The organism is Flexivirga sp. YIM B11880 (assembly GCF_058148645.1).
Genome location: NZ_JBMAMH010000020.1, coordinates 1 through 57,671 on the forward strand (window position 1 = coordinate 1; position 57,671 = coordinate 57,671).

Here is a 57,671-nt window from a genome sequence, read left to right on the forward strand (position 1 = left end):
GGACGAGTCTGCCGACGACGGGCGTGGCGATGACGGCGCGCCGGCGGAGGACGACGCCGGCGCCTGACCGCGGCTCCGACTCATCCACATCCGCTTCCGGACAGCAGGTTCATGCACAACGCCGGGTGATGACCGGTGACGGCCCCCGGCGCACCCAGCATGCTGCTGCTACGAACGAGTGTTCGGAAAGACAAGGAGCGTGTGATGCCCACCAAGACCAAATCGTCAACCGTTGATGCTCGAGCGAGCCGGGCGAAGCGCGCATCTCCGGCCGCGACGAACGAGGTACACCTCATCGGTCGGCTCAGCGCGCCGCCAACAGTGAAGCACCTGCCCAGCGGCGCCGAGGTCGTGCAGTTGCGTGTGGTGGTCGATCGCCCCGCCACCGCGCTCCGCAAGGCAGGCGCCGGCGATACCGGTCGTACGCCGACTGTCGACACCATCGACGTAGCCTGCTGGACGGCCGACACCCGGCGCCGGGCGCTGTCGTATACCGGCACCGAGACGATAGACGTGACAGGTGCGCTGCGTCGCCGCTTCTGGCGCGGGCCGACAGGAGTGGCGAGCCGTTATGAGGTCGAGGCGGAGGCGGTGCGGGTCGTGAGAGGCGGCACCTGAGCACGGTGTCACCGCGTCAGCCGCAGGGCGGTGCGGCCGCGCTCGCTCTCCGTCGGCAAGATGGGTGTCATGTCGGAGAATTCAGTGGACCAGCCGTTGTCGGGCGAGTCACCAGCACGGCGGTCGGCATCGGGGAGCAGCAGCCCATCCGAGCACACCGGCGGGGACGTTGCGCGCGAGCCGCTGGCTGAGCGCTTTCCCGGACTGGTCTGCGACCTCGACGGTGTCGTCTACCGCGGTGCGCAGGCCCTGCCACACGCCGTCGAGTCGCTGGCCGACGCTCGGCGCTCCGGCGCTCGTATCGTCTATGCGACCAACAACGCGTCCCGCCCGCCCGCCGTGGTCGCAGAGGCGTTACGAAAGTTGGGAATCGCCCTCGACGACGCAGACGTGCTCACGAGTTCCGTCGCAGGCGCCCGGCAGCTGGCGAAGCAGCTGCCCACCGGCGCAAAGGTGCTGGCCATCGGCGGACCCGGAGTGGCTGAGGCACTGCATGCCGTCGACCTGCGGCCCGTCGATCCGGCAGACGCCGAGAACGTCTCCGTTGACGCCGTGCTCCAGGGTTACGGGAAGGAAGTGACGGCAGCCGCGCTCGGTGAGGCGGCCTATGCCATCCAAGGCGGCGCCCGCTGGGTGGCGACGAACGACGACCTGACCCTTCCGACCGAACGCGGGGTCGCACCCGGCAACGGGTCGCTGGTCCGTGCCGTTCGGTTGGCTGTGGACACCGACCCGGTCGTGGTCGGCAAGCCCGGCGCGCTGCTCTACGAACTGGCTGCGCAGGCATTGGGCACCGACACCGATCACACGCTCGGCATCGGTGACCGCCTGGAGACCGACATCGAGGGTGCGCATGCTGCCGGCATGAGCGCGCTGCACGTGCTGACCGGCGTTCACGGGCCGGCGGACCTGGTCCGCGCCCACGCCGACTCGCGACCCCGTTTCGTCGCCGAGGATCTCCGTGCGCTGTGCCGGCCGTACGACGAACCGCAGCGCAATCTCGACGGCCGGTGGGCGACGGAGACCGCCGCTGCCAGCGGTTCCGGTGCCGGCAGCAGCTTCCAGATCGACTACACCGACCGGTCGGACTCCGGTGGGCCGGACTGGATCGACCGGCTGCGCCTCGCGCTCCGAGTGCTGTGGGAAGCGATCGATGCGCAGGTCCTGACCCCGGACGAGGCCGTTGCGGCGCTGCCCTCGCGCTGAGGACGTCGGGTCGCAGGAGGCCCCAGGTCCGCAGCTGTCGGGCTAGCCTGGTCGAGGTGGCGATGACGGCGCGATGATGGCGCATTGCTGCGAGCGATGGAGGGACCGGCATGGCTGGAAGAGGCGATATGGCGATCAACAGCGTGAGAACAGCACTGCAGTTGCTCAGCGGAGCCGGTGAGCTCACCCGGGCGAAGGCGCTCGAGGCGGCATCGACGCTGCTCGAGCTGCCTGGCGTCGGCGACACCTCCGGGCGCGCCGGCCAACTCGCCGAGGAGTTGCTGCAGGCAGCGGCCGCCAACCAGCAGTTGGTGCACGACCTCGTCACGACCGAGTTCGAGCGCCAACTGACCCGGCTCGGTCTGGTGCGTGGCAGCGATCTCGAAGCGGCCCAGCGCAGGATCGAGGTGCTCGAAGCCGAGGTGGCGGCCCTGCGCCGGGCGAGCACCTCTCCGGGCAGCGGGAGCGATGCCGCGGCACCGACCCGAGCCAGCCGCGCAGCGATGAAACGCTCGGCTCCCGAGCGTTCGAGCGCGGCCAAGAAGACCACGCCGAGGACAGCGGGAGCCAAGAAGAGCGCGACCAAGACAGCCGCTGCGAAGAAGACCGCGGCCAGGGCCGGCGCAACGCCGAGGAAAGCGGCCACGAAAACCACGACGAGCAAAACCGGAGCCGCCCGGCCCACCGCCACGAAGCAGACCGGCCGCGGCGCGGCGAAATGACGGACGCGACGGCCGGTCATAATGGATCGGTGACCGACGCGGAGCAGACACCGAGCACACCAGCCCCGTCCCCACGGCTGTTCGCCCACCCGGCAGCACCGGCGACGGTGTCGGAGCCGAGCGCCGGCGACACCGCGGGCGAGTCGACGCAGGAGGCCGTCGACGACCGGTTTGCCTCGACCGGCGACGCTCGGGTCGACCAGGTCATCGCCCAGCTGCCCCACCCGGAGGAGCACGCAACCACAGACGGCACCCTTGCGGACCCGGAGCTGCTGGACGGGCACATTGCGGACATCACCTCGGTGCACCGTCAGCTGCAGCAGCGTCTCTCCGATCTCTCCGGCTGATCCGGTGCGGGCAGACGCAGCCCTCGTCGAGCGCGGGTTGGCTCGATCGCGGGCGGTCGCCAAGCAACTCATCGACGCCGGCCGGGTGACCGCTGCCGGCGTGCCCGTCACCAAGGCGTCAGCTGCCGTCGATGCCGCAGAACTCGAGGTGAGCGGCGAGGTCGATGACTGGGTCGGTCGCGCGGCATACAAACTGCTCGGCGCACTCGAGGCGTTCCCGATCGCCGCCCGCGGCCGCCGCTGCATCGATGTCGGCGCCTCGACCGGCGGCTTCACCCAGGTCCTGCTGAGCCGTGGCGCTCGCGAGGTCGTCGCACTCGACGTGGGTCACGGCCAGCTGGCCGCCGTGCTGCGCGCGGATGCGCGGGTGGTCGAGCGTTCGGGCGTCAATGTGCGTGACGTCCGGCCGGAGCAGCTCGGCGGCCCCTTCGACCTGGTGGTGGCGGACCTGAGCTTCATCTCGTTGCGCCTGGTCCTGGACCGGCTGGCCGCGCTCACCGCGTCGTCCGGTGACCTGGTCACTCTGGTGAAGCCGCAGTTCGAGGTGGGCAGGGAGCGCCTGGCACGCACCGGCGTGGTGTCGTCACCGAACGAGCGACACCGCGTCCTCCGGGAGGTGCTCGCCACGGTTGCCGAGGGCGGCCTCTCGGTACACGGGCTGACGGCGAGCCCCATCGAGGGCGGCACCGGCAATCGGGAATACCTTCTGTGGGCGCGGCACGAGCCGAGGGGCAGTATGTCGGACATGGACGTGCGGACGGTGCTCGGGCGACTGCTGGCGCAGGAGAAGGAGGCTCGGCGGGTATGACGAGACACGTCCTGCTGGTGGGCCATCCCGGCCGGCCCGAGGCGCTCCATGTCGCGGCAGAACTGGTGCACGGCCTGACGACGAACGGCATCGAGGTGGTCGGTCAGACCGGTGAACTCGGTGCATTCGGTGTGCTCGGCGAGCCCGGCGTCACCGGCCACGAGGTTCCCCGGCCGGACGGCGCAGAGCTCGCGGTGGTGCTGGGCGGCGACGGCACGATCCTGCGTGGCGCGGAGATCGTGCGCGAGTCCGGCGTGCCGTTGCTGGGCATCAACCTGGGCCATGTCGGATTCCTCGCCGAAGCGGAGCGCGACGACATCCATCACACCGTCCGCAAGATCGTCGACCGCGACTGGACAGTGGAGGAACGCGAGACCCTCGAGATCGAGGCGTTCCTCGCAGGGGAGTCGCTGTGGACCAACTGGGCGCTCAACGAGGCGTCTGTCGAGAAGGCGTCCCGGGAGCGGATGCTGGAGGTCACGCTCGAGATCGACGGGCGACCCCTGTCCACCTGGGGCTGCGACGGAGTGGTGATGGCCACGCCGACCGGCTCCACGGCATACGCCTTCTCCGCCGGGGGGCCGATCGTCTGGCCCGGCGTGGCCGCGATCCTCGTGGTGCCGATCTCCGCGCACGCCTTGTTCGCCCGGCCGCTCGTCCTCAGCCATGACGTGCACATCGCCATCGACCTCCGCGACACCACCGACGCCCAGGCCGTGCTCTGGTGCGACGGGCGGCGGTCGTTCGACGTGCCACAGGGCGCTCGCATCGAAGTGCGCCGGTCCGACCGGCCGGTGCGGCTCGCGCGGCTCACCGATGCTCCGTTCACCGACCGGCTCGTTGCGAAGTTCGACCTGTCCGTCTCCGGCTGGCGCGGCACCGATCGTCCCGGAGCTGGCGGGTCCTTGGCGGCGTGGGCTGGCTAGGCTGCGGCAGGTGTTGCGGGAACTGCGGATCCAGGGCTTGGGCGTCATCGACGACGCCCTGCTCGAGCTGTCACCGGGCCTCAACGTCGTCACCGGTGAGACCGGTGCCGGTAAGACGATGGTCGTGCAGGGCCTCGGGCTGTTGCTCGGTGGACGCAGCGACGCGGGACTGGTGCGCGGCGGCGCCGACAAGGCGTATGTCGAGGGCATCGCCGAGTTGCCGACGGACCACCCCGCCGTGGTCCGCGCGCAGGAAGCCGGAGCCGAGGTCGACGAGGAGCTGATCCTCGCCAGGACCGTGTCGGGGCAAGGCCGTTCACGAGCGCACATCGGCGGCCGTAGCGCGCCCGTCGGGGTGCTCGCCGAATTGGGCGAGCTGCTCGTCGCTGTCCACGGCCAGGCCGACCAGTGGCGGTTGCAGCGACCGGAGCAGCACCGCGTGATGCTCGACGAGTTCGGCGGGAAGCCGGTCGCGGCCGCGCTCGCGGCATACCGAGGCCTGCACACCACGTGGCAGCAGGTCCGCGCCGAGCTGGCCGACCTGACCGGCCGGGCGCGGGACCGGGCTCAACGCCTCGACCTGCTGACTGCGGCGCTGGAGGACATCGAGCGCGTGGACCCGGCGCCGGGCGAGGACCTCGAGTTGGCGGCCGAGTCCGAGCGGCTCACCCACGCCGACGGTCTGCGCGACGGGGCGGGCACCGCGCACGACGTGCTCGCCGGCAGCGAGGCGACCGATGACGCACCCAACGTCGTCGCGCTGGTCGGCCGGGCGCGGCAGGCGCTGGCCGGCCTCGTCGATCACGACGCCGAACTCGCCGCGTTGGACGGCCGGTTGCGCGAGCTCGGCGTGCTGGCCACCGACATCGCGGGCGATCTGGCGTCGTATCTGGCGGACCTCGAGGTCGACCCGGCACGGCTGGAGCAGGTGCAGCAACGCCGGGCGGATCTGACCGCCCTGCTGCGCAAGTATGGCGAGAGCATCGACGAGGTCCTGCTGTGGAGCAAGGCGGCAGCGCTGGAAGCCGCCGAGCTGGCCGGCTCCGACGACCGCATCGAAGCGCTGCGGGCGCAGCTCGCCGACCTGGAGCCCAAACTCGACGCCGCCGCGTCGGATCTGAGCTCCGCCCGGACGAAGGCGGCCCGCAAGCTGCAGAAAGCCGTCACCGAGGAGCTCGCGCATCTCGCCATGGGGTCGGCGAAGCTCACCGTGCAGGTGACCAGCGAGCCGGGCCGGCGCGGCCCGCACGGCATCGACGATGTCGAGATCCTGCTCGCGCCGAATGCCGGTTCGGCACCGCGCAGCGTGGCGAAAGCGGCCTCGGGTGGTGAGTTGTCCCGGGTGATGCTCGCCCTGGAGGTTGTCACCGCCGGCGGGACCGTCCCGACCTTCGTGTTCGACGAGGTGGACGCCGGCGTCGGAGGCGCTGCAGCGCTCGACATCGGCGCCCGGCTGGCCAGGCTCGCGCGGGGCGCCCAAGTCATCGTGGTCACCCACCTGGCCCAGGTCGCGGCATACGCCGACCGCCAGTTGGTGGTGCGCAAATCCAGCGACGACCAGGTGACCGCGAGCGATGTGACCGCGGTGGAGGGGGAGGAGCGGCTGGCCGAACTCGCGCGCATGCTCGGCGGTGTCAGCGACAGCGCCTCGGCCCGCGAGCACGCCCGGGAACTCCTGGACGCGGCGCGCCGGTAGTTGGTTCTCGCCGGGCAACACGCCGCACCGACGGTGCCGAATCGGACGAGATCGCCCCAGCACCAAGGGTTTTCGCGACGCCGCACGGAATTACGTACTGCGTGCTCCGTCCGCGCCGGGCGAGCGCGGCCGATGACGTAGACTGAGAGCCCGTGGTGGAGCAGACGAAACACATCTTCGTGACCGGAGGCGTTGCCTCTTCGCTCGGCAAGGGGCTCACCGCCTCCAGCCTCGGACACCTGCTCCGCGCTCGCGGGCTTCGGGTGACGATGCAGAAGCTCGATCCCTACATCAATGTCGACCCGGGCACGATGAACCCGTTCCAGCACGGTGAGGTGTTCGTCACCGAGGACGGCGCCGAGACCGATCTCGACATCGGGCACTACGAGCGGTTCCTGGACGTCAACCTCGCCGGGGACGCCAACGTCACGACGGGGAAGGTCTACAGCGAGGTCATCGCCAAGGAGCGACGTGGCGAATACCTCGGTGACACCGTGCAGGTCATCCCGCACATCACCAACGAGATCAAGGCCCAGATGCGCGCCCAGGCCGCGCCGGACGTCGATCTGATCATCACCGAGATCGGGGGCACGGTCGGGGACATCGAGTCGCTGCCGTTCCTCGAGGCGGCTCGTCAGGTCCGTCAGGACGTCGGGCGCGACAACGTCTTCTTCCTGCACGTGTCGCTGGTCCCCTACCTGGCGCCGAGTGGAGAGCTCAAGACGAAGCCGACCCAGCACTCGGTCGCTGCACTGCGACAGGTCGGCATCCAGCCGGATGCGCTGGTGCTGCGGGCGGATCGGGACCTGCCCGATGGGATCAAGCACAAGATCGCCTCGATGTGCGACGTCGACCTGGAGGCCGTGGCGGCCTGTGTCGACGCTCCGAGCATCTACGACATCCCGAAGGTGCTGCACGCCGAAGGCATCGACGCCTACGTCGTGCGGCGACTGGGCATGCCGTTCCGGGACGTCGATTGGCGCGCCTGGGACCGGCTGCTGGCGCGGGTCCACGAGCCGGAGCACCGGGTCGAGGTGGCGCTCGTGGGCAAATACATCGACCTGCCCGATGCCTACCTGTCGGTGACGGAAGCGTTGCGGTCCGGCGGTTTTCACCACGATGCCAAGGTCGTCATCCGCTGGGTCAAGAGCGACGACTGTACGACGCCGGCCGGTGCTGCCAAGGCGCTCGGTGGCGTGGATGCGGTGCTGGTCCCCGGCGGCTTCGGGGTGCGGGGGATCGAGGGCAAGCTGGGCGCGCTGCGGTGGGCCCGGGAGCACCAGGTTCCCACCCTGGGCATCTGCCTCGGACTGCAGTGCATGGTGATCGAATACGCCCGCAACGTCGCCGGCATCGAGGGAGCGTCCTCGACGGAGTTCGACCCGGAGACACCGGCACCGGTCATCGCGACCATGGAGGAGCAGAAGGCGTATGTCGAGGGCGCGGGAGACCTCGGCGGCACGATGCGGCTGGGCGCCTACCCGGCGCAGCTGCTCGGCGAGAGCGTGATCGCCGAGGCGTATGGCGCGACGAGTGTTTCGGAGCGACACCGGCACCGCTACGAGGTCAACAACGCCTACCGGGGCGAGCTGGAAGAAGCCGGCCTGATCTTCAGCGGGCTCTCGCCGGACCGTGAGCTGGTCGAGTTCGCCGAGTTGCCCCGCGAGGTGCATCCCTACTACGTCTCGACCCAGGCGCACCCGGAGTTCCTGTCCCGGCCCAACCGTGCGCATCCGCTCTTCGCCGGGCTGATCGGTGCGGCCATCGACCAGCAGCGGGCCGCGCGGCTCGTCGAGGTGGAGAAGCCGAAGACCGCCGATCCTGTTGCTGCTCAGTGAATCTCGCGAAAGGACACCATGAGCTCCCGGCATGATCGCCTGACGACTCCGCTCGCCGATCGACTCGATCCTCAGGAGGTGACCTCTTCGGAGGTGGTCTATCACGGCCGGGTCTGGGACGTGGTGACCGAAGACGTCCACCTCGGCGCCGGAGGCCACGTCAGGCGGGACTTCGTGCGCCATACCGGAGCGGTCGCGGTGGTGGCGCTGCGCGGTGAGCCCGGCGCCGAGGAGGTGCTGCTCATCCAGCAGTACCGCCACCCGGTGGGCGCGTTCGACTGGGAGGTGCCGGCGGGCCTGCTCGACAAGCCCGGTGAGGACCCGCGGGACGCGGCGGCGCGCGAACTCCGCGAGGAGGCAGACCTCGACGCCGGCACGTGGAATGTGCTGGTCGACCTGTTCACCTCGCCGGGCGCGCTGTCGGAGAACCTGCGCGTGTTCCTCGCGAGGGACGTGCACGACTCCGTGGCCGAGGACTTCGTGCGGGAGGGCGAGGAGCTCGACATGCCGACCGGATGGGTGGCGCTGGACGACGCCCTCGACGCGATTCTGGCCGGCCGGATGCACAACTCCATCGCCGTCTCGGCGCTGCTGGCGACCGACATCGGGCGGCGGCGTCAGTGGCAGACCTTGCGTCCGGCGGACGCGCCGTGGCCGGAGCATCCGGCATACCGGCAGTGACCGAAGGACCTGACCAATGAGCAGGCAACCGTCGGAACGCAGTTCGGTCGAGCCGTTCCATGTGATGGAGGTCGTGCGTGCGGCGGCCGCTCGGCAGCGGAGCCACGGCGACATGATCCTGCTCTGCGTGGGACAGCCGTCGACGCCGGCGCCGCGTGCCGCGCTGGACGCCGTGCACGCGGTGCTGGAGACGGACTCACTCGGTTACACCGAGGGTGACGGGATCCCATTGCTGCGGGAGACGATCGCGGCGCATTACCGCTCGGCGTACGACGTGGCGATCGATGTCGACGAGGTGTTGGTCAGCACCGGGTCGTCGGGTGGTTTCAGCACCGTGCTGCTGGCCGCGTTCGACGTGGGAAGCAGGGTCGCGATGGCACGTCCGGGTTACCCGGCATACCGGAACACGCTGCGAGCGTCGGGGATCGAGCCGGTCGAGATCGACTGCGGTGCGGCGACGCGCTTCCAGCTGACGGTCGAGCAACTGGACCGGGTACAGGCACAGTCCCCACTCGACGGAGTCATTGTCGCGAGCCCGGCGAACCCGACCGGCACGATCATCGCGGCAGCTGAACTCGCCGCGATTGCCGAGTGGTGCGCGGAACACGACGTGCTGCTGCTTTCCGATGAGATCTATCACGGCATCTCCTACGGTGCGGCGGCGCAGACCGCGCGCGCCTTCACCGACGAGGCGGTCGTCCTCGGCTCGATGAGCAAGTTCTGGTCGATGACCGGGTGGCGGGTCGGGTGGAACCTCCTGCCGGAGGCACTGCGCCGTCCGGTGGACGTGCTCCAGACCAATCTGGCGATCTGCGCGCCGGCGGTCTCGCAACATGCTGCCGTCGCTGCGTTCTCGCCGGAAGCACATGCCGAGTTGCAGCGCCATGTCGAGCGGTATGCCGTCAATCGCGACCTGCTGCTGCGCCGATTGCCCGAGCTGGGCGTGACGTCCTTCGCGCCGCCCGACGGTGCGTTCTACGCATACTGCGACGTGTCGCACCTCACCGATGACACGCTCCGGTGGTGCGCCGACGTGCTCGATCGCACCGGTGTCGCTCTCGCGCCCGGTGTGGACTTCGATCCGGTCAACGGCAACCGGTTCGTCCGGATCAGCTTCTGCGGCGCGACCGACGCGCTGGACGAAGCCCTGGATCGTCTCGTCGCGATCGCATGATCGAGCACATCAGGGTCAAGGCGATGGTGATCCTGCCGAACACGGACGGCAGGTCGCACGCGGTCGCCCGGCTGCGACCGACCGCTGAGAATCCGCACGGATACGACCGGCTCATCGGTGGCCACATCGAGCCGGGGGAGACGGCGCGGGCCGCGCTCGAGCGCGAGGTGGCCGAGGAGCTGGATGGCGAACTGGTCGAGACGCGTCTGCTGGACGTGCTGGAGAACATCTACCGCATCAACGGCCGGCTGGGGCACGAGGTGGTCTTCGTGTATGCCGGCACGCTGCGGGACCCCGCCATCATCCCGGCAGAGGGCAAGACGTTCACCGACGACGGGGACCCGATGCCGGTGTGGTGGCGACCGATCGACGACGTCGACGAGACGCATCCGCTCTACCCGCCGGGATCGGCCGAGCTCGCGCGGACGCTCGTCGACCGGTGAACCCTGTCAGGACTGCTGCGCGGAGTTCGACGGAGCGCCCGATCCGGACGCCGAACCCGACGGCGGCGTCATTCCCGGCCCGCAGTCGCCACGGGAACCGCGGCCGTCGAAGGTGTGCTGGGTGATGGTCTTCAGGTCGGCGCTGACGTCGTACCCGACGCGTTTGCCGGATTTGGTGGCGAGCACGTGGTAGTGGCCGTCGGAGGTCTTGACGACGTGCTCGACGGTGACCGCGCCCTCCTTGGCCTTGACCGCGGCGGTGACCTCGGCGAGCTGCGATCCGGTGACCGCAGTGCCTCGCATTCCTGAGCCGTGACCGCGCGGCCCGCGGGCGTCGAAGGTGTGCTGGGTGATGGTCTTCAGGTCGGCGCTGACGTCGTACCCGACGCGTTTGCCGGATTTGGTGGCGAGCACGTGGTAGTGGCCGTCGGGGGTCTTGACGACGTGCTCGACGGTGACTGCGCCCTCCTTGGCCTTGACCGCGGCGGTGACCTTGGCGAGCTGCGATCCGGTGACGGCGGTCCCGCGCGGGTGGCCGGGATGCATTGTGCCCGGTGTGGTCGTCGGCGGTGCCGACGGGGTGGAGCTCGCGGCGTGCGCGACGGCTGTCCCACCCGCGAGCAGGGCGCCGGTGGTGATGACGGTGGCAGCGATGCGTTTCGAGGAGGGCATGAGCATCCTTCGGTCCGGTGGCCGCGACTCGGCCGACTCAAGCCAAGCCTTCGGCCGCGTCCTGTCAGGAACCTGTCGCCGAGGTAGCAAGCGTGTGTCAGGCCAGCCCGAGGAATTCGCGTATGGCGGGCAGCTCCCGCTGGGCTTGCTCGTAGCCCGCCCGATAGCTCGCTTCGAGCACGGGCAAGCGGCGCTCGCCGTTGGCGACCGGTGCGATGTCGGGCACGAAAACGTAGGCTTTACCTGCTTTTTCGAGCTCGAAGAGCTGATGTCGTGTCTCGTTGTAGCGGGCCGCTCGAGTGCGCAACGCTTCCGCGACCGCCGGGTAGCGGCGGTAATACTGCTTGAAGAACCAGTCCTTGCCCTCTGGCTTCTTCACGTAGCAGCGAGGCTGGGTCAGCACCACGAAGAACTTCTCGTATCCGTCTGCTTGCGCCGCGTCCAGCGCAATGCCGCCCGACGTGCCGAGGGCGCCGTCGACATACACGTGGCCGTCCAGGTGGACCGGTGGCATGAGCACCGGCATGGACGCCGAAGCCTGCACTCTGGCAAGGAGATCCGGCAAGCTGGTCATGTCCTCGCGGCCCCAGTAGACGGTCTCGCCGGTGGTCGCGTCGAACGCCCCGATTCGCCACTGATCGGTCGACGCCGCGTAGGTCTGCCAGTCGAAGGGCAGCACGTTGTCGGGCAGTCCGGACTCCTGGTAGATGAACTGGGAGTTGAAGAAGCCCTGACGGCGCGCGAAGCTGCCCCAGCCGCCGAACTGCGGTTCCTGAGCGAACGTCGTGAATGATGCGTGCGCTCGCCAGGTGTCACGGGTGACGTAGTTGGAGGCGTTGGTCGCGCCCGAGGAGATCCCCACCATCCAGGTGATCCGGATGCCGGCCTCGATGAGCGAGACGACCAGGCCTGCCGAGTGACTGCCGCGCATGGCACCGCCCTCGAAGACGAGCGCAGTGTCCGCGACAACGTGCTCAGTCGACACCGAAGTCGATCGCCGCGCGATCCAGTGCGTCGTCCTCGTCGCCGTCCACGGCCGGGTTGGCCGAAATCGCAGCAGCACCACCGGGCCTGAGCTCGCCGACGAGTTCGGTCTCGCGCTGGGGGAGCGCTCCCAGTCCGGCATACAGCTCGAGCTTCGAGCGCGTGTCGGCGATGTCGAGGTTGCGCATCGTGAGCTGGCCGATCCGGTCGGTCGGTCCGAACGCCGCATCCTCCGTGCGCTCCATCGAGAGCTTGTCCGGGTGGTAGCTGAAGGTGTCGCCGCGGGTGTCGACGATCGAGTAGTCCTCGCCGCGTCGCAGCCGCAGCACGACCTCACCACTGATCGCCGAGGCGACCCAGCGCAGCAAGCCCTCACGGATCATCAGGGATTGCGGGTCGAACCAACGGCCTTCGTAGAGAAGACGACCCAGGCGACGTCCCTCGTTGTGGTACTGCGCGATGGTGTCCTCGTTGTGGACCGCATTGACCAGGCGCTCGTATGCCGCGAACAGCAGCGCCATACCAGGTGCTTCGTAGATGCCACGCGACTTGGCCTCGATGATGCGGTTCTCGATCTGATCCGACATCCCGAGCCCGTGGCGGCCGCCGATCTCGTTCGCGAGCTTGAACAGCTGGACCACGTCATCGAACGTCTGCCCGTTGATCGATACCGGCCGTCCGCGCTCGAATCGGACTGTGACTTCTTCGGTTTCGATGTGCACCTCCGGGTCCCAGAAGCGCACACCCATGATCGGCTCGACGATCTCCATGGACGTGTCGAGCAGCTCCAGCTTCTTGGCCTCGTGCGTCGCGCCGAGGATATTGGCGTCGGTGGAGTAGGCCTTCTCGGTGGAGTCGCGATAGGGAAGTCCCTTGGCCTGCAACCATTCCGACATCTCGTGCCGGCCACCGAGCTCGTCGACGAACTGGGCGTCCAGCCACGGCTTGTAGATGCGCAGGTCCGGATTGGCCAGCAGGCCGTAGCGGTAGAACCGCTCGATGTCGTTGCCCTTGAAGGTGGATCCGTCACCCCAGATCGACACGTTGTCCTCGCGCATGGCCCGGACCAGCAGCGTGCCGGTCACCGCACGGCCGAGCGGCGTGGTGTTGAAGTAGATCCGACCGCCGCTGCGGATGTGGAACGCCCCGCACGCGATGGCGGCCAGACCCTCCTCGACCAGCTGTCGCTTGCAATCGACCAGCCGGGACAGCTCGGCACCGTACTGGCCGGCCCGGCCGGGGACGGAGTCGATGTCCGGCTCGTCATACTGACCGAGATCGGCGGTGTAGGTGCAGGGCACGGCGCCCTTGTCGCGCATCCAGGCCACGGCCACCGACGTGTCCAGACCACCGGAGAAAGCGATGCCGACGCGCTCGCCGACGGGGATGGAGTTCAACACTTTCGACACGGCACAGCAGCCTACGGCCATCGGTCCGGCCACGGGCGAGCGGTCTACGGTGTGAACGGTGAGCACCGACGACCCCTGCCCCTGCGGCTCCGGCACGGCGTATGACGACTGCTGCGGACCGCTGCTCACGACCGAGCGGCTGGCGTCGACGGCCGAGGAGCTGATGCGCTCGCGCTACACCGCCTACTACTACGGCAACCGTGAGCACCTGTGGCGGACCTGGCATCCCAGCACACGCCCGCCGGAGGTCGTGATCGATCGGTCGATCGGTTGGAAAGGGCTGGAAATCCTCGAGGTTCGCGGCGGCGGGCCCGATGAGGAGACCGGCATGGTGGAGTTCGTCGCGTCATACGACGGGGGAACGCAGCACGAGCGCAGTCGCTTCGCCACACGCGCTGGTCGTTGGTTCTACCTGGACGGGGAGGACTACTGAGCGAGCCCATCGGTCAGATAGCGCACCAAACCGGCGGCGTTGTCGAGTTGCACCGCTTCGGCCGCGGGCATGAAGTCGACCCGATCGCGCCGGAAGGCCACGGCCTCGCCGAGGTGCGTCAGCGGTTCCGCGGCCCGCAGGAACGCGTCGAGCAGGTCGGTCGGGTCCGTCGCCTGGTCGTTGCGGTAGGCCAGCGCATAACAGGCGAGGATCACTGCGGTGACCGCGACGTCGAGCCCGGGCGGACCCCAGCACGCGTTCTCCCAGTCGATCAGTTGTGGCCCGGCCGGTGCCATCAGCACGTTGTTGGGGTGCAGGTCGAGATGGATCAGACTGTCGCCGCCCGTGCGCTGCGGCAGGTCGTGATCGCCGGTCGGGCGGTGCACGGCGTGCGTGGTGCGGTGCAACTGCGCGAGCAGCGTCATGGCGTCGTTCATCGTCAGGCGACCGGCCGTCATCTCGGCCAGCATCGTCGGCCCGTCGACCCGCTCGAGCACCAGGTCGGGTCCGTCGGCCGCCAACACGCGAGGGGTCGGAACACCGGCGGCTGACGCGGTATTCGTCGCTGTCACAACGCGATCCACCGGCCAGCGCTCGTCGCGATAGCGGCGCAGCACCCGGCGGTCGTCGAGCTCGTACACCAAGGCCGTCGCGCCCGTCGCGAGCAGCGCACCGGGCTCGCAGGTCGTCATTCCTCCAGCCTATTGAAGTCGGTCCCCAGCGGGGAGCGGCGTGGTCACATCACGCACCGGCGGCACCGACATCGTGCAGTAATCGATTTCCCGGCAGGACGGACGCCGTCATAGGATGGCGGACGCCCGAGGTGGTGGCGTGACGACCCACCGGGCGCTCGAGTCGTATGCCGGGCGCCGCCCGAAGGACGCGCGTGCGGCGTACCGACGAGAGGCCGAGATCTCCTCGGCGAAGGTGTGGTGGCACCGCGATCTGGCCCCCGCCCACACCTCCAGGGCTGCCTTCCCGGCAAGGTGCCCCACATCGCGACCTTGACGGGAACCGACCCGAAAGGAACGCACATCATGCTTCGCAACCACGACGCCGGCACTCTGCGTGCCGAAAACGCAGGCCAGACAGTCACGCTCGCCGGATGGATCGCCCGCCGGCGCGACCACGGCGGGGTCGCCTTCCTCGACCTGCGCGACGCCAGCGGTGTCGTCCAGGTCGTCGCCCGCGACGAGGTGCTGACCGGCGCCGCCCACGGGCTGCGCAACGAATACTGCGTTGCCGTCACCGGCACCGTCCGGCCTCGCGACAGCAAGGACGTCAACCCCGACCTGCCGACCGGCGAGATCGACGTCGTCGCCGACTCCATCGAGGTGCTGTCCGAGTCGGCGCCGCTCCCGTTCCAGATCGACGAGCGCATCAACGTCGGCGAGGAGGCGCGCCTGAAGTACCGCTACCTGGACCTGCGCCGGCCGGCGCAAGGTGGTGCAATCCGGCTGCGTTCCAAGGTGAACGCCGCAGCGCGCGCGGTGCTGGCCCAGCGCGACTTCGTCGAGATCGAGACTCCGACGCTCACCCGGTCCACACCGGAGGGTGCTCGCGACTTCCTGGTGCCTGCGCGCCTGCAGCCGGGCAGCTGGTATGCCCTGCCGCAGAGCCCCCAGCTGTTCAAGCAGCTGCTGATGGTCGCCGGGATGGAGCGTTACTACCAGATTGCCCGCTGCTACCGGGACGAGGACTTCCGCGCCGACCGGCAGCCGGAGTTCACCCAGCTCGACATCGAGATGAGCTTCGTCGAGGAAGACGACATCCTGGAGCTCGGCGAGGCGATCGCCAAGGCGCTCTGGGCGGTCATCGGCGTCGACATCGAGACGCCGTTCCCGCGGATGACGTATGCCGACGCGATGTCCAAGTACGGTTCCGACAAGCCGGACCTGCGCTTCGAGCTCGAATTGGTCGAGTGCACCGAGCTGTTCAAGGACACCACGTTCCGGGTCTTCCAGGCGCCGTATGTCGGGGCGGTCGTCATGCCCGGCGGTGCGTCGCAACCGCGCCGACAGCTCGACGCCTGGCAGGAGTGGGCCAAGCAGCGCGGTGCAAGGGGCCTTGCCTACATCCTGGTGCAGGAGGACGGCACGCTCACCGGGCCGGTGGCCAAGAACCTCACCGCGGCCGAGATCGCGGCCTTGCCGGCGCATGTCGGTGCGAAGCCGGGCGACTGCATCTTCTTCGCCGCCGGCGACGTGAAGTCGTCCCGCGCGCTGCTCGGCGCGGCCCGGCTGGAGATCGGTCGTCGCTGCGAACTCATCGATGAGTCGAAGTGGTCGTTCCTGTGGGTGCTGGACGCCCCGCTGTTCGAGCCGTCCGCCGAGGCCGTCGCCTCCGGTGACGTCGCGGTCGGATCGGGGGCCTGGACTGCGGTCCATCACGCGTTCACCATGCCCAAGAAGGAATACCTCGACACCTTCGACACCGACCCCGGCTCGGCGCTCGCCTACGCCTACGACATGGTCTGCAACGGCAACGAGATCGGCGGTGGCTCGATCCGTATCCATCGCAAGGACATTCAGGAGCGCGTCTTCAAGGTGATGGGCCTCGGCGAAGAGGAAGCGCAGGAGAAGTTCGGCTTCCTGCTGGACGCTTTCCAGTTCGGCGCTCCGCCGCACGGCGGCATCGCGTTCGGCTGGGACCGCATCTGTGCACTGCTCGCGGGGTCTGACTCCATTCGCGAGGTCATCGCCTTCCCGAAGTCCGGTGGCGGTTACGACCCACTCACCGCCGCGCCGGCCCCGATCACGGCGGCGCAGCGCAAGGAGGCCGGTGTCGACGCCAAACCGGCGAAGGACGCGCCGGCACCGCAGGGCGCGGAGGCGGTCAATCCGCGCACCAGCTGACCGAGCGCCGACCGGCACAGAAACCGGCGAGTGGCACAGCAGCAGCTATGCCACTCGCCGGTAGGTGTGCCACTGACCGTCAGACGCCGGGGCCGGCCGTATCGGCCGGTAGCAGCCTCCGGCTGCCCCACTCCCGCGCCACCGTGAAGCCGAGCCCGGTGTAGATGCGGCGCGCGCGGTCGTTGTCGGCATACATCCCGAGGGTGCAGACGCCGGCGCGGCCGATCGCCCAGCGGGTCAGCGCGGCGGTCAGTGCGACACCGAGTCCACGACCACGCGCCTTCGGGTGCACGACGATCCCGGCGAGATGCGGAGCACCGCCCGGAGTCCGATGTATGGCGCCGGCCGCAACCAGCTGTCCGCCGTCCCGGGCGCCGAGCCACAGCTCCGTCCGGCCGGTGCCCGGCTCCGACTCCGCGGTGGGGCTGCCGATCTCGTTGAGTGCCGAGATGACCCCAGCGTCGTGCACGTCATCGAGCGCGACGAGCCGCGCCTCCGCCGGCAGCATCGCGGGCGGCCGGTCGGTCCACATCCAGTCCCAGTCGCCGCCTGACACGAGCCGGTCGCCCAGGCGGTTCCTCAGCAACGGCAAGTGCTTCCGCTCGACGGCAATGCCGTTCACTTCATGCGGCAGATCGGTCAGCACGGCGTCGAGCACCTGCGGGACGTCGTCACCGCCCAGCACCGAGATGCCATGGATGTGCCGAGAATGCGAATGACGCTGGAACGCGACGGCATCGCCATGCACCCAGATGTCCGAGACATGCGGCCGCGCGAGGTCCCAGCGGATGAACGGGTCGTCGGCGAACAGCTGGTGCAGCGCGCTGCCCGGGAGGCGGCGAATCACGGTGTCCGGCACAGCCATTAGCGTGGCATGCGTGTCCGACGATCTGTTCAGCGCCGCCGGCGATGACGCAGCGGCGGGCGAGACCGCCGCGCCGCTCGCCGTCCGGATGCGCCCCCGATCGCTCGAGGAGGTTCGTGGCCAGCGGGAGGCGCTCAAGCCGGGCAGTCCGTTGCGCCGGCTGATCGAGGGTGCGAAAGGCGCTGCCGGACCGATCTCGGCGATCCTGTGGGGGCCGCCCGGCACCGGGAAGACGACCCTCGCGCACCTGGTCGCCAACGCCGCGGACCGGCGCTTCGTCGAGCTCTCCGCGATCAACGCCGGCGTCAAGGACGTGCGTGCCGTCATGGAGCAGGCGACGCGCGACCGCAGTCTCTACGGTCGGCAGACGGTGCTCTTCCTCGACGAGATTCACCGCTTCAGCAAGGCCCAGCAGGACGCGCTGCTGCCCGGTGTCGAAAATCGCCTGGTGGTGCTCGTCGCGGCCACGACCGAAAACCCCAGCTTCAGCGTGATCGCCCCGCTGCTGTCGCGGTCCATGCTCGTCCGGCTGGAGTCGCTCGGTGACGACGACATCGTCCGGTTGCTCGACGACGCGATCAGCGAGAGCCGCGGCTTGGCAGGGGAGTTCACCCTCAGCGAGGACGCTCGCGCGCATCTGGTCCGTATGGCGGGCGGCGACGCCCGGCGGTCCTTGACGGCATTGGAAGCCGCGGCCGGCGTCGCCCTGGACGCCGCACGCCCGGAGGTCCGTCCGGTGCCGATCGAGCTGCAGCACGTCGAGCAGGCGATGGCCACGGCCGCCGTGCGCTACGACCGCGCCGGCGACCAGCACTACGACGTCGCCAGTGCGCTCATCAAGTCGATGCGCGGCAGCGACGTCGATGCCGCGCTGCACTACCTGGCGCGAATGCTCGAGGCGGGCGAGGATCCGCGGTTCATCGCCCGACGCATCGTCATCAGCGCCAGTGAGGACGTCGGCATGGCCGACCCGACCGCCCTGCAGACAGCCGTCGCCGCGCTGCACGCTGTCGCGCAGATCGGGATGCCGGAGGCACGGATCATCCTGGCGCAGGCCGTGGTGCACAACGCGCTGGCGCCGAAATCGAACGCGTCGTACCGCGCCATCAACGCGGCGTTGGAGGACGTGCGCTCCGGGCGCGGGGGAGCGGTGCCGGCCCATCTGCGCGGTTCGGGGTATGCCGGTGCCGCCGCCCTCGGCCACGGGGACGGCTACCGCTACAGCCACGACGAGCCCGGTGGCGTCGGGCCACAACAGTACCTGCCCGACGATCTCGTCGACGCGGACTACTACCGGCCGACCGAGCGCGGGTGGGAGCAGAGTCTCGGCCCGCGGTGGCAGTCGTTGCGCGGCATCATTCGTGGTTCGTCGGACGCCCTTCCGCCGCGGCAACCGTGATGGTAAACAAGTAACGATCTCGTTTCAGGTGTCGTAAATACCGCACGCCGCAAGGGAGTTCGTGACATCTTGCGAGGCATCGTCCCGTCGTGCCATCGAATCGGAGTAACCATGCGTAGGTCGAGCAAGATCGCCGCTGCCGCCGTCATGCTTGCGATGCCGCTTGCGGCGTGCAGCAGTAGCGGACCGAGCAGCAACAACACCTCGAGCAAGACGTCGTCCACCCCGCGTGCCAAGGCCACCGCCGCGGCCATGGACCCCTCGGTCGCCGGACCGGCCCCGGCGGTCCAGGGCGCCAAGAAGGGTGGCACGCTCACGATCACGGACGCCGGGTCGCCTCCGACGTGGGACCCGGCCGGCGCCTACTACGAGTTCTCGATGGGCATCCTGTCCGGCCTGGTGACCCGCGGCCTCACCGGTTACCAGATCAGCAGCAAGGGCGTCTCAACGCTGGTCCCCGACCTGGCGCAAGGCTTGGGCAAGCAGTCGGCGGATGGTCTGACCTGGACTTTCAAGATCAAGCCGGGCATGAAGTACAGCAACGGTGAGACCGTGAAGGCTGCCGACTTCGTCTACGCGATCCAGCGGTCGTTCGACCCCGATCTCGGCGGTAACGGACCGGTGCCCTATCTGCAGACCTACCTCAAGGGCGGTGCGACGTACAAGGGTCCGTTCAAGGACGCGGGGAAGAAGTTCGACGGCGTGACGTCACAGGGCGACGACACCGTGATCTTCCACCTGGTCCGCAAGTGGCCGACGCTGCCCTACTACCTGGCGTTCCCCGCCGCCTCACCGGTGCCGAAGTCTGCCGAGAAGAAGGGTGCCTACGAGAACAGCCCGCTGGCGACCGGGCCGTACATGTTCAAGTCGTTCACCAAGGGCCAGCGGATCACGCTGGTCAAGAACCCGCAGTGGAACGCCAAGTCCGACCCGATCCGGCGCCAGTTCCCGGACACCATCGACGTCCGGCTAGGGGTCACCGCGCTCACCCAGCAGCAGCAGATCTTCGCCAACGCCGGCAGCGGGGCGACCACCATCGACATCTCCGGTCTGGACGCCGGTGTGGAGTCCAAGGCGACGTCCCAGCCCACGCAGGTCGTCTTCGGGCCGTCGCCGTGCGAGTCCTACCTCCCGCTCAATTCGCAGAAGATCCCGCTCGCGGTGCGCAAGGCGATCGCCGTCGCCTACCCCTACAACCAGACCCGCAAGGCCGAGGGTGACAGCACCCTTACCTTCGAGCCGGCGACCACCTATGCTCCGCCGCAGGTGCCCGGCATGAAGCAGTATCCGCCGGTCAACGGGTTGACGGGCACCGGGAACGGCAACCCTGCCAAGGCGAAGGCGATGCTGAAGAACGCGGGCAAGCTCGGCTTCGAACTCTCCTACTTCTACGTGAGCGACAAGCCGGAGGCGGTGTCGGCGAACAACGCGCTCAAAACAGCGCTGCAGGACGCCGGGTTCAAGGTCAAGGACGTGCCGGTCAGCACGCAGCAGATCTCCGACAAGACCAGCGACGAGAACGCGCCGGAGAACTTCGGGCAGGGCATCAGCTCCTGGTGCTACGACTGGCCGTCCGGCGACTCGATCTACCCGCAGCTGTTCAGCTCCTCCACCGCCAAGGACGGCCGCTCCGTCGCCAACCTGCAATCAGCGGCGATCGACAAAGAGCTGAACGACATCAGCTCCATGGACCCGACGGCCGCGGAGAGCAAGTGGCTCGCCTTCGACAAGAAGATGACCGCCCAAGTCATGGGGATCCCGCTGTCCTACTCGACCAGCAGTTACGTTCTCGGCAACAAGGTGCACAATGTCGCCAACGACCCGAACAAGGGTCTGCCGGACTTCGCGCAGATCTGGGTCGGCTGACAGCTCCACACCCAATGTAACGATTGGGTGACCATCATGTGGACACGTCGTGCGGCTCCGCCCGCTGTGGCATCGTTGTTGCGTCACGGCGGGCGGGGCGCGGCCGATTGACCACTACGTGTCGGCATCGCTGAATTGATGGCCGACGTCCAGAACCCGTATGGAGGATCGATGACCGCTGGGCCAAGCGGAGGTAACCTCGACCAGACTTTGGGCGAGATCGGCCAGGTGCACGAGACCGCCGGAGCCACCGCCGTTCTGGGCAAGCGGCCGCCCGCGGAGGGCGGCCAGCGCAGCAAGTCACCGACTCAGATCGCATTGGCCCGGCTGCGCCGCGACCGGGTGGCGATGACCTGCGCGACCATCATCGTGCTGTTCCTGTTGATGGGCATCTTCGCGCCGTTGCTCGCGGATCTGGAGGGCCAGTCGCCGACGGCTGCCAACTACAACCTGATCGGCAACGACAACCTGCCGACCTTCTACACCAACGGCTCGCACTGGCTCGGTGTCACCTCCAACGTCGGCTATGACGTCTTCGCGCGGTTCGTCTACGGCATCCGCCCGTCGTTCCTCATCGCCCTGACGGTCACCATCTGCACCTCGATCATCGGCGTGGTGCTGGGCCTGATCGCCGGCTTCTTCGGCGGCTGGATCGACCGGGTGATCGGCTGGTTCGTCGACTTCACCCTGTCCCTGCCGTTCCTGCTCTTCGCGATCGCGCTCGTGCCGATCATGTCCGCCTACCTGGTGCCCGGCGGACAGGCGACCTCGAGCGAGGCGCAGAAGATCCGGATCCTGGCCATGTTCGTGGTCCTGATCGGACTCGGTTGGGCCGGGTTGTGCCGCCTGATCCGCGGCGAGGTGCTCGGACTTCGAGAGCGAGAGTTCGTCCAGGCCGCCCGGTCCCTGGGTGCCCCGACGAAACGCATTCTCTTCAAGGAGATGCTGCCCAACCTGACGAGCATCATCCTGGTGTCGATGACGACGGCGCTGCCGGCCTGGATCGGCGCGGAGGCCGGTCTGTGCTACCTCGGCGTCGGCCTGCAACCGCCGACCGCCGACTGGGGACTGGACATCTCGGAAGCCCAGGGCCAGATGCAGAACTTTCCCCTGCCGCTGCTCGTCCCGCTGGCCGGCCTGCTGATCCTCGTGCTGTGCCTGAGCCTGCTCGGTGACGCGGTGTCGGATGCGTTCAACCCCAACACCCGACGTTGACCGACCGCAGCACCGTCACATGAAGACTCTTCCCGGGCAGTGCCGGGAAGTAACAAAAAAGGGAGAATGACACATGCGCTGGACGAAATTGCTTGCGCTGACCGCCGCGGGCGCTACTGCGGTGTCGTTGGCGGCATGCAGCAGTGGAGGACCATCGGGCAAGGGCAGTGGCACCGGCGACAACGCCGAGAACACTGCGGTCAGTGAGCAGACCAAGGCGGCGGTGCCGGCGTCCGACCCGAACCTCAAGGGTCCGGCCCCGGAGGTCACCGGTGCGAAGAAGGGCGGCACGCTCTACATCGACGACTCGTCGAATCCGCCCACGATGGACCCGGCCGGCATCTATTATGTGGACTCGAACGCGTTCGCCACGCAGTACCTGTTCCGGTCGTTGACGCAGTTCAAGATCGTCAAGGGCAAGCCGGTGCTGGTGCCCGACCTGGCAGTGAACGTCGGCACCCCGTCGGCCGACGGCCTGACCTGGAAGTTCAAGATCCGCCCGGGCCTGAAGTACTCCGACGGCTCCCCGGTGAAGATCGAGGACTTCGTCTACGGCCTCCAGCGCTCCTTCGCCAAGGAGAGCGTGGGCGCCAACGGCACCGGCTACCAGATGGAATACCTCAAGGGTGGCGACACCTACAAGGGCCCCTACAAGCAGCCGAACGCGAAGTTCGAGGGTATGACGACCGAGGGCAGCGACACCCTCGTCTTCCACCTGTCCAAGAAGGTGCCGTCGTTCAACTACTTCGCCTCGTTCCCGGAGTTCAGCCCGGTGCCCAAGGCGAAGGACACCAAGGACAAGTACCAGATGAACCCGCTGAGCACGGGTCCCTACAAGGTCCAGAGCTACACCAAGGGCCAGAAGATGGTGCTGGTCCGCAACAACAACTGGGACCCCAAGTCCGACCCGGTGCGGCACGACTACCCGGACAAGGTGCAGATCAACTTCTCGATCGTCGACCTGCCCTCCCAGCAGCGGATCCTGTCCAACAGCGGTGTCGGCGCCAACACGGTCAACATCGGCGCGATCGACTCCTCGCTGGCTTCGAAGGTGACCGGTGCGCAGAAGAACCAGTTCGCCATCGGTGCCTCGTCGTGTGAGTACTACGTCGAGATCGACAGCCGCAAGGTGCCGCTGGACATCCGCAAGGCGATCGGTTACGCGTGGCCGTTCAACCAGATCCGCAAGGCGGGTGGCCTCTCGACGCTGAACTACCAGCCGGCGACCACGTTCGCCGCCCCCAGTCTGCAGGGTTACAAGAAGTACCCGCCGCTGCCCTACGCCACCGGTGAGGGCAATGGCGACCCGGCCAAGGCCAAGGCGATCCTGCAGAAGGCCGGCAAGGTCGGCTTCCAGCTGTCGTACTACTACCGCAGCGACAAGCCGAATGTCGTCAACGCCAACAACGCCAAGAAGACGGCGCTGAAGGCGGCGGGCTTCACGGTCAAGGACATCCCGGTGTCCAGCGCCGAATACACCAAGAAGATTTCCGACCCCAAGGCCCCGGTGAACATGGGTCAGGGCACCCCCGGCTGGTGCTACGACTGGCCGACCGGTGACTCGGTCTACCCGGTCATGTTCAACGGTGCCGGGATCTCCGACGGTCTGTCGGTGGGTCAGTTCAAGAACGCGGAGGTCAACAAGAAGATCGCCGCGATCAGCGCCATGGACCCGGCGAAGGCTGCACCCAAGTGGTCGGAGCTGGACCAGGAGCTGATGACGAAGTACGTTCCGTCATTGCCGGACAACTACTCAATGAACACCGCGACGTTCGGCACGAACGTCAAGAATGTTCAGCTGAACCCGTTGATCAGCATGCCCACGCTGTCCCAGCTGTGGGTGTCCAACTGACGGATTCACCGCTCTGACGGTGGCCGGCGGGAGGCGACCCCTTCCGCCGGTCACCGTCAGGCCACCCCTCCAAGGAGCCATTACGTGATCGTCTACATCGCACGGCGGTTATTGCTCGCGATCTCGGTGTTGTTCGCCACGGTCGTGCTGACCTTCGGGTTGTTCTTCGTCGGACCGTCGAAGGACGCCGTTGCTTACCAGCTGTGTGGGACGCACTGCACGAACCAGATCGTTCAGGCGACGAACCATCGTCTCGGCCTCGACCAGCCCGTCGTCGCGCAGTTCGGCGAGTACATGAAGGGCCTCGTGGTCGGCCGCGACATCAAGAGCGACGGCGAAGTGACCGGGCACTGCAGCGCACCGTGCCTCGGCTGGTCCTACGTCCAGAGCCAGTCGGTGACCACTCAGGTGAAACAGGTCATGCCGGTGACGTTCGCGATCGTCTTCGGTGGGATGGTCGTCTTCGTGCCGCTCGGCCTCCTGCTCGGCGTGGTCTGCGGTCGCAATCGTGGCTCACCACTGGACCGGGTCATCGTCGGCATCTCCCAGGTCATCAGCTCGATGCCCTACTTCGCCGTTGCGCTGATCCTCAACCTCTACCTGATCTTCACCTGGAAGATCCTGCCTGCCACCGGCTACACGCCGCTGACGCAGGATCCGGGATCCTGGTTCACCGGTTTCATCGCGATCTGGGTCATCTACGGCATCTTCAACTCGATGCTCTACGTGCGGTATGTCCGGGCGTTCATGATCAACACCCTGTCCAGCGACTTCGTGCGCACCGCGCGGTCGAAGGGCATCTCGGAACGACGAGTGGTGTGGGGACACGCGTTGCGCGCGACGCTGGCGCCATACCTCACCTTGATCGGTGTGGACGTCTCCCTCCAGCTGACCGGCGCCATCTTCACCGAGCAGGTGTTCAATGTGCTCGGCATCGGCCGGCTCGCGCTGAACGCCATCAACACCAGCGACCTGCCCGTTATCTCGGGAACGGTTTTGGTGGGTGCCGCGTTCATCGTGCTGGGTAATCTGCTCGTTGACCTGCTCTACGTGAGCGTCGACCCGACTGTGAAGCTGACATGACAGACACATTGACACCCCCGGCCCGTGAGCCGGGCACCCAGCGGCGCCCGCCGCTCGATCCGAACGCACCGGTCGTCCTCACCGTCGAAGACCTCAAGGTCCAGTTCCCGACCGAGGACGGTCTGATCAGCGCCGTCAACGGCGTCTCCTACGAGGTGAAGGCCGGTCAGACGCTCGCAATCGTCGGGGAGTCCGGCTCGGGCAAAAGCGTGTCGTCCATGGCGGTCATGGGGCTGCACGACCCCAAGCGCAGCCGGATCAGCGGCTCGATCAAGCTGGACGGAGAGGAACTCGTCGGGGCGTCTCAGGCGCAGTTCCGCAAGCTGCGCAGCGAGTCCGTTGCGATGATCTTCCAGGACCCGCAGTCCTCGCTGCACCCTTTCAAGAAGGTGGGCGCCCAGATCGCGGAGGCCTACGCGGCGCACCACAAGGTGTCCAAGTCGGTCGCCGCCAAGCGTGCGGTGGAGATGCTCGATCGGGTCGGCGTGCCCAACCCGGACCGCCGCTCCAAGCAGTACCCGTTCGAGTTCTCCGGCGGTATGCGCCAGCGCGCGATGATCGCGCTCGGCCTCGTCAACGACCCGAAGCTGCTCATCGCGGACGAGCCGACCACGGCGCTCGACGTCACGGTGCAGGCACAGATCCTGGACCTGATGAACGACCTGCAGCGCGAGTTCGGCTCCGCGATCATCATGATCACGCACGACCTGGCAGTCGTCGCCGAGGTCGCCGACCACGTGCTCGTGATGTATGCCGGACGCAGCGTCGAGTTCGGCACCGCACAGGAGGTCCTCGCCAATCCCCGCATGCCCTACACGTGGGGTCTGCTGAGTTCGGTGCCGTCGCTGACGGCCGACGTCGGATCGGACCTCAAGCCGATCCCCGGCAACCCGCCGAGCCTGCTCAACCTGCCCAGTGGGTGCTCGTTCCGGCCGCGGTGCCCCTACTCCGACCGAGTGCCGGGCAACAAGTGCGCGACGGAGCTGCCCGAGTTCCTCGAGGTTCCCGGTGAGCCGGGACGCCTGTCCCGGTGCCACCTGGCCGACCCTGCCGCGATCTTCGCCGACGAAGTCGCACCGACGTTGGAGTGATCGATGACTGACAACATCACGGACGCCGGCTCTGCGGATGGCGCCCGCAACGGCCTGAGCCTCGACAAGAACGACGACCCCTTCGCGGCCGCTGAGCCGGCGGTTCACGAGTCGCCGCGCGACCGCGAGATCCTGCTCACGGTCAAGGATCTGACCAAGCACTTCCCGGTCAAGGAATACAACGGCCTGTTCCCCAAGACGCTGCAGACGCGAGCGGTCGACGGCGTGAGCTTCGACCTGGCCAAGGGCGAGACGCTCGGTCTCGTCGGCGAGTCCGGTTGTGGCAAGACGACGACCGGTCGGCTGGTGACCCGGCTCCTGGAGCCGACGTCCGGAAGCATCGAGTTCGAGGGTCGCGAGATCGCGCACTTGAAGGAGCGGCAGCTGCGGCCGATGCGGCGCGACATCCAGATGATCTTCCAGGACCCCTACGGCTCCTTGAACCCACGGTTCACCGTGTTGAAGATCATCGGCGCACCGCTGGAGATCCACAACATGGTGCCCAAGAACAAGATCAAGGAGCGGGTCCAGGAACTCCTGGAGCTGGTGGGCCTCAACCCCGAGCACGTCAACCGCTACCCGAACGAGTTCTCCGGTGGCCAGCGGCAGCGCATCGGCATCGCCCGAGCGCTGGCGGTCGAGCCGAAGGTCGTCGTCGCAGACGAGCCGGTGTCGGCGCTGGACGTCTCCATCCAGGCGCAGGTCATGAACCTCATGAGCAAGCTGCGTCGGGAGCTCGGCATCGCGTTCATCTTCGTGGCGCACGACCTCGGCATCGTGCGGCACTTCTGTGACCGGATCGCCGTGATGTATCTGGGCAAGGTGATGGAGGTCGGTGACCGCGAGGACATCTACGAGAAGCCGCAGCACCCTTACACGCAGGCGCTGCTGTCGGCGGCTCCAGACCTCAACGTGGTGCGCGGCGCCGTGCCCAACGAGCGGATCCGGCTGATCGGCGACGTGCCGAGTCCGATCGACCCGCCCAGCGGCTGCCGCTTCCGCACCCGGTGCTGGAAGGCACAGGAGATCTGCGCCGCCGAGGAGCCGCCGCTCGACCCCGCGGACGACAAGCCGGAGCACACGATCGCCTGTCACTTCCCGGAGGTGAAGACCGACCTCGTCGCCGAGGCGGACGCGTCCTGACGAGCACGCCGATCGCCGGCTGACAGGGCTCGTGCCATCCTCACCGGGGTGGCACGAGCCCTGTTGTTCATGTCCGCCACCGGGTCGGCAGCCGATATGTATGCCGGGGGGCGACGGCGCGCCAGAGTACCCTTGGCAGCAGTGATGAAACGAGATGTGTCATGAAGGTCTCCCTGGGAGACATCGCCGGAATGATCGCCGCATTGGCGTTCGTCGGTCTCGTGCTGCGCATGGGCTCGGTGGTCGGCAAGGCCGGCAAGGTGCTCGACGAGACCCGGGCGGGGGTGCGAGAGATCACCGACGAGACGGTTCCGTTGCTGCGTGAGGTCACCGACACGGTGGCCGCGACCGGCCAGCAGGTGGCCCGGCTGGACACCATTTCGTCCAACGTCGCCACGATGACCACCAATGTCAGCGCGGTCACCTCGGTCGTGGCCGCCACGGTCGGCCGCCCGCTGATCAAACTTGCCGGGTTCACCTACGGTGTGCGATCCGCGGTGGAGTTGCGCCGGCTGAAGCCGCCCAGCGAGGGAGGTGGCCGATCGTGAAGTGGCTGCTGCTCCCCGCCGGAGCCGTGCTGACCGGTGCGGTGCTGGCGACCCGGACACCCGCCCGCGACGCGTTCACCCGTTTCCGGCGCGATGTTCGTGAGGGCATGGACGTGCGCGAAGCCCAGTTGCGCGAGGTGCTCGCCATGGATACCCACCTCACCCTGCCCGGTGAGCGGGTCCGCGACGCGCGAGCTATCGAGGGCCGCTGAGGCCCCGCGTCCGACCCTGTTTGCTTACCCCACCCACCGCCGCACTGAGTGGGTGACCGACATACACGCTGATCGAGTGCCGAGGGAGCGAAGCGGAGGAGGTGTATCGAGATCGTGTCCGTTCCGTTGACATGTGGTCTCGATACGGATTCGCCGAGCGGCTCGCCCTACTCGACCGTCGTGCTCGCCGACTCGACCGACGATGTGAGACGTAAAGGAATTGATGATGGAAACCGCGGAGATCCGGCGACGATGGCTGGACTATTTCGAGCGGAACGGGCACACGGTCGTGCCGTCCGCCCCGCTGATCTACGACGACCCCAACCTGCTGTTCGTCAACGCCGGCATGGTGCCGTTCAAGCCCTACTTCCTCGGCCAGCAGACGCCGCCGTGGGACCGGGCGACCAGTGTGCAGAAGTGCGTCCGGACCGGTGACATCGAAGAGGTCGGCAAGACCTCCCGGCACGGCACGTTCTTCCAGATGAACGGCAACTTCAGCTTCGGCGACTACTTCAAGGAGGGCGCGATCCGGCTCGCCTGGGGCCTGGTCACCACACCCCTCGACCAGGGTGGCTACGGCTTGGATCCCGAACGCATCTGGCCGACGGTGTATGTCGACGACGAGGAGGCGTTCGCGATCTGGCACGAGCAGATCGGCATACCGACCGAACGCATCACTCGGCGCGACGCCAACGACAACTACTGGAACATGGGCGTGCCCGGACCTGGTGGCCCGTGCTCGGAGTTGTTCTACGACCGGGGCGCCGACTACGGGGCGGACGGCGGCCCGGCGGTCGACGAGGACCGGTACATGGAGTTCTGGAACCTCGTCTTCATGCAGGAGGAGCTGTCCGCGGTCCGCAGCAAGGCCGACTTCGACGTCGCGGGGCCGTTGCCCAAGCGCAACATCGACACGGGCATGGGCCTGGAGCGGATGGCCACCCTGCTGCAGGGCAAGGACAACCTCTACGAGATCGACGAGGTGTGGCCGGTGCTGGCCAAGGCGGCCGAGATGACCGGCAAGCGCTACGGCGAGCACTCGGGGCACGCGGCCAGCTCCAGTCACCCGGACGACGTGCACCTGCGCGTCGTGGCCGACCACGTCCGGTCGTCCCTGATGCTCATCGGCGACGGTGTCACCCCCGGCAACGAGGGCCGCGGCTACGTGCTGCGCCGGATGCTGCGTCGCGCGGTGCGCGCCATGCGGCTGCTCGGCTACCGCGACAAGGCGCTGCCGGAGCTGCTGCCGGTCAGCCTGGACCGGATGAAGGCGTCATACCCGGAGCTGGCCACCGACTTCGGCCGGATCAGCCAGATCGCGTATGGCGAGGAGGACGCCTTCCGTCGCACGCTCGACCAGGGCACCACGATCCTCGACACCGCGGTGACCAAGGCGAAGCAGTCCGCCGCGGCCATCGGCGGCAACAGCACGCCGTCGCTGCCCGGGTCGGAGGCGTTCGCGCTGCACGACACCTACGGCTTCCCGATCGATCTGACGCTGGAGATGGCCGCTGAACAGGGTGTCGAGGTGGACCGCGAGGGCTTCCGCCGGTTGATGGCCGAGCAGCGGCAGCGCGCCAAGGACGACGCGAAGGCAAAGAAGTCGGGGCACGCGCACACCGAGATCTGGAAGGAGCTCCGCGAGCTGGGGGCGACGGACTGGCGCGCCTACGAGGCGCTGTCCGTCGAGGGCAAGGTCCTCGGCCTGGTCGCCGACGGCCGGCGGGTCGAGGGTCTCGAGCAGGGCGCCACCGGCCAGGTGGTGCTCGACCGGACCACCTTCTACGCCGAGTCCGGTGGCCAGATCGCCGACGAGGGCATCATCACCACCCCCACCGGACAGCTGCGCGTGCTCGACGTGCAGCGCCCGGTCAAGGGACTGGTCGTGCACACCGTCGAGGTCGCGTCCGGCGAGGTCAGGGTGGGCGAGGAGGTGCAGGCGCAGGTCGATCCCGACTGGCGGATTTCCGCCTGCCAGGCGCACTCCGGCACCCACGTGGTGCACGCGGCGCTGCGGCAGGTGCTCGGCCCGTCGGCGCTGCAGAGCGGTTCCTACAACAAGCCCGGCTATCTGCGGCTCGACTTCGCCTGGAACAGCGCACTGTCCGCCGAGACCCGCTCGGAGATCGAAGAGGTGGCCAACCTCGCGCTGCGGCAGGACCTGCCGGTGTCCTCGCAGTACATGACGCTGCCCGAGGCGCGGGAGTGGGGCGCGCTCGCGCTCTTCGGCGAGACGTATGACGAGCAGGTGCGCGTCATCGAGATCGGCGGCCCCTGGTCGCGCGAACTGTGCGGTGGCACGCACGTCGCGCACTCCTCGCAGATCGGTGCGCTGACCCTGACCGGCGAGTCGTCGGTCGGCTCGGGGGTGCGCCGCGTCGAGGCGTTCGTCGGGCTCGACGCGATGCGCTACCTGGCCAGGGAGCGGGCGATCGTCGCCGAGGTGGCGCGCCTGGTGAAGGCCCAGCCGGGCGAGCTGACCGAGCGCATCGAAGACCTGCTCACCCGGGTCAAGAACGCAGAGCGGGAGATCACCGCGCTGCGCCAGCAGCAGTTGCAGGCACAAGCCGGTGAACTCGTCCAGTCGGCGACCGACATCGGCGGCATCCGGGTGCTCACCCACGACGCCGGTGAGGCGGGCGCGGACGACGTGCGGACCCTGGTCACCGGCTTGCGTGGCCGGCTGGGCGACTCCGCCCCGACGGTGGTCGCGGTGACCGGCTCGGCGAAGGGCCGGCCGCTGGTGGTCGTCGCGACCAACGCGCCGGCACGCGAGCGCGGGATCCGGGCCGGCGACCTCGTCCGGGTCGCGGCCGGTGTACTCGGCGGGGGTGGCGGCGGCAAGCCGGACATCGCGCAGGGTGGCGGCACCGACGCGTCCGCCGTCGGCGCCGCGCTCGAAGCGGTCGAGGGCCAGTTGATGGGCCTGGCCGGAGTCCAGTGAGGTCGGGCGTCCGGATCGGCGTCGACGTGGGCAGTGTCCGCGTCGGCGTCGCATCCTGCGATCCCGACGGCGTGCTCGCCACCCCGGTGGGCACGTTCCGTCGCTCGGGCGACGAGAGCGACATACAACAGGTTGCCCACCTGGCGGCCGAGCGTGCTGCGCTGGAGGTCGTCGTCGGCCTGCCGTTGTCCCTCGACGGCGCCGAGCACGCGGCCGCGCAGGCAGCGCGGGACTGGGCGACGGCGCTGCGCCGGCGCAACCCGGGCGTGCCGGTCCGGCTCGTCGACGAGCGGATGACGACGGTCGACGCGCACCGGGCAATGCGGGAGAGTGGACTGCGCGAACGCGGCCGGCGTGAGATCGTCGATCAGCAGGCAGCAGTGCTGATCCTGCAAGCCGCGCTTGACTCCGAGCGGGTTTCCGGACAGCCTTCCGGAGAGTTGCTCGGCGGGCGCAAGCCGCGGCACCGAAAAGGACCAGTACGGAAAGGCGTTGAGTGAACGTGCAGCACGCGGTGCCCGGATGCGTCCGCTCACCGAAGGTGAGTCGATGAGCACACCCTCCGGGCGGCCACCACGAACCCGCCGCGAGGCACGGGAGCAGGCGGCACGCGAGCAGGACGCTCTGCGGCGCGACGCCTCCGGCGAGCGGACCGGCGAGCCGGAGGCCGTCGCCCTCACCGACGAGGACGAGACCCGTGAGTTCGTCGCGGTGCACGCGGACGAGGCCGGCCTGGCCGGCTTCCCCGGCTGGACCAGCGAGGACGAGCACGGCGAGCACACGTCATACGAAGAACTCAAGCGGCACCACAAGCGGCGCGCCGGCCGGTCCTGCCTGTTGCTCGTGCTGGTGATGCTGCTGATCATCGGCGGTCTGGGCTACGCGGCCAGCAAGGTCGGCCGGATCAACCTGCCCGGGATGGCGCAGGGCGATCCGGACTACACCGGCACCGGGACGGGCACCGTGCAGATCACCGTCCAGGAGGGCGACTCCGGCGCCGCCATCGCCCAGACGCTGCTCAAGGCGGGGGTGGTCAAATCCACCGGGGCGTTCGTGCAGGTGGCGAATGCCAGCCGCGACTTCGGCAACATCCAGCCGGGCCGCTACACCTTGCACCACAAGATGAGTGCCCGGGCCGCACTGCAGATGATGCTCGACCCCAAGAGCTTCTCCAGCACCGGCGTGACGATCCCCGAAGGACTGTGGGCGAGCCAGATCTTCACGCTCCTCTCCAAGCACACCGGCGTGCCGGTGGCCGACTACCGGAAGGTCACCGCTACCTCGATCGGCCTGCCCGCCGCGGCGGACGGGCACCTCGAGGGTTATCTGTTCCCGTCGACCTACAACTTCAGCAGCAGCATGAGCGCGCAGCAGCAGTTGCGCGCCATGGCCGGCGAATGGCGCAAGAAGGTCGCGCCCTTGCACATCCCGGCGAACAAGCTGCACGACGTGATGGTGGTCGCGTCGCTCGTGGAGGCCGAGTCGCGCCTGCCCGAGGACGGTCCGAAGGTCGCCCGGGTCATCGAGAACCGCGTCGCCCAGGGTATGCCGCTGCAGCTGGACTCCACGATCCATTATGCGGAGGACAAGCGCGGCACGATCACCACGACCGACGCCGAGCGGGCCAAGAAGGGGCCGTACAACTCCTACCTCAACAAGGGGTTGCCGCCGACTCCCATCGACAACCCCGGCCTCAACGCCATCAAGGCGGCGCTGCACCCGGCGAGCGGCACCTGGCTCTATTTCGTGACCGTCGACCCGGAGACCGGCAAGACGCTGTTCGCGACGACCTACGACCAGCAACGCACGAACGAGCAGGTGTTCCACGCGTGGTGCGCGAAACATCCGGGCAAGTGCTGACCCGCCACCGGGCCGCCGTGCTCGGCAAACCGATCTCGCACTCCCTGTCGCCGGTCCTGCATCGGGCGGCCTACCAGGCGCTCGGCCTCACCGACTGGTCCTACGACGTGCGCGAGTGCGATGCGGCCGGCCTGCCGGACCTCGTCGCCGGGCTCGGCCCCACCTGGAGCGGTCTGTCGCTCACCATGCCGCTCAAGGAGGAGGCGCTGCTCCTCGCGCGCACCTCGAGCGACATCGCCCGCCGCACCGGAGCGGTCAACACCCTGGTCCGGTCCGCCGACGGCTGGCACGGCGAGAACACCGACGTCGCCGGCATCCGCGATGCGTTGCGGGACGCCGGCGTCAGCGCGGCCCAACCGGCGACCCGCGCCGTGGTGGTCGGGTCCGGTGCGACGGCCCGTTCCGCGCTCGCTGCCCTCGCCGAGCTCGGGATCACCGATGTGACGTTCGTCGTGCGCAAGGAGGTGCGCGCATCGACGCTGGCGCAGGCGCGCGACCACGGCCTGCGGGTCTCTGTGCTGCGCGAGCCCGACGCTGCGGCGGAAATCCTGCAGTCGCCGCTGGTGATCAGCGCGGTCCCCGCGGGCGCGGCCGACTCCCTCGCGCTTGCGGTCCATGCGGCGGCCGAAAAGCTCGGTCCCGTCGCGCCCCGCGCGGTGCTGCTCGACGTGGTGTATACCGACTGGCCGACGCCGCTCGCGGAGGCCGCTGCGTCATACGGCGCCCGGATCGTGCCGGGCATCGAGATGCTGATCCACCAGGCCGCGGCGCAGGTCGAGCTGATGACCGGTCAGCCGGCACCGCTCGATGCGATGCAGCGCGCCGGTCGGATCGCGAGCGGTCTCGCGCCGGCCGGGACCTGACCGGCACCGGCGGGTCGGAGCGCGTCCCGGCATACGGTGGCAGGAAACGGTGCTGCGGCGCTGCATGAAAAGATCGCCGCATGCTTCGTTGGTTGACTGCAGGTGAATCCCATGGGCCGGAGCTGACCGCCGTGATCGACGGCCTGCCGGCAGGGGTCACCATCAGCGCGGCCGATCTGGCCGACGCACTGGCCCGTCGCCGCCTGGGCTACGGCCGCGGCGCCCGGATGAAGTTCGAGCAGGACCAAGTGTCGTTCACCGGCGGTGTGCGGCACGGCAGCACGCTGGGATCGCCTATCGCCATCACCATCGGCAACACCGAGTGGCCCAAGTGGCAGGCCGTGATGCGTCCCGAGCCGGTCGACCCGGCCGATCTCGCGGCGGCGGCCGACGTCGGTGCGTCGGGCGAGATCGCCCGCAACCGGCCGCTCACCAGGCCGCGTCCCGGCCACGCGGACCTGGTCGGCATGCAGAAGTACGGCTTCGACGAGGCCCGTCCGGTCCTGGAGCGCGCGTCGGCGCGCGAGACCGCCGCGCGGGTCGCGCTGGGCCGGGTCGCTGCTGCGTTTTTGCAGCAGGCGCTCGGCATCCGGCTGGTCTCGCACACGGTTGCGATCGGCGGGCAAGAGGTGGCCGACGACGCGCCGCTGCCCGGCCCGGACGACGTGGCAGCCCTCGACGCCGATCCGGTGCGCACGCTCGACGCGGACGGCTCGGCGCGGATGATCGCGGCGATCGACGCGGCGAAGAAGGACGGCGACACCCTCGGCGGGGTCGTCGAAGTGCTGGCGTATGGCGTGCCGCCCGGCCTCGGCTCGCACGTGCACGGCGACCGGCGTCTCGATGCCCAGCTGGCCGGTGCTCTCATGGGCATCCAGGCGATCAAGGGTGTCGAGGTCGGGGACGGTTTCCGCACCGCGGCCCGTCGCGGGTCGGCCGCACACGACGAGATCGTCCGCGAGGACGGCCGGATCCGCCGGGAGACCAACCGCGCCGGTGGCACCGAGGGCGGCATGTCGACCGGCGAGGTGCTGCGGGTGCGTGCGGCCATGAAGCCGATCTCCACCGTCCCGCGCGCGCTGCGCACCGTTGACGTCGCGTCGGGCGAGGAGGCCACCGCCATACACCAGCGGTCGGACGTGTGCGCGGTGCCGGCCGCCGGCGTCGTCGCCGAGGCAATGGTCGCGCTCGTCCTGGCCAAGGAGGCGCTGGAGAAGTTCGGCGGCGACAGCGTGCCGGAGGTGGCGCGCAACCACGCGGCATACCTCGCCGCCATCCCGGAGCTGATGCGATGAGTGCCGCTGGTCGGCCGAGTAGGTCGGAGGAGCGCAGCGGGGGAGACCGTATCGAGGTCACCAGCACCAACACGCCCGCTGTGCTGCTCATCGGCCCGCCGGGCGCCGGCAAGACCACCGTCGGGCGGCTGGTGGCCGAGACGCTCGGCGTGCCGTTCACGGACACCGACGAAGTCATCGAGGCCGAGCAGGGCCGACGGATCGCCGAGATCTTCGTCGAGGACGGCGAGCCGCGCTTCCGCGAGTTGGAGGCGGAGACGGTCGCGCGGGCAACGACCTGGGACGGTGTCGTCGCGGTCGGCGGCGGTGCCCCGATGACCGAGTCGACCGCCGCCCTGCTGGAGTCGTTGCCCGTGGTGTTCCTCAGCGTCACGATCGCTGACGCCGCCGGCCGGGTCGGCTTCTCGCACGCGCGTCCGCTGCTGGCGGTCAACCCGCGGGCAACCTGGACGAAGCTGATGGCGGAGCGGCGGCCCACCTATGAACGACTGGCGACCTGGGTCGTCGACACCGAGGGCCGCACTGCCGAGGACGTAGCTGCCGACGTGGTCGCCAAGGTGCGGCAATCGTGAGCAACGCTAGCGTGATTCGGGTCGGCGACGACTACGACGTCGTCATCGGCGCCGGCCTGCTCGACCAGGTGGTGGCGCACGTGCCGGACGGCGCACAACGAGTGCTGATCGTGCACCCTCCGGTCCTGGCCGATGCTGCCGCCGGCGTCGCCGCCGCCGCCGCGGCGGCCGGACTCGACCCGACCGTCGAGGAAGTGCCGGACGCCGAAGCGGCCAAGACCGCCGACGTCGCCGCCCGCCTGTGGTCGGTGCTCGCGCGGGCCGGCTTCACCCGGACCGACGCCGTCATCGCCCTCGGCGGCGGCGCCACCACCGACCTCGGTGGGTTCGTCGCAGCCACCTGGCTGCGCGGTGTGCCGGTGGTCCAGGTGCCGTCGACCGTCCTCGGCATGGTCGACGCCGCAGTGGGTGGCAAGACCGGCATCAACATTCCCGAGGGCAAGAACTTGGTCGGCGCATTCCACCCGCCGGCTGCCGTCCTGTGCGATCTGGACCTGCTCCGCACGCTGCCCCGCGAGGACCTGATCGCGGGTCTCGCGGAGGTCGTCAAGTGCGGGTTCATCGCCGACCCCCGGATCCTCCAGCTGGCCGCCGACCGCGACGCGGCGCTCGACGTCCACGGCGCCGTGCTGCCCGAACTGGTGGCCCGCGCGGTCCAGGTCAAGGCCGACGTGGTGTCGGCAGACCTGCGCGAAGCCGGGCTCCGGGAGATCCTGAACTACGGGCACACGTTCGCGCACGCGGTCGAGCAGGTGTCCGGCTTCCGCTGGCGGCACGGCGACGCCGTCGCCGTGGGGATGGTGTATGTCGCGGAGCTCGCCCGTCGTGCCGGCCTGATCGGTGACGAGCTCGTCGACCGTCACCGGACGACCTTGCAGACGGTGGGACTTCCCACGGCATACCCCATCGACGGCGACGTCGACGTCGACGAGCGGTGGGCCGCCCTGCGCGCGGCGATGGGCCGCGACAAGAAGACCCGGGGCTCGACCCTGCGTTTCGTCGCACTCACCGGCATCGGCCGGCCGACCCGACTGGTCGGCCCGGACGAGACGCTGCTTCGGGAGGCCTTCGACGCGGTGCGCGTCTGAGCTCCGCTCCCGCTGCCTTCCGGCGTAGCGTGGAAAGGTGCAGCTGACCGCGATCCGGGCCGACATCACCACTGTGGAAGTGGACGCGCTTGTCAACGCTGCGAATTCGTCGCTGATGGGCGGCGGGGGAGTCGACGGCGCCATTCATCGCAAAGGTGGCCGTGCAATCCTCGCCGAGTGCCGGCGACTGCGGGAGACGGAGCTCCCGGACGGGTTGCCGACAGGTCAGGCGGTCGCGACGACGGCCGGCAACCTGCCCGCCCGATGGGTCATCCACACGGTCGGTCCGGTCTACGCGCGTCGTGAGGACCGGTCCGGACTGCTGGCCGACTGCTACCGAAACTCGCTGCGCGTCGCCGACGAACTCGGCGCTGCGACCGTCGCGTTCCCGGCGGTGTCCGCGGGCATCTACGGCTGGCCGATGGACGACGCCGCCCGGATCGCCGTGCAGACCGTCCGGGAGACGCCGACAGCGGTCGAGCGCGTGATCTTCGCGTTGTTCTCCGCGGATGCTCTCGGCGCCTTCGAGGCGGCACTCGCCCGTTCCTGAGCTGGCGCCGTGCCGCCCCGGCCGTCCGGGCCGTGGTCTCACGATGCGGACCCTTCTTGACCGTCTCCTATGATGCCCGTCACAGTCGTTGCGAAATCGCTTTCATAAACGTTATGAAAGCAGCTTGAAAATGGACGTCAGGAAGTCATGCCCGACTCGTCTCGCCACTTCGAAAGCCGCGATCAGGTGCTGGCCGCCATCCGTGATCTCGGCGACGCGACCACCGCCGAGTTGTCGGCGAGCACCGGGCTCTCCCGGCCGACGGTGGAGGCGTCGCTCGCCGACCTGGAGCGGGCGGGACTGGTCGAGACCGGCGCCCAGCAGCGGCCCGGCGGTGCCGGCCGGCCCGCGAAGATCAGCAGGTTCCGCCGCGAGAGCGGCGTCGTCGCAGGCGTCGACCTCACCGGACAGGACGTCCGGATCATCGTCGCGGACCTCGCCGGCGTCCCGGTCGCGCTGGCCGAACCCGGAACCCGGTCTCCGCAGGCAGGTCATGGCGACCTGACCGGGGTTGCCCACCTGCTCGATGAAACGTTGCGCCGTGCCGGGCTGCACCGCGGCGACCTCCGCGCGGTCGGTGTCGGCGTCGCCGGCCTGGTGCGTGACGGCGTGCTCGAGACGGCGCCCGAAGTGAGCGCCTGGCGTGGGCGCAACGTGCGGGAGTTGTTCACCGAGGCGTTCCAGGCCCCGACGGTGGTCGACAACGACCTCACACTCGCCGCGAGCGCCGAGGCGCAGGGAGAGGCCTTCGCCGGAGCGGCGGTCGGTGTCTACGCCCTGGCGTGGCATCACGTCTCGGCACGCGTCGTGATCGACGGGCAGGTGCTCCGGGGCCGGCACAACCGGGCCGGCGAGGTCGGTCTGCTGTCCACCCTCTCGCGGGTCCCCACGCCGACCGGCACGCTGCGCGAGGCGTTGCCTCGTGTCATTGCCGCCCTGCAGCGGTTGCGGTCCAACGCCGAGGACACCGACGGCCTGGCGGTCCTCGCCGACCTGACCGACGCCATGGCGCCGGCCATCGGCGCGCTCGCCCTCGCGACGGATCCGGACCGGATCGTCCTCGGGGGAGACCTGAGCGAGTTCCACGACCTCCTTGCCCCCCGCCTGTCCGAAGCGATCGAACGAGCAATCTCCCTGGACTCCACCGCCATCGAGGTGGTTCCCGGAGCGCTCGGCGTCCACGCGGTCGCGCTCGGCGCGCTGCACAGTGCCTTCTCCGCCCACTCGAAAGCGATTTACGGAACCGACAACATGACACCTCCCTCCATCACCTCCGTCGATCCTTTGCTGAGCTCGCGCAGCCGGCCGGCAGCATTCACGGCGGCGCTGATCGGCGTCGGCGCCCGCGCCGGACTCGCCGGCAACCTGGCCGCTGCGGGCGGACGCATCGTGGCCGCGGTCGACCCGGACGAGCGGCAGCGCCACGTCGTCGACGAGCTCTTCGGTGCGGACGTCCCGTTGCTGCCCGACATCCCCACGCTGCTGCGCGAGTTTCCCGAGCTGGACGCTGCCATCGTCGCCAGCCCGGACGACACGCACGCGGACATCACCGTCGAACTGCTCCGTGCCGGCGTGCCGACGTATGTCGAGAAGCCGCTCGCCATCACCACCGACGACTGCGACCGGATCCTGGGCACCGCGTTCGAGACCGGCACCAAGCTGTATGTCGGCCACAACATGCGCCACATGCACGTCGTCCGGCTGATGAAGCAGATCATCGACCGGGGCGAGATCGGCGAGGTGAAGGCGATCTGGTGCCGTCACTTCGTCGGAGCCGGGGGCGACTTCTACTTCAAGGACTGGCATGCCGAACGCAGCCGTGGCACCGGTCTGCTGCTGCAGAAGGGCGCGCACGACATCGACGTCATGCACTGGCTCGCCGGGTCGCAGACGCGCAGCGTGACCGGCGTGGGAGAACTGGCCGTCTACGACAAGATCACCAGCCGACGGGACAACACCGACCGCCGGATGCGCGATTGGTTCTCCACCGACAACTGGCCGCCGCTCCAGCAGACCGATCTCAACCCCGTCGTCGACGTCGAGGACATCTCGATGATCATGGGCCGGCTCGATTCGGGCGTGCTGATCAGCTATCAGCAGTGCCACTTCACGCCCGACTACTGGCGCAACTACACCGTCATCGGCACCGAAGGACGGCTGGAGAACTTCGGCGACGGCGAAGGCGGTGAAGTGCGCGTCTGGAACAAGCGATCCGGCTTCCTGGAGAAGGGCCACGTCCAGTACCCGATCCTCGGCGACGCGGACGGACACACCGACGCCGACGCCCTGACCATCGCCGAGTTCGTCAACTTCGTCCGCACCGGAACGCCGACGGACACCTCACCGCTGTCCGCCCGGGATGCGGTGGCGGCCGGCGTCGCCGGCACGGACTCGATCCGTTCGGGCAGCATCCCGGTGACCGTGCCGGAGCTCCCGCCCGAGCTGCGCACCTATTTCGAGCAACACCAACGCCGTTCATCCTCCCCAGCCGTCGAATCCTGACCCCGAAGGACATCCCATGCGCAAGCAACTCCTCGCCATCGCCATGGCCACCACGGTCGTCGCATCCGTCGCGGCCTGCAGCTCCGGCTCCTCCGGCTCCGGGGCGAAACAGACCGGGGCCGCAGCGCAGCCGTCGAACCTGGCCGACCTGAAGGCGAACATCACCTACGCCATCTGGGGCAGCAACGAGACCGCCGCCGCCGACAAGATCGTCGCGGACTTCAACAAGACCTATCCGAACGTGCACGTGAGCGTTCAGACCGCGCCGTACGCCAGCTACTGGACCAAGCTGCAGACCGAGGCGTCGTCCAAGACGCTGCCGGACGTGTTCTGGATGAACGGCCCGAACTTCCAGCTGTACGCCTCCCACGGCATGCTGCAGCCGATGACCGGCTTGACAGCCGCCAAGAAGATCGACCCGGCCGACTACCCCGCCTCGCTCAACAAGCTCTACACCTTCAAGGGCGTGCAGTACGGCGCACCGAAGGACTTCGACACCATCGCCGTGCTGGTCAACAAGCAGCTGTTCAAGCAGGCCGGCGTGCCACTGCCGAAGGCCGGCTGGAGCTGGGCCGACTTCGACCGGACCGTGACCCAGCTGCGCGCCAAACTGAAGCCGCAGAAGAAGTTCGCCGTCGACGCCGACCTGGTCAACGGCGGACAGCAGACCTACTACAACACGATCGCGCAGGCCGGCGGCTACGTCATCTCGCCCGACGAGAAGAAGTCCGGCTACGACACCCCGGCGGGTGTCAAGGGCCTGAAGTTCTGGTCCGACCTGGTCGCCAACGGTTCGATGCCGACACTCGCGCAGCAGGCGGACACCGCGGGCCTGAGCCGATTCCTGTCCGGCACCGTGGCGATGTTCTGGGACGGCGACTGGGACGTCAAGCAGGCCGCCGACTCCAAGATCGGCAAGAACCTCACCGTCGTACCGCTGCCCAAGGACGTCAAGCAGGCCACGATCATCCACGGCCTGGCCAACGTGATTAGTTCCAGCACCAGCCACCGGGCCGCGGCGGAAGCCTTCGTGACCTACTTGTCCGGCAAGCAGGCCGCCGTGACCTGGGCCAAGGAGGCCGGCGTCATTCCGGCATACAACGGCGCGCAGCAGGAGTTCCTCTCGGTGGCACCAGACGCGAATCTGCAGGTGTTCCTCGACGGGGCCGCGAAGTATGCCGTGCCCTACCCGGTCAGCAAGAACACCGACGCCTGGGCGAACGCCGAGGGCACGATCCTCCCGCCCGGTTTCTCCGGCCAGCAGCCGATCTCGAAGGTCGCGGCACAGATGGCCACGGAGATGAACAAGGACCTGGCCAAGGAGAAGTGACGTCGCCATGAGCGAGCGCAGCGAGCGACCGAACGAGCACAGGGCGAATGGCGACGCCCGACGTAGGAGGGCGACGCCATGAGCGAGCGCAGCGAGCGACCGAACGAGCACAGGGCGAATGGCGACGCCCGACGTAGGAGGGCGACGCCATGAGCTCGACCATCGAGGCGCGGCCCTCGTCCGGGGCGCTCAGTTCCCGGCGAGGCACCCGCCGGCGTCGGCTGGACCGGCAGGGCATCTGGCCCTGGCTGTTCATCGCGCCGATCACCCTCGGCACCGGTGTGTTCTACATCTGGCCGATCTTCCGCAACTTCTACCTGAGCTTCACCACCTCGGGGCCGTTCGGCGGGACCACCTGGACCGGGCTGGCCAACTACTCGGAGCTGTTCTCCAACTCGGACCTGCTCAGCGCGTTGCTCCACACCGTGATCTACACCGTCATCGTCATGTTGGGTGTCCCGCTGGCCCTGGTGCTGGCCGCACTGATCAATCGGCCCGGGCTGCGGTTCGCCCGCGGCTACCAGACGCTGTTCTTCCTGCCGTATGTCGCGATGCCGGTGGCGATCGCGCAGGTGTGGAAGGTGATCTACAACGGCGACTACGGCATCCTCAACGCATTCCTCGGCCTGTTCGGCATACAGCACATCTACTGGGTGTCGACACCGGGCTGGGCACTGATCGCCACGTCCGTCGTCGGTCTGTGGATCTCGTTGGGATTCAACATGATCGTGCTCCTTGCCGGGCTGAAAGGCATCCCGCCGGAGCTCCACGAAGCGGCATCGATCGACGGCGCCTCGCACTGGCGGCAGTTCTTCGCCATCACGGTGCCCATGGTCAGCCGCACGACGTTCTTCCTCAGCGTCGTCACCGCGATCGGCGGCTTCCAGCTCTTCGACCTGCTGTTCGTCCTCATCGGCCCGAACAACCCGGTGATGTCGCAGACCCAGTCGCTGGTCTTCCTCTTCTGGCACGCGTCGTTCCAGGACAACGACCAGGGCTACGGAGCTGCCATCGCCGTGATGATCATGGTCGTCATCGGGCTCATCACCGCCGTGCAGTTCGCGCTCCAACGCAAGTGGGTCAAAGATGTCTGACCTCGCCCTCCCACGCGTCTCCCGCCGGTCCCGCCCCGCCGCGACCCGCCGCGGCAGTCACTGGCTCGTGCACCTCGTGCTCATCCTCGGCGGCGTCACCATGCTGTTCCCGTTCGTCTGGCAGATCATCCTCAGCCTGTCCACCCAGGCCGAGGCGCAGAGCGTGACGCCGACCCTGCCGTCGACCCTGCAGTGGTCCACCTACGCCGACGTCTTCGACCAGCTGCCGTTCATGCACCAGTTCTGGGTGTCGGTGCTGATCACCGTGCTGCGCACCGCCGGTCAGCTCGCGTTGTGCTCGCTCGGCGGATATGCGTTCGCCCGTATGCCGTTCCGCGGCCGCGGCGTGATCCTGGCCGGCATCCTGTCGATCCTGATGGTCCCGAGTCAGGCGTTCCTGCTGCCGCAGTATCAGATCGTCGAAGGCCTCGGCTGGCTCAACACGGTCCAGGGCATCGTGGCACCGGGGATGTTCAGCGCCTTCGGAACCTTCCTCATGCGGCAGTTCTTCCTGGGGCTGCCGGACGAGTTGGAGGAAGCCGCCCGGCTCGACGGGTGCAACCCGCTCCAGGTCTTCTGGAAGGTCATGCTGCCGCTGATGAAGCCGGCGCTCGCCGCGCTCGGCATCATCACCATCCTCTGGTCCTGGAACGACCTGCTGTGGCCGCTGGTGGTCGCGACCGACCAGAACCACATGCCGCTGTCGGTCGGGCTGGCCACGCTGCAGGGCAACCACACCACCGATCTGCCGCTGGTCATGGCCGCGAGCCTGCTCGCGATGGCCCCGATCCTGGTGATGTTCCTGCTGATGCAACGCCGGGTCATCGATGGGATCGCGACCTCTGGTCTCAAGTAGGGGTGTGACGGCCGGTAGCATGGTGCCTCCCGCCACTTTGCGCGGCTGCCGCACGCCCGGATCCGGCAGCTGCCGCAGGCAGTGGCGCGGCATACATCCGTCAGCGCCCGGTGGGCGCACGTCGATCCGAAAGAGAAGAGCGAAACGTGGCATCAACCAACGACCTGAAGAACGGTCTGGTCCTCAACATCGACGGCCAGCTGTGGTCCGTGGTGGAGTTCCAGCACGTCAAGCCCGGCAAGGGTCCGGCGTTCGTGCGCACCAAGCTGAAGAACGTCCTGTCCGGCAAGGTCGTCGACAAGACGTTCAACGCGGGCGTGAAGGTCGAGACCGCCAGCGTCGACCGCTCCGACATGCAGTACCTCTACAAGGACGGCAACGACTTCGTCTTCATGGACACCAAGACCTACGACCAGCTGCCGATCCCGGCGGAGACCGTGGGCAAGGCCGCCGACTACCTGCTGGAGAACCAGGAGGCCATCGTCGCGCAGCACGAGGGCACCGTCCTGTATGTCGAGCTGCCGGCCTCGGTCGTGCTCGAGATCAGCCACACCGAGCCCGGCCTGCAGGGCGACCGCTCGTCCGGCGGCACGAAGCCGGCCACCCTGGAGACCGGCGCCGAGATCCAGGTGCCGCTGTTCCTGGAGCAGGGCACCAAGGTCAAGGTCGACACCCGCGACGGCTCCTACCTGGGCCGCGTCAGCTGATGAACACCCCACGAAGTTCTCCGCTCGTACCTCGCTCCGATACTTCGCGGGGACCCCGCCGATGAGCACCACCCCTGCCCGGCACGGCTCACGGACCAAGGCGCGCAAGAAGGCGCTCGACCTGCTCTTCGAGGCCGAGCAACGCGGCGTCAATGCCCGTGAGCTGGTCGACCAGCGGGTCGAGGCGCCGACCACCCAGACGCCGCTGCCGGCATACACCGTGCAGATCGTCCGGGGCGTGGTGGAGCACTGGGCCGCGATCAACGACGCGCTTCAGACCTACAGTTCGAGCGACTGGCCGCCCGAACGGATGCCGGCCGTCGACCGGTCGCTGCTGCGCGCGGCGACCTGGGAGCTGGTGTGGGCCTCGGACGTCGACGCCCCGGTCGTGATCTCCGAGGCGGTCAAACTGGCCCAGGAGCTGTCCACCGACAGCTCGCCGAAATTCGTCAACGGGCTGCTCGACAAGATCGCCGCCGTCAAAGAGTCGCTGGTCTGACGCAGCCGATCTGAGTTCTCGTCGGGGCGTCGCTGGTGCTCGCGCACGGACGGCATCCGGTGGAACTCGTTCTGCCGCCGAGAGGTCGAGTTCGTCGTGCCGGCGTTGCTCGTGACGCTGGCGAGCTGGGTCTACCGGCCGGGGGAGATCATCACCTTCGGCATCCTGAACTCGAGGCGGTCGCGCGGTTGCGGTCGTGGTCACCGTCCCGCGCGCCGGTGCGCTGGGTCGGCGTGTTCGGACGCCATACCCTCGCGATCTATCTGCTCCACCAGCCGATCGTGTATGGCGTGCTCTGGCTGCTCGCCCAGTCCTCACCCCCCCTTTGCCGAGAGGCTCAGAAACACCTCGAGCGGCTCACTTACAGCGGTCTGACGGCGCGAACGTTCTGAGCCTCTCGCGCGTAGGTGAGCCTCTCGGGCGAATGGGGAAGACGGGGGTGGCCGACCGGAGGGTGGACGTGGTGCAGGGCACACTGCGGCGGGCGGTAACCTTGCCTCGTTCGACATCCTTTAACGATTCCGTCCTGTGAGGCGGCGAAGGAGGTCTACGACGCATGGAGCGTCCTGACTCAGCTGTGCCCAGGACCGAGGCGGATCCGCCCGGCCGCATCGTGCTCAACTCTTCCGACATCGCTCGTGCCCTGCGACGCATCGCGCACGAGATCGTTGAGCACAACAAGGGTGTGCAGGACCTGGTGGTCCTCGGCATACCGACCCGTGGTGAAGCACTCGCCCACCGCATCGTCACCCTGCTGCGCGAGATCGAGGGTGCCGACGTGCCCGCCGGGTCGCTCGACGTGACGATGTACCGGGACGACCTGCGCAGCCAGCCCACTCGGGCGGTCGGCAACACCACGATCCCGGACTGCGGCGTCGACGGACGGACCGTCGTCCTCGTCGACGACGTGCTCTACTCCGGACGCACCGTGCGGGCGGCGCTCGACGCGCTCGGCGATCTGGGCCGGCCCAAGGCGGTCCGTCTCGCGGTCCTGGTCGACCGGGGGCACCGCGAGTTGCCGATCCGGGCCGACCATGTCGGCAAGAACCTCCCGACCGCGCGCGCCGAGCGGGTCAGCGTGCGCTTGGCCGAGCAGGACGGCGCCGAAGAAGTCCGCATCGCGGAAGGAGTGTCATGAAGCACCTGCTCTCCGCGGCGGACCTGAGCCGGGAGGACGCCGAACTCATCCTGACCACCGCCGCGCAGATGCACGACGTGCAGCACCGCGAGGTCAAGAAGCTGCCGGTGCTGCGCGGCCGCACGATCGTCAACCTCTTCTTCGAGGACTCCACGCGCACCCGCTCCTCCTTCGAGATCGCCGGCAAGTGGCTGTCCGCCGACGTCATCAACGTCTCGGCGAAGGGCTCCTCGGTGAGCAAGGGGGAGTCGCTGCGGGACACGGCCATGACGGTCGCCGCGATGGGTGTGGACGCCCTCGTCATCCGCCATCACGCGAGCGGGGCGCCGCAGCAGGTGACCGACTGGGTCGATGCGGCAGTCGTCAATGCCGGTGATGGGACCCACGAACACCCGACGCAAGCACTGCTGGACGCCTACACCATGCAGCGCCGGCTCGGCGACCTCGCCGGCAAGCGGATCGGCATCATCGGCGACCTGACCCACTCGCGCGTGGTGCGCAGCAACCTGATCCTGCTGCGGACGCTCGGCGCCGACGTGACGCTCGTCGCTCCTCCGACGCTGATGCCCAGTGGCATCGCGAATTGGGCTGCCGCCGAAGGATTTTCCTACACCTACGACTTCGACGAGGTGCTCCCCAAGCTGGACGCGGCGATGATGCTGCGCGTCCAGAAGGAGCGTATGACGGGCGGGTTCTTTCCGACACCGCGCGAATACACGGTCGGCTACGGCCTGACCCGGGACCGGCTGCACGCGCTGCCGGACCACGCGGTGATCTGCCACCCCGGCCCGATGAACCGCGGCCTGGAGATCACCGCCGACGCCGCTGACGAAGCGCGTTCGCTGATCCTCGATCAGGTGTCGGCCGGTGTCGCGGTGCGGATGAGCGTGCTCTACCACCTGCTCGGAGGGGCTGAGACAGCATGACGAAGTACCTGATCAAGGGCGCCGATCTGCTCGGTGCCGGCCGGCAGGATCTGCTGATTCGCGACGGCGTGATCGCCGAGGTCGGCACCGTCGACGCGGGCGACGCCACGGTCATCGACGCGGACGGACTGATCGCCCTGCCGGGCCTGGTGGACCTGCACACTCACCTGCGCGAGCCGGGCCGGGAGGACGCCGAGACGGTCGCCACCGGATCGGCTGCGGCTGCTGCCGGCGGCTTCACCGCCGTGCTCGCCATGGCCAACACCACCCCGGTGACCGACACCGCGGAAGCTGCGGAGCGGGTCTTCGAACTCGGCCGCAGCTGCGGTCTGGTGGACGTGCAGCCCATCGGCGCGGTGTCGAAAGGCCTTGCCGGAGAAGAACTTGCCGAGCTCGGCCTGATGGCGCGCAGTCGTGCCGGGGTCCGCGTCTTCTCCGACGACGGGCACTGCGTGCACGACGCACGGCTCATGCGCCGGGCGCTGGAATACGTCAAGACCTTCGGCGGCGTCGTGTCGCAGCACGCCCAGGAGCCACGGCTGGCGGACAAGAACGCCTGCTGTCACGAGGGCGAACTCTCCGGACGGCTCGGCCTGCCCGGCTGGCCCGGTGTCGCGGAAGAAGTGATCGTCGCGCGCGACGTGATGCTGGCCCGGCATACCGGATCCCGGGTGCACATCGCGCACGTCTCGACCGCGGGGTCGGTGGAGGTGATCCGCTGGGCGAAGGCGCAGGGGATCGCGGTGACCGCCGAGGTGACTCCGCACCACCTGATGCTCGACACGACCCGGCTCAGCGACTACGACCCGACGTTCAAGGTCAACCCGCCGCTGCGTCCGACCGAGGACATCGCCGAACTGCGAAAGGCGTTGGCAGACGGCACGATCGACGCAGTCGCCACTGACCACGCACCACACGCACGGCACGACAAGGAGCACGCCTTCGCCGAGGCAGCCTTCGGGATGCTCGGCCTCGAGCAGGCGCTCCAGGTCGTCAACACGGTGATGGTGCAGCCCGGGATGATGAGCTGGGCGCAGGTCGCCGAGGTCATGTCGGTCACGCCTGCCCGGATCGCCGGACTCAGCGGACACGGCCGGCCACTCGCGGCGGGCGAGCCCGCCAACCTCACCCTCGTCGACCCCACCGCCACCGTGGAGATCGACCGCGCCGTCTCATGCTCGTTGTCGCGCAACAACCCCTGGCACCAGATGACGCTCACCGGCCGGGTGCAGTCCACCTTCCTGCGCGGCCGACCGACCCTACTCGACCAGGAGGAAGCCCCACAAAGTTCTCCGCTCCTTCGCCCCACCCCGCGAAGTTCTCCGCTCCTTCGTCGCTCCGATACTTCGCGGGGACCCCAGGCTCGTCGCTCCGATACTTTGAGGGGACCCCAGAAATGACCATGAACCAGACTCATCCAATCGATCCGCTGACCGGGCGTGGCCGCGCGATCCTCGTGCTCGAGGACGGCACTTCCTTCGACGGCTTGGCGTACGGCGCGATCGGCGAGACCTTCGGCGAGGCCGTCTTCTCGACCGGCATGACCGGCTACCAGGAGACCCTCACCGACCCCAGCTACCACCGGCAGGTGGTCGTGATGACGGCACCGCACATCGGCAACACCGGTGTCAACGACGAGGATCGGGAGTCTCAGCGGATCTGGGTCAGCGGGTATGTCGTGCGCGATCCTGCGCTGCGGCCGTCCAGCTGGCGCTCACGGCGGACTCTCGAGGACGAGCTCGCCGACCAAGGTGTGGTCGGCATCTGCGACATCGACACCCGGGCCCTGACCCGGCACCTGCGCGAGTCCGGCGCGATGCGGGTCGGGATCTTCGCCCGGACCGACCAGCCGGTGGACGCCCTGGCGCAGCGCGTGCGCGAGCAGCCGCAGATGGCCGGCTCGGAGCTGGCCTCCGAGGTCAGCACCGACCAGACCTATGTCGTGCCGCCGGTGGGTGAGAAGCGTTTCACGGTGGCAGCGGTCGATCTGGGCATCAAGGCGATGACGCCGCAGCGGATGGCGGAGCGGGGGATCGAGGTGCACGTGCTGCCGGCGGACTGCACCTTCGAACAGATCCAGGCGGTGCACCCGGACGGCGTCTTCTTCTCCAACGGCCCGGGCGACCCGTCGACCGCGCCGCAGGTGACGGTGCTGCAGCAGGTCCTCGAGGCCCGGATCCCGTTCTTCGGCATCTGCTTCGGCAACCAGCTGCTCGGCCGGGCGCTGGGCTTCGGCACCTACAAGCTGAAGTACGGCCACCGGGGCATCAACCAGCCGGTGCTGGACCGCACCACGGGCAAGGTCGAGGTCACCGCGCACAACCACGGGTTCGCGGTCGACGCACCGCGTGACGGCGAGCCGGTCCAGGCACCCGCCGGTGCGCAGTTCGGGCGAGTGCGGGTGTCGCACATCGGCCTCAACGACGACGTGGTCGAGGGGCTGGAATGCCTTGACATTCCGGCGTTCTCGGTCCAATACCACCCTGAGGCAGCCGCCGGGCCGCACGACGCGGCATACCTCTTCGACCGGTTCGTGGAGCAGCTCGCACAGCACACGACCGACGCGACCAAGGAGAACAACTGATGCCGAAGCGGGACGACATCAACAGCGTGGTGGTCATCGGCTCCGGCCCGATCGTCATCGGCCAGGCATGCGAATTCGACTACTCCGGCACCCAGGCCTGCCGCGTGCTCCGGGAGGAGGGCCTGCGGGTCATCCTGGTCAACTCCAATCCGGCGACGATCATGACCGACCCGCAGTTCGCCGACGCGACGTATGTCGAGCCGATCACCCCCGAGGTGGTCGAGTCGATCATCGCCAAGGAGCGTCCGGACGCGGTGCTCGCGACCCTGGGCGGCCAGACGGCGCTCAACACCGCGATCGCCCTGCACGACGCGGGTGTGCTGGAGAAGTACGACTGCCCGCTGATCGGCGCCAGCGTCGAGGCGATCCAGCTCGGCGAGGACCGGGAGCGCTTCAAGGGCGTCGTCGAGCGGTGCGGTGCCGAGTCGGCCAAGTCGATCATCTGCCACACCATGGACGAATGTCTTGCAGCGGCAAACGAACTCGGCTACCCGATGGTCGTGCGCCCGTCGTTCACCATGGGTGGTCTCGGCTCCGGGTTCGCGTATGACGAGACCGACCTGCGCCGCATCGCGGGCGCCGGGCTGCACGCCAGCCCCACCACCGAGGTGCTCCTGGAGGAGTCGATCCTCGGCTGGAAGGAATACGAGCTGGAAATCATGCGCGACCGGGCGGACAACGTCGTGGTCGTCTGCTCGATCGAGAACTTCGACCCGATGGGTGTGCACACCGGCGACTCGATCACGGTGGCCCCGGCGCTGACCCTCACCGACCGTGAATACCAGCGGTTGCGCGATGTCGGCATCGCCGTGATCCGCGAGGTGGGAGTGGAGACCGGCGGCTGCAACATCCAGTTCGCCGTCAACCCGGAGGACGGGCGGATCATCGTCATCGAGATGAACCCGCGCGTGTCCCGCTCCTCGGCCTTGGCTTCCAAGGCAACGGGTTTCCCGATCGCCAAGATCGCCGCGAAGATGGCCATCGGCTACACCCTCGACGAGGTCCCCAACGACATCACCCGGGAGACGCCGGCAAGCTTCGAGCCAACCCTCGACTACGTCGTGGTGAAGGTGCCGCGGTTCGCGTTCGAGAAGTTCCCCGCGGCCGACCCGACACTGACCACGACCATGAAGTCGGTCGGTGAGGCGATGGCGATCGGGCGCAACTTCACCGAAGCGCTGCAGAAGGCGCTGCGGTCGCTGGAGCGCTCCAGCGCCAGCTTCCACTGGGATCCGGACAACGCACCGAGCCGGGAGATGGGTCTCGCCCTGCTGGAGCAGGCCGGCACGCCGACCGACGGCCGAATCGTCCTGGTGCAGCAAGCTCTGCGCGCCGGGTTGAGCGTCGAGGAAGTGCACGACGGCACCAAGATCGACCCGTGGTTCCTCGACCAGATCCAGCTGATCAACAAGGTCGCCGACATCGTCGCGGGCGCCGAGCAGCTCACCCCGGAGCTGCTCACACTCGCCAAGCGGCACGGCTTCTCGGATGCGCAGATCGCGCAGCTGGCCGGCATGCCCGAGGCGGTCGTCCGCGGCCTGCGCTACGCGCTCGGTGTGCGGCCGGTCTACAAGACGGTCGACACCTGCGCTGCGGAGTTCGCCGCCCGGACCCCGTACTACTACTCCAGCTACGACCAGGAGTCGGAGGTGCTGTCGCGCGAACGCCCCGCGGTGATCATCCTCGGCTCGGGGCCGAACCGGATCGGCCAGGGCGTCGAGTTCGACTATTCCTGCGTGCACGCGTCGTTCGCCCTGCGCGACAAGGGTTTCGACACGGTGATGATCAACTGCAACCCCGAGACGGTGTCCACCGACTACGACACCTCCAGCCGGCTCTACTTCGAGCCGCTGACGCTGGAGGACGTGCTCGAGGTGTTCCACGCCGAGCAGCAGGCCGGCCCGATCGCCGGGGTGATCGTGCAGCTCGGTGGCCAGACGCCGCTCGGGCTGGCGCAGGCCCTCAAGGACGCCGGCGTGCCGATCGTCGGCACCACGCCGGAGGCGATCGACCTGGCGGAGGACCGCGGCGCGTTCGGGCGGGTGCTCGCCGAAGCCGGCCTGCCGTCGCCGAAACACGGCACGGCATACAGCGCGGAAGAGGCGCTCGAGGTCGCGCGCGAGATCGGCTACCCGGTGCTCGTGCGGCCGTCATACGTGCTCGGCGGCCGTGGCATGGAGATCGTGTATGACGACGAGACACTCATCGACTACATGACTCGCGCGACGCGCGCGTCCAACGACCACCCGGTCCTGGTCGACCGCTTCCTGGACGACGCCATCGAGATCGACGTCGATGCGCTCTTCGACGGCACCGACATGTATCTGGGCGGGATCATGGAGCACATCGAGGAGGCCGGCATCCACTCCGGCGACTCGGCGTGCACCTTGCCGCCGGTCACCCTGGGCGCCGAGGAGATCGAGCGCGTGCGCGTGTCGACCCGGGCGCTCGCCGAAGGCGTCGGTGTGCGCGGGCTGATGAACGTCCAGTACGCCCTGGCCCATGACACGCTCTACGTGCTGGAGGCCAATCCCCGTGCCAGCCGGACGGTTCCGTTCGTCGCGAAATCGACCGGTGTGCCGCTGGCCCAGGCCGCGGCGCGAGTGATGCTGGGTGAGTCGATCCAGCAGCTGCGCGACGCCGGGCTGCTGCCGCCGGTCGGCGACGGCAGCATGCTGCCCGCCGACTCCGCGATCGCGGTCAAGGAGGCAGTGCTGCCGTTCAAGCGCTTCCGGACCCGCGAGGGCGAGGTGGTCGACAGTCTGCTCGGTCCCGAGATGCGCTCGACGGGTGAGGTCATGGGCTTCGACGACGACTTCGGCGCGGCATTCGCCAAGAGCCAGCTCAGCTCGGTGACCGGCCTGCCGCACGAGGGGTCGATCTTCGTGTCGGTCGCGAACCGCGACAAGCGGGCGATGATCTTCCCGGTCAAGCGGCTCGCGGACCTCGGCTTCGACATCCTCGCGACGACCGGAACGGCGGATGTCTTGCGCCGCAACGGCATTGAGGCGCAGGTGGTGCGCAAGCACAGCGAGGGCACCGGTGAGCACGGTGAACCGACCATTGTCGACCGCATCCTCGAGGGCGAGGTCGCCATGGTGGTCAACACTCCGTCCGGACAAGGGGCCCGCGCGGACGGCTATGCCATCCGGGCGGCAACCACGAGCATGGACCGGCCGATCATCACGACGGTGCAGCAGCTGGCGGCCGCGGTGCAGGGCATCGAGGCGCAGCTGGCCGGGCCGTTCAAGGTGAAGCCGTTGCAGGACCACGCGAGGGACCTCGACCTCTATGGGCGCCGACCCAAGCGCGACGAAGAAACCGGCAGGAAGTGAATCGCCGTGGAGCCGTTCGGAATCCGACTCGGTGAGGCCGTCGCGCGGTTCGGTCCGCTGTGTGCCGGCATCGATCCGCACGCGTCGCTGCTGAAGGCCTGGGAGCTGCCGGTCTCGGTGCAGGGGCTGCGCCGGTTCGCCGAGATCACGGTGGAGGCGTATGGCGGCCAGGTCGCCATCGTCAAGCCGCAGAGCGCGTTCTTCGAGCGATTCGGCGCCGCCGGGGTGGAGGTGCTGGAGGACGTGCTCGCAGGACTGCGCGAACTCGGCACGCTGAGCCTGCTCGACGTCAAGCGCGGTGACATCGGGTCGACCATGCTCGCCTATGCGGAGGCCTATCTCGATGACGCGTCGCCGCTGCGCGCGGACGCCATCACGGTCAGCCCGTTCCTGGGATTCGGTTCTCTCGCGCCGGCGTTCGACCTGGCGCGGCGCACGGACCGCGGCGTCTTCATCCTCGCGATGACCTCCAACCCCGAGGGCGCATCGGTCCAGCACGCGTCCTGGGACGGCGACACGGTGAGCGGCGCGATCATCGACGCGGTGTCCGACGCCAACGCGCTGGCGCCCGCGGACGGCTTCGGTGACGTGGGCATGGTGGTCGGTGCGACGGTCGGCAAGGACATCGCCGATCTCGGGCTGACCGAGCGGCTCGCCCAGTCCCGTGCGCCGCTGCTGGCGCCCGGGGTGGGCGCGCAGGGCGCGACCATCGGCGATGTCGGGCGCGGGTTCGGGCCGGCCTCGCGGCTGGTGCTGCCCGCCGCCTCGCGGGCGCTGCTGGCGTCGGGCCCGGACGTGGCCGCGTTGCGGCACGGCTTGCACGCCGCCCAGGAGGAGGCGCGGACGCTCAGCCAGCGCCCGGTCTGAGCTTTCCCAGTCCGCGTCAACCGGTGAGGTGCTTCAGTGCCTCCCGGCGGGACAACGGGGTCAGCGCCGGCCGAAGCGGAAGTATGCCGCGGGCAGCAACCCGGCCGAGTTCACCACCGGCAGCACCATCGCCCAGGCCCATTTCGGGCCGCGGACCTCGTCGGCCGGGCGGCGGGCCAGGTCGATGAGCGCGGCCGTCTTGGCGGCGGTGTCGATGGCGGAGCCGACAAGGATCAGCGTGCGCTGGACCGAACTGAGTGCGTGCCACTTCCGGCTGAGCGTGGCGGACAGGCGGGTGTCGATCGTCTCGGAGCTCATCGCGCCACTGTAATCGCCTGCGAGCAGGTCTTTTCGGGGCGCGGGCGCGCCGCCGCGGCGGACCCTCGTTGCCGAACGACGCGGACACTCGCTAGGTTCGCTGGGTGCGGATCGACGCCGCACGGAGACCGAGTTCTTCGCATCTGACGCACGCAGGAGAAAGTCACGTGGCCCTACCGCAATTGACGCCGGAACAGCGCGCCGAGGCACTCGCCAAGGCGGCCGCGGCGCGCCGAGAACGGGCTGAGGTCAAGAACCGCCTGAAGTATGCACAGGGCTCCCTGCGCGAGGTGATCGAGGCGGGCAAGGACAACGAGGTCATCGGCAAGATGAAGGTCTCGGCGCTGCTGGAGTCGCTGCCCGGCGTCGGGCGGGTGCGGGCCCGGCAGATCATGGGCGAGATCGGGATCGCCGAGACCCGTCGCGTCCGCGGCCTCGGCGCCAACCAGGTGCAGCGGCTGCTGGAACACTTTGAGCACGGCGGGGATTCGTGACATCGGAGCACGCATCTGACGGGCCGGCAGACACCGACTGCGCCCCGTTGGTCGTGCTTGCCGGACCCACCGCGGTCGGCAAGGGCACGGTGTCGGCATACATCCGCGAGCACTATCCGGAGGTGTGGCTCTCGGTGTCGGCGACGACCCGGCCGGCCCGGCCGGGGGAGATCGACGGCACGCACTACCACTTCATCAGCCAGCAGCAGTTCGACGAGATGGTTGCCCACGGCGACTTCCTCGAGCACGCGATCGTGCACGGCCGGGCCAGCTACGGCACTCCCCGCGGACCGGTGCTGCAGGCGGCCGCCGAGGGCAAGCTGCCGCTGCTGGAGATCGACCTGCAGGGCGCCCGGCAGGTCCGGGAGCAACTCCCCGAGGCCTACTTCGTGTTCCTTGCGCCGCCGAGCTGGGAGGAGCTGGTCCGCCGACTCGTCGGCCGGGGGACCGAAACGGAGGCCGAGCGCGAGATCCGGCTGGCGACGGCGCGACGCGAACTCGCGGCGCAGGANGGTCCGCCGACTCGTCGGCCGGGGGACCGAAACGGAGGCCGAGCGCGAGATCCGGCTGGCGACGGCGCGACGCGAACTCGCGGCGCAGGAGGAGTTCGACACCACCATCGTCAACGACGATGTTCGGCGCGCCGCCGAGGAACTCGTACACTTGATGCAGCAGCACGTGTGCGCCGTCCCCGACAGCGCCCGAGCTGATCGCCAATCACCCACCAACTAGAAGCGAGATTTCTTCGTGTCTGGCACCAAGGCCGCCCCCGAGGGCATCACCAACCCGCCGATCGACGACCTGCTGCAGGTCGCCGACTCCAAGTACGCGCTGGTCATCTACGGCGCCAAGCGGGCGCGGCAGATCAACGCCTACTACTCGCAGCTGTCCGAGGGTCTGCTGGAGTATGTCGGCCCGCTCGTCGACAGCCAGGTCAACGACAAGCCGCTGTCCATCGCGCTGCGCGAGATCAACGACGGGCTGCTGTCGATCGAGCAGGTCGAGGCCTAAGCGCCACCCTTTCCATGCGCATCGTTCTCGGCGTGAGTGGGGGCATCGCCGCCTACAAGGCGTGCTCGCTGCTGCGCCGGTTCACCGAGGCAGGTCACGACGTGACCGTGATCCCGACCGCGGCCGCGCTGCGCTTCGTCGGCGCACCGACCTGGGCGGCGCTCTCCGGCAAACCGGTCGCGGACGACGTGTGGACGCGCGTGGAGGACGTGCCGCACGTCCGGCTCGGCAAGCAGGCCGACCTGGTCGTCGTGGCACCCGCGACGACGGACCTGATCGCCAAGGCCGCCCACGGGCTGGCCGATGACCTGCTCACCAACACGCTGCTGACCGCTCGCTGTCCGGTCGTCTTCGCACCCGCCATGCACACCGAGATGTGGCTCCACCCGGCCACCGTCGCCAACGTCGCGACGCTGCGGGAGCGCGGTGTGCACGTCATGGACCCCGATTCGGGGCGGCTCACCGGCGCCGACACCGGCCCCGGCCGCCTGCGCGAACCCGATGAAATCGCTTCCTACGCCTTGGGACTCGTGCCCAACGCCGATGGGTCGCTGCGTGGTCGCCGCGTGGTGGTCTCCGCGGGCGGCACGCGAGAGCCGATCGACCCGGTGCGGTTCGTCGGCAACCGGTCGAGCGGCAAACAGGGCTACGCGCTCGCGGCGGTCGCGGCCCAGCGCGGTGCGGACGTCACGCTGGTGAGCGCCAATGCGTCGCTCCCGGTGCCCGACGGCGTGCAACTCGTCGAGGTCGAGACCACCCTGCAGCTGCAGGACGCGGTCACCGCCGCGGCCAAGGACGCCGACGCCGTCGTGATGGCCGCCGCGCCGGCGGACTACCGGTCCGCGTCATACGCCGAGCACAAGATCAAGAAGACCGGGGGCGGCGGCGACCTGGTGCTGCACCTGGTCGAGAACCCCGACATCGTCAAGGGCCTCGTTGCCGCACGTGGCGAGGCGACGACACCGCTGATCGTCAGTTTCGCGGCCGAGACCGGGGACGCGGGCGGCTCGGTCATGGAGCACGCCCGGGCGAAGTTCGTCCGGAAGGGGAGCGACCTGCAGGTCGTCAACGAGGTCGGACCGGGCGTGACGTTCGGTCAGGACGAGGCCGCCATACACATCCTGACGCGGGACGGTGCCGAGACGACCGTCGGCCCGGCCGACAAGCTCACCCTCGCCGCGGCCATCTGGGACGCCGTCGAGCGCATCTTGGAAACGGTCTAGGATCCGAAGCGGTCCGGCGTTCCGCCGACCAGCCAGCAGCCGCTGCACACGAAGGAGCAACCTGTGGCCCGTCTGTTCACCTCGGAATCCGTCACCGAGGGACACCCCGACAAGATCTGCGACCAGATCAGTGACTCGATCCTGGACGCCATGCTCGCCGAGGACCCCAAGTCCCGCGTCGCCGTGGAAACGATGGTGACCACCGGTCTCGTGCACGTCGCCGGCGAGGTCCGGACCAAGAGCTACGTGCCGATCGCCCAACTCGTCCGGGACACCATCGTCGAGGTCGGCTACGACTCCTCGCTCAAGGGCTTCGACGGGCACTCCTGCGGCGTGTCGATCTCGATCGGCGAGCAGTCGCCCGACATCGCGCAGGGCGTGGACACCGCGCACGAGCACCGTGCCGAGGGCGGCACGGACGTCCGCGACAGCCAGGGTGCCGGCGACCAGGGGCTGATGTTCGGCTACGCCTGCTCCGACACCGCCGAGCTGATGCCGCTGCCGATCTTCCTGGCGCACCGCCTCTCCGAGCGGCTCACCAGCGTCCGCAAGAGCGGCGAGCTCGCCTACCTGCGGCCGGACGGCAAGACCCAGGTGACCATCGGGTATGACGGCGACAAGGCAGTCCGCCTCGACACCGTCGTGCTGTCGACCCAGCACGCCCCGAACATCTCGCTCGAAGGCATGCTCGAGCCGGACATCGACACCCACGTCATCAAGCCGGTGCTCGAGGAGCTCGCTGCGACGGGCAACTCCCTGGACACCTCCTCCTACCGCAAGCTGATCAACCCGACCGGCGTGTTCGAGATCGGCGGCCCGATGGGGGACGCGGGTCTCACCGGCCGCAAGATCATCGTCGACACCTACGGCGGCATGGCGCGGCACGGCGGTGGCGCATTCTCCGGCAAGGACCCGTCGAAGGTCGACCGCTCGGCGGCATACGCGATGCGCTGGGTGGCCAAGAACGTCGTCGCCGCCGGTCTCGCGGACCGCTGCGAGGTCCAGGTGGCCTACGCGATCGGCAAGGCGCAGCCGGTCGGACTCTACGTCGAAACCTTCGGCACCGAGACCCAGCCGCTGGACAAGATCCAGGACGCGATCACCACCGTCTTCGACCTGCGCCCGGCGGCCATCGTCGAGGAGTTGGACCTGCTGCGGCCGATCTACAAGCCGACCGCGGCCTACGGCCACTTCGGCCGCACCAAGGCCGACGGCGTCGAGAACGCCTTCACCTGGGAGCGCACCGACAAGGTGGAGGCGCTGCGCCGCGCCATCTGACGCCTACGACTCCGCACAGAACCGGGGCGTCCCGAAGGACCGACGGTCGGTCTGTGGGGACGGTATGCCGCCAGGGCTGTCCGAGGCATCGCGTATAAACGGGGGCATGCAGCCGTCCGATGAGCCCCGCACCGGGCGCAGGACGGAAGCGAGCAGGCCGAAGCCGGCGACGCCGCAGCAGTTGCAGCTGTTGCACGCCGCGGCGCCCAAGGTCGTGACCGAGCGCGTTCGGGCCGTCCCGGACACCCCCG

At 68.7% G+C, this 57,671-nt stretch carries 54 protein-coding genes and 1 pseudogene (1 of these 55 running past the window's edge); 49 read left to right on the forward strand and 6 right to left on the reverse strand.

Translation table 11 applies throughout. From position 1 onward, the window contains the following. The first annotated feature begins 204 nt into the window (after positions 1–204). From ACN8HC_RS18415 to ACN8HC_RS18465, 11 genes are all read left to right on the forward strand, one after another. Complete coding sequence (locus tag ACN8HC_RS18415) at positions 205–618, forward strand: single-stranded DNA-binding protein (RefSeq protein WP_490076307.1); 414 nt, start codon at positions 205–207, stop codon at positions 616–618. A gap of 69 nt (positions 619–687) precedes the next feature. Then, the gene (locus ACN8HC_RS18420) at positions 688–1,824 is read left to right on the forward strand and encodes an HAD-IIA family hydrolase (protein ID WP_490076308.1); all 1,137 of its coding nucleotides are present in this window, start codon (positions 688–690) and stop codon (positions 1,822–1,824) included. A gap of 128 nt (positions 1,825–1,952) precedes the next feature. After that, the gene (locus ACN8HC_RS18425) at positions 1,953–2,546 is read left to right on the forward strand and encodes a hypothetical protein (RefSeq protein ID WP_490076309.1); all 594 of its coding nucleotides are present in this window, start codon (positions 1,953–1,955) and stop codon (positions 2,544–2,546) included. Between the two features lie 29 nt (positions 2,547–2,575). Continuing rightward, the gene (locus ACN8HC_RS18430; RefSeq protein WP_490076310.1) at positions 2,576–2,893 is read left to right on the forward strand and encodes a hypothetical protein; all 318 of its coding nucleotides are present in this window, start codon (positions 2,576–2,578) and stop codon (positions 2,891–2,893) included. Positions 2,894–2,897: 4 nt separating this feature from the next. After that, the gene (locus ACN8HC_RS18435; protein WP_490076311.1) at positions 2,898–3,701 is read left to right on the forward strand and encodes a TlyA family RNA methyltransferase; all 804 of its coding nucleotides are present in this window, start codon (positions 2,898–2,900) and stop codon (positions 3,699–3,701) included. Then, positions 3,698–4,627 carry an NAD kinase gene (locus ACN8HC_RS18440; RefSeq protein WP_490076312.1) on the forward strand — a complete coding sequence of 310 codons (930 nt, stop codon included), beginning with the start codon at positions 3,698–3,700 and terminating at the stop codon, positions 4,625–4,627. The genes ACN8HC_RS18435 and ACN8HC_RS18440 overlap by 4 nt, the downstream gene beginning before the upstream one ends. A gap of 10 nt (positions 4,628–4,637) precedes the next feature. Next, positions 4,638–6,323, forward strand: coding sequence for a DNA repair protein RecN (gene recN, locus ACN8HC_RS18445; protein ID WP_490076313.1), 1,686 nt, complete (start codon positions 4,638–4,640; stop codon positions 6,321–6,323). Positions 6,324–6,475: 152 nt separating this feature from the next. After that, the gene (gene pyrG / locus ACN8HC_RS18450; RefSeq protein ID WP_490076314.1) at positions 6,476–8,161 is read left to right on the forward strand and encodes a CTP synthase; all 1,686 of its coding nucleotides are present in this window, start codon (positions 6,476–6,478) and stop codon (positions 8,159–8,161) included. Between the two features lie 78 nt (positions 8,162–8,239). After that, positions 8,240–8,842, forward strand: coding sequence for an NUDIX domain-containing protein (locus ACN8HC_RS18455; protein WP_490076315.1), 603 nt, complete (start codon positions 8,240–8,242; stop codon positions 8,840–8,842). 16 nt (positions 8,843–8,858) lie between these two features. Next, positions 8,859–10,016: an aminotransferase class I/II-fold pyridoxal phosphate-dependent enzyme gene (locus ACN8HC_RS18460; RefSeq protein WP_490076316.1), complete on the forward strand. Its 1,158-nt coding sequence runs from the start codon at positions 8,859–8,861 to the stop codon at positions 10,014–10,016. Beyond that, on the forward strand, positions 10,013–10,459 hold the full coding sequence (locus tag ACN8HC_RS18465) for an NUDIX domain-containing protein (protein WP_490076317.1): 447 nt from the start codon (positions 10,013–10,015) through the stop codon (positions 10,457–10,459). Before ACN8HC_RS18460 ends, ACN8HC_RS18465 begins: the two co-directional genes overlap by 4 nt. Positions 10,460–10,465: 6 nt before the next feature. Here ACN8HC_RS18465 and ACN8HC_RS18470 read toward each other — a convergent pair whose 3' ends face one another. The 3 genes from ACN8HC_RS18470 to argG form a co-directional block, all read right to left on the reverse strand. Continuing rightward, positions 10,466–11,131, reverse strand: a complete 666-nt coding sequence (locus tag ACN8HC_RS18470) for a hypothetical protein (protein WP_490076318.1) — start codon at positions 11,129–11,131, stop codon at positions 10,466–10,468. A gap of 97 nt (positions 11,132–11,228) precedes the next feature. Beyond that, a complete protein-coding gene (locus ACN8HC_RS18475; protein WP_490076319.1) occupies positions 11,229–12,116 on the reverse strand; it encodes a patatin-like phospholipase family protein in 888 nt (295 codons plus the stop codon). Further along, entirely contained in the window at positions 12,106–13,524 is a 1,419-nt protein-coding gene (gene argG, locus ACN8HC_RS18480) for an argininosuccinate synthase (protein WP_490076320.1), read from the reverse strand. The genes ACN8HC_RS18475 and argG overlap by 11 nt, the downstream gene beginning before the upstream one ends. 58 nt (positions 13,525–13,582) lie before the next feature. On the opposite strand from argG, the gene ACN8HC_RS18485 reads away from it, so the two are divergent. Beyond that, positions 13,583–13,957: a YchJ family protein gene (locus tag ACN8HC_RS18485; RefSeq protein WP_490076321.1), complete on the forward strand. Its 375-nt coding sequence runs from the start codon at positions 13,583–13,585 to the stop codon at positions 13,955–13,957. On the opposite strand, the gene ACN8HC_RS18490 is transcribed toward ACN8HC_RS18485, so the two are convergent. Then, the gene (locus ACN8HC_RS18490) at positions 13,951–14,649 is read right to left on the reverse strand and encodes a phosphotransferase (RefSeq protein ID WP_490076322.1); all 699 of its coding nucleotides are present in this window, start codon (positions 14,647–14,649) and stop codon (positions 13,951–13,953) included. The two genes, ACN8HC_RS18485 and ACN8HC_RS18490, sit on opposite strands and share 7 nt — an antisense overlap. Before the next feature lie 345 nt (positions 14,650–14,994). On the opposite strand from ACN8HC_RS18490, the gene aspS reads away from it, so the two are divergent. Then, positions 14,995–16,812 carry an aspartate--tRNA ligase gene (gene aspS / locus ACN8HC_RS18495; RefSeq protein WP_490076323.1) on the forward strand — a complete coding sequence of 606 codons (1,818 nt, stop codon included), beginning with the start codon at positions 14,995–14,997 and terminating at the stop codon, positions 16,810–16,812. Positions 16,813–16,891: 79 nt separating this feature from the next. On the opposite strand, the gene ACN8HC_RS18500 is transcribed toward aspS, so the two are convergent. After that, the gene (locus ACN8HC_RS18500) at positions 16,892–17,671 is read right to left on the reverse strand and encodes a GNAT family N-acetyltransferase (RefSeq protein ID WP_490076324.1); all 780 of its coding nucleotides are present in this window, start codon (positions 17,669–17,671) and stop codon (positions 16,892–16,894) included. A 19-nt stretch (positions 17,672–17,690) separates the two neighbouring features. Between ACN8HC_RS18500 and ACN8HC_RS18505 the strand changes: the two genes are divergently transcribed. The 30 genes and pseudogenes from ACN8HC_RS18505 (at position 17,691) to pyrF (ending at position 53,096) form a co-directional block, all read left to right on the forward strand. Then, complete coding sequence (locus ACN8HC_RS18505) at positions 17,691–19,076, forward strand: replication-associated recombination protein A (protein ID WP_490076325.1); 1,386 nt, start codon at positions 17,691–17,693, stop codon at positions 19,074–19,076. 111 nt (positions 19,077–19,187) lie between these two features. Then, complete coding sequence (locus tag ACN8HC_RS18510) at positions 19,188–20,942, forward strand: ABC transporter substrate-binding protein (protein WP_490076326.1); 1,755 nt, start codon at positions 19,188–19,190, stop codon at positions 20,940–20,942. Between the two features lie 171 nt (positions 20,943–21,113). Further along, positions 21,114–22,157, forward strand: a complete 1,044-nt coding sequence (locus ACN8HC_RS18515) for an ABC transporter permease (protein WP_490076327.1) — start codon at positions 21,114–21,116, stop codon at positions 22,155–22,157. Positions 22,158–22,230: 73 nt separating this feature from the next. Beyond that, complete coding sequence (locus ACN8HC_RS18520; protein WP_490076328.1) at positions 22,231–24,009, forward strand: ABC transporter substrate-binding protein; 1,779 nt, start codon at positions 22,231–22,233, stop codon at positions 24,007–24,009. A gap of 84 nt (positions 24,010–24,093) precedes the next feature. Beyond that, entirely contained in the window at positions 24,094–25,092 is a 999-nt protein-coding gene (locus ACN8HC_RS18525; RefSeq protein ID WP_490076329.1) for an ABC transporter permease, read from the forward strand. Further along, positions 25,089–26,183 (forward strand): ABC transporter ATP-binding protein, encoded by a 1,095-nt coding sequence (locus tag ACN8HC_RS18530; RefSeq protein WP_490076330.1) that lies wholly within the window; start codon positions 25,089–25,091, stop codon positions 26,181–26,183. The genes ACN8HC_RS18525 and ACN8HC_RS18530 overlap by 4 nt, the downstream gene beginning before the upstream one ends. 3 nt (positions 26,184–26,186) lie before the next feature. After that, complete coding sequence (locus ACN8HC_RS18535) at positions 26,187–27,326, forward strand: ABC transporter ATP-binding protein (RefSeq protein WP_490076331.1); 1,140 nt, start codon at positions 26,187–26,189, stop codon at positions 27,324–27,326. Between the two features lie 161 nt (positions 27,327–27,487). Then, positions 27,488–27,874: a DUF948 domain-containing protein gene (locus tag ACN8HC_RS18540; RefSeq protein WP_490076332.1), complete on the forward strand. Its 387-nt coding sequence runs from the start codon at positions 27,488–27,490 to the stop codon at positions 27,872–27,874. Further along, positions 27,871–28,086 (forward strand): hypothetical protein, encoded by a 216-nt coding sequence (locus ACN8HC_RS18545; protein ID WP_490076333.1) that lies wholly within the window; start codon positions 27,871–27,873, stop codon positions 28,084–28,086. Before ACN8HC_RS18540 ends, ACN8HC_RS18545 begins: the two co-directional genes overlap by 4 nt. A gap of 226 nt (positions 28,087–28,312) precedes the next feature. Then, positions 28,313–31,030 (forward strand): alanine--tRNA ligase, encoded by a 2,718-nt coding sequence (gene alaS / locus ACN8HC_RS18550; protein WP_490076334.1) that lies wholly within the window; start codon positions 28,313–28,315, stop codon positions 31,028–31,030. Further along, positions 31,027–31,530 (forward strand): Holliday junction resolvase RuvX, encoded by a 504-nt coding sequence (gene ruvX / locus ACN8HC_RS18555; protein WP_490076335.1) that lies wholly within the window; start codon positions 31,027–31,029, stop codon positions 31,528–31,530. Before alaS ends, ruvX begins: the two co-directional genes overlap by 4 nt. 49 nt (positions 31,531–31,579) lie before the next feature. Further along, complete coding sequence (gene mltG / locus ACN8HC_RS18560) at positions 31,580–32,890, forward strand: endolytic transglycosylase MltG (protein WP_490076336.1); 1,311 nt, start codon at positions 31,580–31,582, stop codon at positions 32,888–32,890. Then, positions 32,860–33,753, forward strand: coding sequence for a shikimate dehydrogenase (locus ACN8HC_RS18565; RefSeq protein ID WP_490076337.1), 894 nt, complete (start codon positions 32,860–32,862; stop codon positions 33,751–33,753). The genes mltG and ACN8HC_RS18565 overlap by 31 nt, the downstream gene beginning before the upstream one ends. An 80-nt stretch (positions 33,754–33,833) precedes the next feature. Further along, complete coding sequence (gene aroC / locus ACN8HC_RS18570; protein ID WP_490076338.1) at positions 33,834–35,048, forward strand: chorismate synthase; 1,215 nt, start codon at positions 33,834–33,836, stop codon at positions 35,046–35,048. Continuing rightward, positions 35,045–35,620, forward strand: coding sequence for a shikimate kinase (locus ACN8HC_RS18575; protein ID WP_490076339.1), 576 nt, complete (start codon positions 35,045–35,047; stop codon positions 35,618–35,620). Before aroC ends, ACN8HC_RS18575 begins: the two co-directional genes overlap by 4 nt. Beyond that, the gene (gene aroB / locus ACN8HC_RS18580) at positions 35,617–36,708 is read left to right on the forward strand and encodes a 3-dehydroquinate synthase (RefSeq protein ID WP_490076340.1); all 1,092 of its coding nucleotides are present in this window, start codon (positions 35,617–35,619) and stop codon (positions 36,706–36,708) included. Before ACN8HC_RS18575 ends, aroB begins: the two co-directional genes overlap by 4 nt. Before the next feature lie 37 nt (positions 36,709–36,745). After that, complete coding sequence (locus ACN8HC_RS18585) at positions 36,746–37,258, forward strand: O-acetyl-ADP-ribose deacetylase (protein ID WP_490076341.1); 513 nt, start codon at positions 36,746–36,748, stop codon at positions 37,256–37,258. Between the two features lie 147 nt (positions 37,259–37,405). Then, positions 37,406–39,760 carry an ROK family protein gene (locus tag ACN8HC_RS18590; RefSeq protein ID WP_490076342.1) on the forward strand — a complete coding sequence of 785 codons (2,355 nt, stop codon included), beginning with the start codon at positions 37,406–37,408 and terminating at the stop codon, positions 39,758–39,760. Positions 39,761–39,776: 16 nt separating this feature from the next. Next, complete coding sequence (locus tag ACN8HC_RS18595) at positions 39,777–41,090, forward strand: ABC transporter substrate-binding protein (protein ID WP_490076343.1); 1,314 nt, start codon at positions 39,777–39,779, stop codon at positions 41,088–41,090. A gap of 149 nt (positions 41,091–41,239) precedes the next feature. Beyond that, the gene (locus ACN8HC_RS18600; protein ID WP_490076344.1) at positions 41,240–42,184 is read left to right on the forward strand and encodes a carbohydrate ABC transporter permease; all 945 of its coding nucleotides are present in this window, start codon (positions 41,240–41,242) and stop codon (positions 42,182–42,184) included. After that, entirely contained in the window at positions 42,177–43,040 is an 864-nt protein-coding gene (locus ACN8HC_RS18605; RefSeq protein WP_490076345.1) for a carbohydrate ABC transporter permease, read from the forward strand. The genes ACN8HC_RS18600 and ACN8HC_RS18605 overlap by 8 nt, the downstream gene beginning before the upstream one ends. A gap of 146 nt (positions 43,041–43,186) precedes the next feature. After that, a complete protein-coding gene (efp, locus tag ACN8HC_RS18610; protein WP_490076346.1) occupies positions 43,187–43,747 on the forward strand; it encodes an elongation factor P in 561 nt (186 codons plus the stop codon). A gap of 61 nt (positions 43,748–43,808) precedes the next feature. Then, entirely contained in the window at positions 43,809–44,246 is a 438-nt protein-coding gene (gene nusB, locus ACN8HC_RS18615) for a transcription antitermination factor NusB (protein WP_490076347.1), read from the forward strand. A gap of 51 nt (positions 44,247–44,297) precedes the next feature. Then, positions 44,298–44,621 (forward strand): annotated as a pseudogene (locus ACN8HC_RS18620) (heparan-alpha-glucosaminide N-acetyltransferase domain-containing protein); the annotation flags it as partial. Positions 44,622–44,802: 181 nt separating this feature from the next. Continuing rightward, positions 44,803–45,384: a bifunctional pyr operon transcriptional regulator/uracil phosphoribosyltransferase PyrR gene (gene pyrR, locus ACN8HC_RS18625; protein WP_490076348.1), complete on the forward strand. Its 582-nt coding sequence runs from the start codon at positions 44,803–44,805 to the stop codon at positions 45,382–45,384. Beyond that, complete coding sequence (locus tag ACN8HC_RS18630; RefSeq protein WP_490076349.1) at positions 45,381–46,310, forward strand: aspartate carbamoyltransferase catalytic subunit; 930 nt, start codon at positions 45,381–45,383, stop codon at positions 46,308–46,310. The genes pyrR and ACN8HC_RS18630 overlap by 4 nt, the downstream gene beginning before the upstream one ends. After that, positions 46,307–47,710: a dihydroorotase gene (locus tag ACN8HC_RS18635; RefSeq protein WP_490076350.1), complete on the forward strand. Its 1,404-nt coding sequence runs from the start codon at positions 46,307–46,309 to the stop codon at positions 47,708–47,710. Before ACN8HC_RS18630 ends, ACN8HC_RS18635 begins: the two co-directional genes overlap by 4 nt. Further along, positions 47,707–48,894: a glutamine-hydrolyzing carbamoyl-phosphate synthase small subunit gene (carA, locus tag ACN8HC_RS18640; RefSeq protein ID WP_490076351.1), complete on the forward strand. Its 1,188-nt coding sequence runs from the start codon at positions 47,707–47,709 to the stop codon at positions 48,892–48,894. Before ACN8HC_RS18635 ends, carA begins: the two co-directional genes overlap by 4 nt. Beyond that, positions 48,894–52,229, forward strand: coding sequence for a carbamoyl-phosphate synthase large subunit (gene carB, locus ACN8HC_RS18645; protein ID WP_490076352.1), 3,336 nt, complete (start codon positions 48,894–48,896; stop codon positions 52,227–52,229). Before carA ends, carB begins: the two co-directional genes overlap by 1 nt. A gap of 6 nt (positions 52,230–52,235) precedes the next feature. Then, complete coding sequence (gene pyrF, locus ACN8HC_RS18650) at positions 52,236–53,096, forward strand: orotidine-5'-phosphate decarboxylase (protein ID WP_490076353.1); 861 nt, start codon at positions 52,236–52,238, stop codon at positions 53,094–53,096. Positions 53,097–53,156: 60 nt separating this feature from the next. Here pyrF and ACN8HC_RS18655 read toward each other — a convergent pair whose 3' ends face one another. After that, entirely contained in the window at positions 53,157–53,414 is a 258-nt protein-coding gene (locus ACN8HC_RS18655; RefSeq protein WP_490076354.1) for a hypothetical protein, read from the reverse strand. 167 nt (positions 53,415–53,581) lie between these two features. On the opposite strand from ACN8HC_RS18655, the gene mihF reads away from it, so the two are divergent. The 6 genes from mihF to ACN8HC_RS18685 all read left to right on the forward strand — a co-directional run. Then, positions 53,582–53,908, forward strand: coding sequence for an integration host factor, actinobacterial type (mihF, locus tag ACN8HC_RS18660; protein WP_490076355.1), 327 nt, complete (start codon positions 53,582–53,584; stop codon positions 53,906–53,908). An 89-nt stretch (positions 53,909–53,997) separates the two neighbouring features. Continuing rightward, positions 53,998–54,618, forward strand: a complete 621-nt coding sequence (locus tag ACN8HC_RS18665) for a guanylate kinase (RefSeq protein WP_490076359.1) — start codon at positions 53,998–54,000, stop codon at positions 54,616–54,618. Positions 54,619–54,655: 37 nt separating this feature from the next. Next, complete coding sequence (gene rpoZ / locus ACN8HC_RS18670) at positions 54,656–54,919, forward strand: DNA-directed RNA polymerase subunit omega (protein WP_183319593.1); 264 nt, start codon at positions 54,656–54,658, stop codon at positions 54,917–54,919. Between the two features lie 14 nt (positions 54,920–54,933). Next, complete coding sequence (coaBC, locus tag ACN8HC_RS18675; RefSeq protein ID WP_490076356.1) at positions 54,934–56,142, forward strand: bifunctional phosphopantothenoylcysteine decarboxylase/phosphopantothenate--cysteine ligase CoaBC; 1,209 nt, start codon at positions 54,934–54,936, stop codon at positions 56,140–56,142. A 63-nt stretch (positions 56,143–56,205) separates the two neighbouring features. After that, positions 56,206–57,420: a methionine adenosyltransferase gene (metK, locus tag ACN8HC_RS18680; RefSeq protein ID WP_490076357.1), complete on the forward strand. Its 1,215-nt coding sequence runs from the start codon at positions 56,206–56,208 to the stop codon at positions 57,418–57,420. A gap of 106 nt (positions 57,421–57,526) precedes the next feature. Further along, positions 57,527–57,671: part of a primosomal protein N' family DNA-binding protein coding region (locus tag ACN8HC_RS18685; RefSeq protein ID WP_490076358.1), annotated on the forward strand (this coding region is incomplete at its 3' end). Its footprint extends 581 nt past the window's final position; the window shows 145 of its 726 annotated nt.

Bases quoted from the DNA above. Each gene is read 5' to 3' on its own strand.
- ACN8HC_RS18415 (WP_490076307.1), top strand. From the start codon at position 205: ATGCCCACCAAGACCAAATCGTCAACCGTTGATGCTCGAGCGAGCCGG.
- ACN8HC_RS18420 (WP_490076308.1), top strand. From the start codon at position 688: ATGTCGGAGAATTCAGTGGACCAGCCGTTGTCGGGCGAGTCACCAGCA.
- ACN8HC_RS18425 (WP_490076309.1), top strand. From the start codon at position 1,953: ATGGCGATCAACAGCGTGAGAACAGCACTGCAGTTGCTCAGCGGAGCC.
- ACN8HC_RS18440 (WP_490076312.1), top strand. From the start codon at position 3,698: ATGACGAGACACGTCCTGCTGGTGGGCCATCCCGGCCGGCCCGAGGCG.
- ACN8HC_RS18460 (WP_490076316.1), top strand. From the start codon at position 8,859: ATGAGCAGGCAACCGTCGGAACGCAGTTCGGTCGAGCCGTTCCATGTG.
- ACN8HC_RS18465 (WP_490076317.1), top strand. From the start codon at position 10,013: ATGATCGAGCACATCAGGGTCAAGGCGATGGTGATCCTGCCGAACACG.
- ACN8HC_RS18470 (WP_490076318.1), bottom strand. From the start codon at position 11,131: ATGCCCTCCTCGAAACGCATCGCTGCCACCGTCATCACCACCGGCGCC.
- ACN8HC_RS18490 (WP_490076322.1), bottom strand. From the start codon at position 14,649: ATGACGACCTGCGAGCCCGGTGCGCTGCTCGCGACGGGCGCGACGGCC.
- aspS (WP_490076323.1), top strand. From the start codon at position 14,995: ATGCTTCGCAACCACGACGCCGGCACTCTGCGTGCCGAAAACGCAGGC.
- ACN8HC_RS18510 (WP_490076326.1), top strand. From the start codon at position 19,188: ATGCGTAGGTCGAGCAAGATCGCCGCTGCCGCCGTCATGCTTGCGATG.
- ACN8HC_RS18515 (WP_490076327.1), top strand. From the start codon at position 21,114: ATGACCGCTGGGCCAAGCGGAGGTAACCTCGACCAGACTTTGGGCGAG.
- ACN8HC_RS18520 (WP_490076328.1), top strand. From the start codon at position 22,231: ATGCGCTGGACGAAATTGCTTGCGCTGACCGCCGCGGGCGCTACTGCG.
- ACN8HC_RS18530 (WP_490076330.1), top strand. From the start codon at position 25,089: ATGACAGACACATTGACACCCCCGGCCCGTGAGCCGGGCACCCAGCGG.
- ACN8HC_RS18535 (WP_490076331.1), top strand. From the start codon at position 26,187: ATGACTGACAACATCACGGACGCCGGCTCTGCGGATGGCGCCCGCAAC.
- ACN8HC_RS18540 (WP_490076332.1), top strand. From the start codon at position 27,488: ATGAAGGTCTCCCTGGGAGACATCGCCGGAATGATCGCCGCATTGGCG.
- alaS (WP_490076334.1), top strand. From the start codon at position 28,313: ATGGAAACCGCGGAGATCCGGCGACGATGGCTGGACTATTTCGAGCGG.
- mltG (WP_490076336.1), top strand. From the start codon at position 31,580: ATGAGCACACCCTCCGGGCGGCCACCACGAACCCGCCGCGAGGCACGG.
- aroC (WP_490076338.1), top strand. From the start codon at position 33,834: ATGCTTCGTTGGTTGACTGCAGGTGAATCCCATGGGCCGGAGCTGACC.
- ACN8HC_RS18575 (WP_490076339.1), top strand. From the start codon at position 35,045: ATGAGTGCCGCTGGTCGGCCGAGTAGGTCGGAGGAGCGCAGCGGGGGA.
- ACN8HC_RS18590 (WP_490076342.1), top strand. From the start codon at position 37,406: ATGCCCGACTCGTCTCGCCACTTCGAAAGCCGCGATCAGGTGCTGGCC.
- ACN8HC_RS18595 (WP_490076343.1), top strand. From the start codon at position 39,777: ATGCGCAAGCAACTCCTCGCCATCGCCATGGCCACCACGGTCGTCGCA.
- ACN8HC_RS18600 (WP_490076344.1), top strand. From the start codon at position 41,240: ATGAGCTCGACCATCGAGGCGCGGCCCTCGTCCGGGGCGCTCAGTTCC.
- ACN8HC_RS18605 (WP_490076345.1), top strand. From the start codon at position 42,177: ATGTCTGACCTCGCCCTCCCACGCGTCTCCCGCCGGTCCCGCCCCGCC.
- nusB (WP_490076347.1), top strand. From the start codon at position 43,809: ATGAGCACCACCCCTGCCCGGCACGGCTCACGGACCAAGGCGCGCAAG.
- pyrR (WP_490076348.1), top strand. From the start codon at position 44,803: ATGGAGCGTCCTGACTCAGCTGTGCCCAGGACCGAGGCGGATCCGCCC.
- ACN8HC_RS18630 (WP_490076349.1), top strand. From the start codon at position 45,381: ATGAAGCACCTGCTCTCCGCGGCGGACCTGAGCCGGGAGGACGCCGAA.
- ACN8HC_RS18635 (WP_490076350.1), top strand. From the start codon at position 46,307: ATGACGAAGTACCTGATCAAGGGCGCCGATCTGCTCGGTGCCGGCCGG.
- carA (WP_490076351.1), top strand. From the start codon at position 47,707: ATGACCATGAACCAGACTCATCCAATCGATCCGCTGACCGGGCGTGGC.
- carB (WP_490076352.1), top strand. From the start codon at position 48,894: ATGCCGAAGCGGGACGACATCAACAGCGTGGTGGTCATCGGCTCCGGC.
- ACN8HC_RS18655 (WP_490076354.1), bottom strand. From the start codon at position 53,414: ATGAGCTCCGAGACGATCGACACCCGCCTGTCCGCCACGCTCAGCCGG.
- coaBC (WP_490076356.1), top strand. From the start codon at position 54,934: ATGCGCATCGTTCTCGGCGTGAGTGGGGGCATCGCCGCCTACAAGGCG.